General features: G+C 35.9%; 60 protein-coding genes, 1 tRNA gene, 2 pseudogenes and 2 other annotated features (1 of these 65 running past the window's edge). Of the genes and pseudogenes, 23 read left to right on the forward strand and 40 right to left on the reverse strand.

Annotation, left to right across the window (positions count from 1 at the left end):
- The 5 genes from ACODS7_RS11230 to ACODS7_RS11250 form a co-directional block, all read right to left on the reverse strand.
- A partial coding sequence (locus tag ACODS7_RS11230; protein ID WP_488826692.1) for a DUF4047 domain-containing protein occupies positions 1-624 on the reverse strand: 624 nt, incomplete at its 3' end.
- Between the two features lie 119 nt (positions 625-743).
- A complete protein-coding gene (locus ACODS7_RS11235; protein WP_000172852.1) occupies positions 744-1331 on the reverse strand; it encodes a CalY family protein in 588 nt (195 codons plus the stop codon).
- Between the two features lie 60 nt (positions 1332-1391).
- Positions 1392-1961: a signal peptidase I SipW gene (gene sipW / locus ACODS7_RS11240; RefSeq protein ID WP_000767802.1), complete on the reverse strand. Its 570-nt coding sequence runs from the start codon at positions 1959-1961 to the stop codon at positions 1392-1394.
- 196 nt (positions 1962-2157) lie between these two features.
- Positions 2158-3444, reverse strand: a complete 1287-nt coding sequence (locus tag ACODS7_RS11245) for a D-alanyl-D-alanine carboxypeptidase family protein (RefSeq protein WP_098139278.1) — start codon at positions 3442-3444, stop codon at positions 2158-2160.
- Positions 3445-3596: 152 nt separating this feature from the next.
- Positions 3597-3824, reverse strand: coding sequence for a hypothetical protein (locus tag ACODS7_RS11250; RefSeq protein WP_000251856.1), 228 nt, complete (start codon positions 3822-3824; stop codon positions 3597-3599).
- A gap of 521 nt (positions 3825-4345) precedes the next feature.
- Between ACODS7_RS11250 and ACODS7_RS11255 the strand changes: the two genes are divergently transcribed.
- From ACODS7_RS11255 to ACODS7_RS11270, 4 genes are all read left to right on the forward strand, one after another.
- A complete protein-coding gene (locus ACODS7_RS11255) occupies positions 4346-5101 on the forward strand; it encodes a class I SAM-dependent methyltransferase (RefSeq protein WP_098139276.1) in 756 nt (251 codons plus the stop codon).
- A 167-nt stretch (positions 5102-5268) separates the two neighbouring features.
- Entirely contained in the window at positions 5269-5490 is a 222-nt protein-coding gene (locus ACODS7_RS11260) for a hypothetical protein (protein WP_043936736.1), read from the forward strand.
- Positions 5491-6099: 609 nt separating this feature from the next.
- Positions 6100-6567 carry a hypothetical protein gene (locus ACODS7_RS11265; protein ID WP_098139274.1) on the forward strand — a complete coding sequence of 156 codons (468 nt, stop codon included), beginning with the start codon at positions 6100-6102 and terminating at the stop codon, positions 6565-6567.
- 269 nt (positions 6568-6836) lie between these two features.
- Positions 6837-6909, forward strand: a tRNA-Val gene (locus ACODS7_RS11270).
- Positions 6910-7204: 295 nt separating this feature from the next.
- On the opposite strand, the gene ACODS7_RS11275 is transcribed toward ACODS7_RS11270, so the two are convergent.
- The 10 genes and pseudogenes from ACODS7_RS11275 to ACODS7_RS11320 all read right to left on the reverse strand — a co-directional run bounded on the left by ACODS7_RS11275 (position 7205) and on the right by ACODS7_RS11320 (position 13161).
- A complete protein-coding gene (locus ACODS7_RS11275; RefSeq protein ID WP_098628919.1) occupies positions 7205-8446 on the reverse strand; it encodes an ABC transporter permease in 1242 nt (413 codons plus the stop codon).
- Positions 8439-9338, reverse strand: a complete 900-nt coding sequence (locus ACODS7_RS11280) for an ABC transporter ATP-binding protein (protein WP_000054722.1) — start codon at positions 9336-9338, stop codon at positions 8439-8441. Before ACODS7_RS11280 ends, ACODS7_RS11275 begins: the two co-directional genes overlap by 8 nt.
- A 32-nt stretch (positions 9339-9370) precedes the next feature.
- Positions 9371-9583 carry an SDR family oxidoreductase gene (locus tag ACODS7_RS11285; RefSeq protein WP_239661674.1) on the reverse strand — a complete coding sequence of 71 codons (213 nt, stop codon included), beginning with the start codon at positions 9581-9583 and terminating at the stop codon, positions 9371-9373.
- Between the two features lie 632 nt (positions 9584-10215).
- A complete protein-coding gene (locus ACODS7_RS11290) occupies positions 10216-10812 on the reverse strand; it encodes a DUF4878 domain-containing protein (protein ID WP_142333762.1) in 597 nt (198 codons plus the stop codon).
- A 158-nt stretch (positions 10813-10970) separates the two neighbouring features.
- Positions 10971-11516 (reverse strand): hypothetical protein, encoded by a 546-nt coding sequence (locus ACODS7_RS11295; RefSeq protein WP_001267330.1) that lies wholly within the window; start codon positions 11514-11516, stop codon positions 10971-10973.
- An 81-nt stretch (positions 11517-11597) separates the two neighbouring features.
- A pseudogene (locus ACODS7_RS11300) lies at positions 11598-11851 on the reverse strand (hypothetical protein).
- A gap of 16 nt (positions 11852-11867) precedes the next feature.
- Positions 11868-12230 (reverse strand): hypothetical protein, encoded by a 363-nt coding sequence (locus ACODS7_RS11305; protein WP_043936729.1) that lies wholly within the window; start codon positions 12228-12230, stop codon positions 11868-11870.
- A 130-nt stretch (positions 12231-12360) separates the two neighbouring features.
- Positions 12361-12543, reverse strand: coding sequence for a DUF3976 domain-containing protein (locus tag ACODS7_RS11310; RefSeq protein WP_001178297.1), 183 nt, complete (start codon positions 12541-12543; stop codon positions 12361-12363).
- A 28-nt stretch (positions 12544-12571) separates the two neighbouring features.
- On the reverse strand, positions 12572-12949 hold the full coding sequence (locus ACODS7_RS11315; RefSeq protein ID WP_098628923.1) for a permease: 378 nt from the start codon (positions 12947-12949) through the stop codon (positions 12572-12574).
- Positions 12950-12951: 2 nt separating this feature from the next.
- Positions 12952-13161, reverse strand: a complete 210-nt coding sequence (locus ACODS7_RS11320; protein ID WP_000428506.1) for a helix-turn-helix transcriptional regulator — start codon at positions 13159-13161, stop codon at positions 12952-12954.
- An 823-nt stretch (positions 13162-13984) separates the two neighbouring features.
- Between ACODS7_RS11320 and odhA the strand changes: the two genes are divergently transcribed.
- The 6 genes from odhA (at position 13985) to ACODS7_RS11350 (ending at position 24475) form a co-directional block, all read left to right on the forward strand.
- A complete protein-coding gene (gene odhA / locus ACODS7_RS11325; RefSeq protein WP_043936726.1) occupies positions 13985-16852 on the forward strand; it encodes a 2-oxoglutarate dehydrogenase E1 component in 2868 nt (955 codons plus the stop codon).
- Positions 16853-16984: 132 nt separating this feature from the next.
- The gene (gene odhB / locus ACODS7_RS11330) at positions 16985-18244 is read left to right on the forward strand and encodes a 2-oxoglutarate dehydrogenase complex dihydrolipoyllysine-residue succinyltransferase (RefSeq protein WP_000569892.1); all 1260 of its coding nucleotides are present in this window, start codon (positions 16985-16987) and stop codon (positions 18242-18244) included.
- Positions 18245-18368: 124 nt separating this feature from the next.
- Positions 18369-20288 (forward strand): putative thiazole-containing bacteriocin maturation protein, encoded by a 1920-nt coding sequence (locus tag ACODS7_RS11335; RefSeq protein WP_098628925.1) that lies wholly within the window; start codon positions 18369-18371, stop codon positions 20286-20288.
- Positions 20285-22234 (forward strand): TOMM precursor leader peptide-binding protein, encoded by a 1950-nt coding sequence (locus ACODS7_RS11340; RefSeq protein WP_243168309.1) that lies wholly within the window; start codon positions 20285-20287, stop codon positions 22232-22234. The genes ACODS7_RS11335 and ACODS7_RS11340 overlap by 4 nt, the downstream gene beginning before the upstream one ends.
- Positions 22235-22249: 15 nt before the next feature.
- Complete coding sequence (locus tag ACODS7_RS11345) at positions 22250-23791, forward strand: SagB family peptide dehydrogenase (protein ID WP_098628929.1); 1542 nt, start codon at positions 22250-22252, stop codon at positions 23789-23791.
- A gap of 93 nt (positions 23792-23884) precedes the next feature.
- The gene (locus ACODS7_RS11350; protein WP_016082419.1) at positions 23885-24475 is read left to right on the forward strand and encodes a class I SAM-dependent methyltransferase; all 591 of its coding nucleotides are present in this window, start codon (positions 23885-23887) and stop codon (positions 24473-24475) included.
- A 30-nt stretch (positions 24476-24505) separates the two neighbouring features.
- Here the strand turns inward: ACODS7_RS11350 and ACODS7_RS11355 are convergent, their stop codons facing one another.
- From ACODS7_RS11355 to ACODS7_RS11365, 3 genes are all read right to left on the reverse strand, one after another.
- Positions 24506-24916 (reverse strand): DUF3908 family protein, encoded by a 411-nt coding sequence (locus ACODS7_RS11355; protein ID WP_000996808.1) that lies wholly within the window; start codon positions 24914-24916, stop codon positions 24506-24508.
- A 221-nt stretch (positions 24917-25137) separates the two neighbouring features.
- On the reverse strand, positions 25138-25626 hold the full coding sequence (locus ACODS7_RS11360) for a GNAT family N-acetyltransferase (RefSeq protein ID WP_048564899.1): 489 nt from the start codon (positions 25624-25626) through the stop codon (positions 25138-25140).
- A 99-nt stretch (positions 25627-25725) separates the two neighbouring features.
- Complete coding sequence (locus tag ACODS7_RS11365; RefSeq protein ID WP_098628931.1) at positions 25726-27060, reverse strand: FAD-dependent oxidoreductase; 1335 nt, start codon at positions 27058-27060, stop codon at positions 25726-25728.
- A gap of 200 nt (positions 27061-27260) precedes the next feature.
- Here ACODS7_RS11365 and ACODS7_RS11370 point away from each other — a divergent pair, with 200 nt between their 5' ends.
- Positions 27261-27683, forward strand: coding sequence for a hypothetical protein (locus ACODS7_RS11370; protein WP_098628933.1), 423 nt, complete (start codon positions 27261-27263; stop codon positions 27681-27683).
- Between the two features lie 46 nt (positions 27684-27729).
- On the opposite strand, the gene ACODS7_RS11375 is transcribed toward ACODS7_RS11370, so the two are convergent.
- Both ACODS7_RS11375 and ACODS7_RS11380 read right to left on the reverse strand, forming a co-directional pair.
- A complete protein-coding gene (locus ACODS7_RS11375; RefSeq protein ID WP_043936717.1) occupies positions 27730-28965 on the reverse strand; it encodes a TcaA 3rd/4th domain-containing protein in 1236 nt (411 codons plus the stop codon).
- Between the two features lie 19 nt (positions 28966-28984).
- Positions 28985-29770, reverse strand: coding sequence for a zinc-ribbon domain-containing protein (locus ACODS7_RS11380; protein WP_050842898.1), 786 nt, complete (start codon positions 29768-29770; stop codon positions 28985-28987).
- Between the two features lie 196 nt (positions 29771-29966).
- Here ACODS7_RS11380 and ACODS7_RS11385 point away from each other — a divergent pair, with 196 nt between their 5' ends.
- A complete protein-coding gene (locus ACODS7_RS11385) occupies positions 29967-30800 on the forward strand; it encodes a hypothetical protein (protein ID WP_098628935.1) in 834 nt (277 codons plus the stop codon).
- A gap of 14 nt (positions 30801-30814) precedes the next feature.
- Here ACODS7_RS11385 and ACODS7_RS11390 read toward each other — a convergent pair whose 3' ends face one another.
- Entirely contained in the window at positions 30815-31498 is a 684-nt protein-coding gene (locus tag ACODS7_RS11390; RefSeq protein ID WP_064532942.1) for a DUF2278 family protein, read from the reverse strand.
- 248 nt (positions 31499-31746) lie between these two features.
- Between ACODS7_RS11390 and ACODS7_RS11395 the strand changes: the two genes are divergently transcribed.
- Entirely contained in the window at positions 31747-32862 is a 1116-nt protein-coding gene (locus tag ACODS7_RS11395) for an RNA-guided endonuclease InsQ/TnpB family protein (protein WP_098628937.1), read from the forward strand.
- 263 nt (positions 32863-33125) lie between these two features.
- Here ACODS7_RS11395 and ACODS7_RS11400 read toward each other — a convergent pair whose 3' ends face one another.
- From ACODS7_RS11400 to trpE, 9 genes are all read right to left on the reverse strand, one after another.
- The gene (locus ACODS7_RS11400) at positions 33126-34625 is read right to left on the reverse strand and encodes an L-lactate permease (RefSeq protein WP_098628938.1); all 1500 of its coding nucleotides are present in this window, start codon (positions 34623-34625) and stop codon (positions 33126-33128) included.
- A 117-nt stretch (positions 34626-34742) separates the two neighbouring features.
- Positions 34743-35102, reverse strand: a complete 360-nt coding sequence (locus tag ACODS7_RS11405; protein WP_043936706.1) for a DUF4029 domain-containing protein — start codon at positions 35100-35102, stop codon at positions 34743-34745.
- 73 nt (positions 35103-35175) lie between these two features.
- On the reverse strand, positions 35176-35952 hold the full coding sequence (trpA, locus tag ACODS7_RS11410) for a tryptophan synthase subunit alpha (RefSeq protein WP_016082429.1): 777 nt from the start codon (positions 35950-35952) through the stop codon (positions 35176-35178).
- 3 nt (positions 35953-35955) lie between these two features.
- Positions 35956-37149 (reverse strand): tryptophan synthase subunit beta, encoded by a 1194-nt coding sequence (gene trpB / locus ACODS7_RS11415; RefSeq protein ID WP_243168308.1) that lies wholly within the window; start codon positions 37147-37149, stop codon positions 35956-35958.
- Complete coding sequence (locus ACODS7_RS11420; RefSeq protein WP_043936705.1) at positions 37146-37760, reverse strand: phosphoribosylanthranilate isomerase; 615 nt, start codon at positions 37758-37760, stop codon at positions 37146-37148. The genes trpB and ACODS7_RS11420 overlap by 4 nt, the downstream gene beginning before the upstream one ends.
- Positions 37757-38518: an indole-3-glycerol phosphate synthase TrpC gene (trpC, locus tag ACODS7_RS11425; protein ID WP_243168307.1), complete on the reverse strand. Its 762-nt coding sequence runs from the start codon at positions 38516-38518 to the stop codon at positions 37757-37759. Before trpC ends, ACODS7_RS11420 begins: the two co-directional genes overlap by 4 nt.
- A gap of 1 nt (position 38519) precedes the next feature.
- Positions 38520-39545, reverse strand: coding sequence for an anthranilate phosphoribosyltransferase (gene trpD, locus ACODS7_RS11430; RefSeq protein WP_098628940.1), 1026 nt, complete (start codon positions 39543-39545; stop codon positions 38520-38522).
- Positions 39542-40129 (reverse strand): anthranilate synthase component II, encoded by a 588-nt coding sequence (locus ACODS7_RS11435; protein WP_098628941.1) that lies wholly within the window; start codon positions 40127-40129, stop codon positions 39542-39544. The genes trpD and ACODS7_RS11435 overlap by 4 nt, the downstream gene beginning before the upstream one ends.
- Positions 40126-41544 carry an anthranilate synthase component I gene (trpE, locus tag ACODS7_RS11440; RefSeq protein WP_142333763.1) on the reverse strand — a complete coding sequence of 473 codons (1419 nt, stop codon included), beginning with the start codon at positions 41542-41544 and terminating at the stop codon, positions 40126-40128. Before trpE ends, ACODS7_RS11435 begins: the two co-directional genes overlap by 4 nt.
- Before the next feature lie 52 nt (positions 41545-41596).
- Positions 41597-41841: a binding site (T-box leader), on the reverse strand.
- A gap of 42 nt (positions 41842-41883) precedes the next feature.
- Positions 41884-42121: a binding site (T-box leader), on the reverse strand.
- Positions 42122-42575: 454 nt separating this feature from the next.
- Here trpE and putP point away from each other — a divergent pair.
- Both putP and ACODS7_RS11450 read left to right on the forward strand, forming a co-directional pair.
- Positions 42576-44054, forward strand: a complete 1479-nt coding sequence (gene putP, locus ACODS7_RS11445) for a sodium/proline symporter PutP (RefSeq protein WP_243168306.1) — start codon at positions 42576-42578, stop codon at positions 44052-44054.
- Between the two features lie 154 nt (positions 44055-44208).
- The gene (locus ACODS7_RS11450; RefSeq protein WP_000878735.1) at positions 44209-44607 is read left to right on the forward strand and encodes an Ig-like domain-containing protein; all 399 of its coding nucleotides are present in this window, start codon (positions 44209-44211) and stop codon (positions 44605-44607) included.
- A 24-nt stretch (positions 44608-44631) separates the two neighbouring features.
- Here the strand turns inward: ACODS7_RS11450 and ACODS7_RS11455 are convergent.
- Positions 44632-45026 (reverse strand): annotated as a pseudogene (locus tag ACODS7_RS11455) (PH domain-containing protein).
- A gap of 87 nt (positions 45027-45113) precedes the next feature.
- On the opposite strand from ACODS7_RS11455, the gene ACODS7_RS11460 reads away from it, so the two are divergent.
- A complete protein-coding gene (locus ACODS7_RS11460) occupies positions 45114-45782 on the forward strand; it encodes a DUF4386 domain-containing protein (protein WP_048564880.1) in 669 nt (222 codons plus the stop codon).
- On the opposite strand, the gene ACODS7_RS11465 is transcribed toward ACODS7_RS11460, so the two are convergent.
- Both ACODS7_RS11465 and ACODS7_RS11470 read right to left on the reverse strand, forming a co-directional pair.
- A complete protein-coding gene (locus tag ACODS7_RS11465; RefSeq protein WP_016082440.1) occupies positions 45775-46347 on the reverse strand; it encodes a Crp/Fnr family transcriptional regulator in 573 nt (190 codons plus the stop codon). The two genes, ACODS7_RS11460 and ACODS7_RS11465, sit on opposite strands and share 8 nt — an antisense overlap.
- A 76-nt stretch (positions 46348-46423) precedes the next feature.
- A complete protein-coding gene (locus ACODS7_RS11470) occupies positions 46424-47335 on the reverse strand; it encodes a DMT family transporter (protein WP_016082441.1) in 912 nt (303 codons plus the stop codon).
- 204 nt (positions 47336-47539) lie between these two features.
- Here ACODS7_RS11470 and ACODS7_RS11475 point away from each other — a divergent pair, with 204 nt between their 5' ends.
- The 6 genes from ACODS7_RS11475 to exsF all read left to right on the forward strand — a co-directional run bounded on the left by ACODS7_RS11475 (position 47540) and on the right by exsF (position 52756).
- Positions 47540-48271: an alpha/beta hydrolase gene (locus ACODS7_RS11475; protein WP_043937644.1), complete on the forward strand. Its 732-nt coding sequence runs from the start codon at positions 47540-47542 to the stop codon at positions 48269-48271.
- 93 nt (positions 48272-48364) lie between these two features.
- Positions 48365-48883, forward strand: coding sequence for a YjcG family protein (locus ACODS7_RS11480; RefSeq protein ID WP_016082443.1), 519 nt, complete (start codon positions 48365-48367; stop codon positions 48881-48883).
- Between the two features lies 1 nt (position 48884).
- A complete protein-coding gene (locus ACODS7_RS11485) occupies positions 48885-49307 on the forward strand; it encodes a GNAT family N-acetyltransferase (protein WP_098628944.1) in 423 nt (140 codons plus the stop codon).
- A 99-nt stretch (positions 49308-49406) separates the two neighbouring features.
- On the forward strand, positions 49407-51473 hold the full coding sequence (locus ACODS7_RS11490; protein WP_243168305.1) for an ATP-dependent helicase: 2067 nt from the start codon (positions 49407-49409) through the stop codon (positions 51471-51473).
- A 144-nt stretch (positions 51474-51617) separates the two neighbouring features.
- Entirely contained in the window at positions 51618-52085 is a 468-nt protein-coding gene (gene cotY, locus ACODS7_RS11495; RefSeq protein ID WP_016082445.1) for a spore coat protein CotY, read from the forward strand.
- Positions 52086-52252: 167 nt separating this feature from the next.
- Entirely contained in the window at positions 52253-52756 is a 504-nt protein-coding gene (exsF, locus tag ACODS7_RS11500) for an exosporium protein ExsF (protein ID WP_016082446.1), read from the forward strand.
- A 75-nt stretch (positions 52757-52831) separates the two neighbouring features.
- Here the strand turns inward: exsF and ACODS7_RS11505 are convergent, their stop codons facing one another.
- Positions 52832-53017: a hypothetical protein gene (locus ACODS7_RS11505; RefSeq protein ID WP_029948404.1), complete on the reverse strand. Its 186-nt coding sequence runs from the start codon at positions 53015-53017 to the stop codon at positions 52832-52834.
- 101 nt (positions 53018-53118) lie between these two features.
- A complete protein-coding gene (locus tag ACODS7_RS11510) occupies positions 53119-53478 on the reverse strand; it encodes a DUF1360 domain-containing protein (protein WP_000899664.1) in 360 nt (119 codons plus the stop codon).
- Positions 53479-53604: 126 nt separating this feature from the next.
- Between ACODS7_RS11510 and exsY the strand changes: the two genes are divergently transcribed.
- Positions 53605-54069: an exosporium assembly protein ExsY gene (gene exsY / locus ACODS7_RS11515; RefSeq protein WP_001277739.1), complete on the forward strand. Its 465-nt coding sequence runs from the start codon at positions 53605-53607 to the stop codon at positions 54067-54069.
- Positions 54070-54117: 48 nt separating this feature from the next.
- Here the strand turns inward: exsY and ACODS7_RS11520 are convergent, their stop codons facing one another.
- The 5 genes from ACODS7_RS11520 to rfbC all read right to left on the reverse strand — a co-directional run.
- The gene (locus ACODS7_RS11520) at positions 54118-54657 is read right to left on the reverse strand and encodes a spore coat CotO family protein (protein ID WP_098628947.1); all 540 of its coding nucleotides are present in this window, start codon (positions 54655-54657) and stop codon (positions 54118-54120) included.
- Between the two features lie 141 nt (positions 54658-54798).
- A complete protein-coding gene (fabI, locus tag ACODS7_RS11525; RefSeq protein ID WP_000421885.1) occupies positions 54799-55569 on the reverse strand; it encodes an enoyl-ACP reductase FabI in 771 nt (256 codons plus the stop codon).
- A 108-nt stretch (positions 55570-55677) separates the two neighbouring features.
- Positions 55678-56532: a dTDP-4-dehydrorhamnose reductase gene (gene rfbD, locus ACODS7_RS11530; RefSeq protein ID WP_016082448.1), complete on the reverse strand. Its 855-nt coding sequence runs from the start codon at positions 56530-56532 to the stop codon at positions 55678-55680.
- A 12-nt stretch (positions 56533-56544) separates the two neighbouring features.
- Positions 56545-57516 carry a dTDP-glucose 4,6-dehydratase gene (gene rfbB / locus ACODS7_RS11535; protein ID WP_050842877.1) on the reverse strand — a complete coding sequence of 324 codons (972 nt, stop codon included), beginning with the start codon at positions 57514-57516 and terminating at the stop codon, positions 56545-56547.
- A gap of 15 nt (positions 57517-57531) precedes the next feature.
- Positions 57532-57671, reverse strand: partial view of a dTDP-4-dehydrorhamnose 3,5-epimerase gene (gene rfbC / locus ACODS7_RS11540; RefSeq protein WP_050842875.1) — the 3' portion only. 406 nt of this gene lie beyond the right edge of the window; only the last 140 of its 546 coding nucleotides appear in the window; its start codon lies beyond the right edge, outside the window — the gene reads right to left on this strand; the stop codon is at positions 57532-57534.

A 57671-nucleotide genomic window follows, 5' to 3' on the forward strand; every position in this document is an offset into this window, starting at 1 on the left:
TTCTTCTGCTTTCTTCTGTTCTTCTACTTTCTTTTGTTCTTCTGCTTTCTTTTGTCCTTCCGCTTCAATTGCAACGTTTAATTGTTGCTGAAGAGCCTGAATTTGCTCATCAATAGCTTTCAAGCTAATTTCTTTCTCAATATAGTCACGTTTCTCTTTGATACTGCGAAAGCCTTCATTTACATATACGGACACTTGCTGCATCGACTCATCTTTATTTACCTTTAATTCTTCTTGTATTTGATTGTAAGGAGCCTCTATTTCAGTATATACATTTTGCAGAGCTTCCTTCTCAGCAACAATTTTCTCACGCCCTTGTTGCCATACAGAAATCGCCTGTTTTATTTCTTCAATAGAAGTTGCTTTCGATTTCCCCTTCATCGTTCCATACTCACGCTCAATAAACTGTTTATGTTTCTCAGATTGCTCTTTTAACGTATTAACTGTTTTCGGAAATATAATTGCTGTAGAAAGCGTCGCTTCCACTTTCGTTTCATGAATGAACGCCGCTTCTGTATGCGTCATAATTTGAGATCCTAAATAAAACGTAATAGAACACATACACGGCAATATAAGCATCTTTTTAAAATTCCGCGGTCTTTTCAGCATCTTAATCTCCCCCATCGAACATTACGTTCTTTATACAGAACATTATCTATATTATAGTAAAGAACTATTAAAATTGATAGACAAATACTAGAAAAATAGAAAAAGGGCTATCCATGTGATAGCCCTTTTTGTTATTATCTTTCTTCACCTGCTGTTTGTTGTGCATCAAACGTCCAATTTAATTGTAACTTATCGCCTTGGAATTGATTTTGATCTTTTCCATTATCAACGAACTCAAATTTCACTTTGAATTTATCAGATTTACCTGCTGAAATACCTTTTTCATCCCAGAACCAAGCCGATAAATCATTATCTACAGCTGTAAGTGTGTCACCTTTTAATTTATCTAAAGTAGTTTGTTTCACAATTGTCTCATGCTTATCTACATTTTTTAAGAATGTTACTTTAATATGTTTACCAAAATCATCTTTATTATCTTTCTTTACATCTTCTACATTATAATCTGTTTTCAGTAGAACCTTTTTAATATCTAAAGAGCCTTTATTTTCTAGTTTAAATTCTTTTTCAATTGTATCCCCAGGTTTTAAATTCGATACGTTAACAACTGTTGATGGATTTAATGCTAAATCAAGTGTCCCAGCCGCAAATGTATTGTTTGACACTTCTTTATCACTGAAAAACGCAAATGTTCCTCCACCAACTAACGCTGCTCCTAGTACTGCTGATGTAATACCCATTCCTAATTTTTTCTTTAAAGTCATGTCCATATCCCCTTAATATATATTTGTTAACTTCCTAAACGGAAAGTATAACCAAACGAACTAGACGGATTGTTCTACTTTTTTATCTTTCTTTTCTCCGTCAATGCTACGAATAGCCCCAAAAATAGAAATCGCGGAATATCCAAGTAAAAAGACTCCTGGAATAATAAGAAGTAATGCTGCTCCCGCTTTTGAATTCGCATAATTCAGTAAATAACCAACGTACGGAACTGTAATATCTGCATACTTTCCAACTACATTTTCTGCAAGTACTGGCTCTAAATCTGGTCCGTTGTTGTTATCCCCTTTTGTTTCATACATTACTTTTCCATTTGTATCTTTCACACCGATAATACGGTGAGTGATAATTTTTTGATCTTTCTCTTTAAAGGTAATAACATCACCTTTTTGATATTTAGAACCATCTTTGTTTGGTTCTATTGCAATGATTGATCCTGTTAAAAACGTCGGCTCCATTGATCCTGAAAGAACACTCTTAAATTGGTATCCCATTACTGTCGGATCACCACCGCTCGCTTTTGAAGAAATAACTACAAAAGCTAAAAAAACCATCAATGCAAATAAAACAAATGAGATTGCGTTGCTAATTACCTTCCAAATTAATTTCATCGTCTCTCTCCCTCTCCGTTGTTTTATATTATTTGAAGTATGCAATGTTCATTTTGTTCTTTAACAAGAACACAAGTAAATGATATAACGAACTTTAAGTTATTGCAATAAGAAAATTTACAATTATTAGTTAAATGTCTCTTTAGTATAAAAAAAGACTGTGACAAAATCTCTCCACAGTCTTTTTACTACTACGTTATTTTTCTTCTGTTTTCATTCCTTTTGTATTTCGGCGTAGCACTACATATAAAATGGCTCCAAATAATACAATTGCGCCTATCCCAACACTTATTATTTTCACATTTGACTCTTTTTCTTCAGATGCAATTGTATCTTTTTTAGGCATCGCAAAAGTGACATCTTCTGTTGAAAGAACATTTACCGTCGCAATTGTTTGATTATTTTTCGTAATATCAACTGCACCAACTACCTCACCACGATGTATTCCTTTATGATACAAAGATTCTTTATCTAATGAAGCTGCCCGGAAAATAGTTTTCACATTTTTCCCTTCATCTTTCTTAAGCATAAGTTCTGCACTTTTTTCCAACTCAGAACTAACATCTTTATTTAAATATGTTGTTTTTTGATGCCAATTATGTTTATCGAGCACTGTTTGCTTCGTAAATTGACCGAAAGAATAGTCCGCCATTTGCTTCAAATCTTCATAAATTTCAGGTCTTTGAGAAGCCATTACTACATTTATAATACGATTTCCATCTTTCTCATTTAATAAAACAAGTGTATTACGCGCTTCATTCGTAAACCCCGTCTTACCACCAATACTATATGGATTTTCAAAATAAGTAGATTTATTAAAAATAGACACCGTCTGGCTAGACGTCGTAACTGTCGTTCGTTTCGTATTCATCGCTTGTAAAATTTCAGGATATTTTTGCACACCTCTCGTAATCATAGCCATATCATACGGCGTCGTATAATGGTTCGGATCATGCAATCCATTCGGTGTTACAAAGTGGCTATCTTTCGCCCCTAATTGCTTCGCTTTCTCATTCATCATATTGGCGAAATTCTCAACACTCCCGCCAATCCGCTCCGCAATCGCATACGACACATCATTCGCACTCAGCACCATTAAAATCATAAGCGCAGTATTTCTATTAATTGTCTCTCCAGGTTGAAACTCAATTTGATAATTACTCTTCTCTTGATCTAACGCTAATTGTGAAAATGTAAATTGATCCTCTGGCTTCGTATGCTCCATGAGTAAAATCGCTGTTAACACTTTCGTCGTACTAGCAGGAAATGCACGGTGATATGCGTTTTTGTCATACAAAACATCTCCTGTTTTCGCATCGATTGTTGTTGCAAACTGACTAAAAACATTCGGTCCTTCCACAGGTGGTGGTGCAACTTGTTCTGGATTTACTCCAATATTCGTCTCAGCACGCAATGTCATAGGTGTCAACAAAAACAAACAAATAACTGTAATAAAAACCAAAATTTTCTTAAAATTTACCATATGACTCTCCCTTTTCCATTTACTCCCCTAACAAAATAATAAATCTACCAATCATATGTAATTTGTATTAAACTGGAAGAATTTTCACTATTTTTTACTATATCATATTTTTACGATAAAGAACATAAATATACAATAAAAATAAGAAGGAATTACTCTTTCTTATCCTTCTCATCAATCAACGAATCTATTAACTTTTGACTAGCTTCCTCGGGCGTAATCTCATCCGTTATCCCCATAAACGACCAACCTTTAGAATCAACCCACTCAACAAACTCTTGTAAAAATTCATCATGTGTAACATCCACATCAAGAATCGATCCATTAATCGAAATCGTTCTATTTTTAGACACGCGCATCTTGAACGTTTTTCTTACCATTACAACTTTTCTCCCTCTACTTCTGAATATTTATAAAGTGAAACTTTCATCAACCCTCACTAATCGGACTTTTACGGGCAGCCCGACTCCAACCTAACTTCTTTGCTTTTGCTAAATTTCGAGGTAAGGGATCTTACTGCCCGCAAATAGCGAGATAAAATAATCATGTATCTCTGTTATACATGATTTTCAGTAAATTGTAAAAAGGATATATTGGCCAATTTAAATAGCAAAAATGAAAATCTCTTACCTAAGTAAACGTAATACGACATACAATCGCTCATAAATTATTAAATAAATCCATAAAAATATACCCTTTAAAACATAATTGAGTAAGCCATTCTAGTCTTTTGGAAGATATTATCTAAAATAGTATACTAAACGGATAAAGGATATTTGAATAAAGAAACTGAGGCTTTCTATTTAGCTGGACTCTTAAGTTGTAGACTTAGAGACTTATGCCGGAATTCATATTTAATTTCTATTTCTGTACATAATATCGTAAGAAAGAAGGTAGTACTGTGAAAACAACAGAAAATTTTACTGACAGGGCCGATATATATGCAAAATATCGCCCTAGTTATCCTAATGAATATATTGATTACTTGCTTTCAGCTAACCAACTGAAAGGGAATCGGATTGTGGCTGATATTGGTTCAGGTACGGGGATATTTAGCCACCAGCTGCTTGAAAGTGGTTTACATGTTATTGGAGTTGAACCAAATGATGATATGAGGAAGATCGCTGAGCAATCGTTAAAACTATATTCTCGTTTTCAATCCATAAAAGCAACTGCTGAACATACCACTTTAAAAGAAAATAGTGTAGATTTAGTAACTGTTGCCCAAGCATTTCATTGGTTTAATAAAGAGGCTTTCAAAATCGAATGCCAACGAATTTTAAAACAAAAAGCAAATGTTGCACTTGTTTGGAATAGTAGAGATTTAACTAGTCCACTTATTAAAGAGAACGCAGAAATTTGCCAGAAAACCTGCCCAAACTTTAAAGGATTTAGCGGTGGAATAGATGAAACTCCAGAAGTATTTAACAGCTTTTTTAAAGATGGAAAGTATGAGTTTAAAGAATATCAAAATGATTTACTTTTTGATTATGAAGGTTTTTTGGGAAGAAATTTATCAGCGTCTTATGCTCCGAAAGAAAATGACGAACAGTATAAAAACTTTGTTTTTCTCCTATCAGATCTATTCGAAAAATACAGTGAAAATGGAAAAATTATTCTCCCGAATTTAACGCGAAGCTATCTAGGCAATGTATAAACAGCCTGATACAAAGAGACTTTGATCGAAATTAAAACAAGCCTAGCCCCTTCCTGAATGTAGAACGTGGTTAGGCTTGTTTTGCATTTTACCACATCAAATTCAAATGACTTTCGTACAATAAAGTAGAATATATTAGAAAGCACCTTAAACTGAGGAGGAACTCAATGGCGCGTTGTACGTATTGTAAAACGAAATGGAAAGTAAAAGATGTATGGTCGATACTCATGACATTTGAAAAAGATTGTCCGTATTGTTTTGGGAGGCAATATCTATCAAAGAAAACAGTGAACGCTATGCCAGAACTCATAAGCTTACCTTTACACTTCTTGTTCCCTTTTCTTGTTGATTTGAGTGATGAAGGTCCTTTGGATTGGTATCGGAAATAATATAACCTCTACATCCTAAGACTACTTTCTACTAAATTCGCTTCTCATCATTATCCCTTTATACATTACTATCATAATCGCTTATACTTTCCCTTTTGAAGATCCCGTAGCTCAGCATGAAGAGCGTCCCCTGAACAAGATTTATCAATTATGACTTTAATTAACGATGATATATTGTATACTGTTAAACATAAAAAGTTAGCATTAAGTTCCAATTAAATATTAATTGAAACCCAACACTACTTGTATTCTGAATTACAGAATACAAGTAGTGTTTTTTATTATGCATTTTTACATACAGTATGATTTTTTCTTGTAAATAGATAATAATGGTATATAATAAAATCAACGTTTTACCAATAAAAGGTAATAAAGAGTGGTGGAATAAGCAAATAACCAAAACGTATTAACAGATTTGTTCTATGTAAATCATGATACATATATGGAATCAAAACTATGAAATTTTATGTAGAGGTTAGATTACTACAAGATGAAAGATTCATAGCGAATACACTCGAGGAAAAAAGCGTTCGATTAGATTAATGTTATAAAACTACTTAATGTGATATCTATGGAACGAATTGAGAATATACTTAGGGGGAATTTCAAGTGAAAACATTTGGTAAAGTATTATTAACAGGAGCTTTAGCTTTAGGTGGTTTAACAGCTATGAACATTGATACACCGAAGGCACATGCTGACGGAGCAAGCGAGTTCTGTCGTTATATTTGTGGTCCTAGCGAAACGTTGAATGGTATTACAGTTCAAGTACACGCTACAGAATATAGCTTTGGTCAAAACGTAATTGCAAGAATTACAAATGAACGAGCTGAAGATATTCATTACAATGTCAGCATCGAGAAAAAATATGGCGATAACTGGGGAGAATATGATACTTTCTTCCATTGGCAAAATCAATGGGTTCCAGCTGGAAGTAATGATGAAATTTCTACTTTCACAGGATATGGCGAAAACATTTCAGACAATGGAACATATCGCTATAAAGTTGAAGTTGTAAGTGCTGACGGTTCTGTAGATACAATTTACACAGCAGGAATGACAGTTACAGGACGATAGCTCATGAACGAGCTCCATTATTTATGATTGTATTTTTGAAAATATCATTGATAATCGCGGTGATATTATTATTAAAATAAGCTCTTCGGGGCTTATTTTTTATATAAAAATTGGAATGATAATATCCAGAAAGTTAAATCTTTACACCATTAAAGTTTGTTGCTATTATAGGAATACATCAAATGTTACAATATTCAATAAATTATACAAATCCTTCGATTACACGAATGAAATGAAAACACATTGCTGATCGTAATATTTATAGTTGGGATCCCGTAGCTCAGCAGGGAGAGCGCCACCTTGACAGGGTGGAGGTCGCTGGTTCGAGGCCAGTCGGGATCATAGGAAAAACCCCTTGATATTCAAGGGGTTTTCTTTATGTAGCAAATAAATGATTATGATTAAAACTAAATTCCCCCCCCTACTTCTTGTCTTCATTTTGGAGAAAGACATAAATTATATCAATCATCGCTCTGCGTTGTTCGCCAGAACTCGATTCTTTACTCTCTTTTGGGATCTTTTTAAAGTTCTCTTTGAAAAATAGCTTAATACAATAATTTATATATAAAAATTATCGTAACAACAAAAAACTACATAGATTAACTATGTAGTCTTTTTAAATATGAATAAACCAATCCTATTTTTGCCCTAACTTGATTGCCTTTTTGATATTACTAAATGCACCTTTACCATATATTAATACGCCACCGCGGTAAACACGACTCGTTAAACCAATCATTATACATATTGTTGCGATTAGAATCCCTAATGCTAGCGCAATCTCCCATACTGGGATATTAAGGAATCCAATTCGTACAAGCATAACTATAGGAGTAAAGAAAGGTACATAACTAGTAATGGTAACAACCATGCTGCTTGGATTTGACATTCCATAAATTGCGATATACAAAGCAGCAAGTAACATAAACATCAGCGGCATAACAGCTTGAGAAGATTCCTCTATACGCGTAATGATAGAGCCAAATAGACAAGATAATGAGCCATATAATAAGAATCCTAATGTGAAGAATAGAATCCCATAAAACACTAGAGTTGGAGCAACAGAATTTAAATCAATACTATTTAAAATATCATTTTTCGAATCATTAATTGCTGTTTTATATCCAACAGTTGCGACCAAGCCCCAAATTATGATTTGCGTAATACCAGCCAATAATGTCGAGAATAGCTTCGCATATAAATGTTTGGTAGGCGAAATACTTGAAACAACTAACTCCATAACACGAGAAGATTTCTCTGTTGCAACATCTGTTGCTAATTGTGCAGCATACATTAATATCATTACATAATTTAGCATGATAAAGACATTAATTAAAATCCCTACACCCTCAGTATGTTCTCCATCTTTAACCTTATCTGAAACCGTTTTGGTATGAATTTCTACTGGCGTTGTTAACACCTTTAATTCATCTTGCGATAGATTCAATTGCTGGGCGAAGTTAGAAGATTGTATTTGAGATAAAATCGTTTGAACCTTGCTAACATCTTGCTGATTTACATCCGTCTCAGTTATATACGTAGCCTTTAATTGTTTATTATTCAATTCCTCTACAACGATTGCATATGTATAATCACCATTTTTAACACCTGATTCTGCTTTTTGTTTATCCGTGCTACGTTTAACTTGTATCTTACTATCGACATTTTTAAACACTTGATGAATGGTTGAATATAATTCTTCTTTTTCTGTAACAACAACAACTTGATCGTCCTCGTTACCTGCAAACAAGTTATAAATCTTGTCAAAATTCATCAATCCTATAATTAACAGAGAAACTATTATTGTAATAGCAAAATATGATTTTGATTTCACTTTAGATTTATAGTTTTGTAAAAAAATTGTCCAGAAACTACTCATTTTGTGCACCTACTTTCGCAATAAAGATATCATTTAATGTAGGCTCTTCTACTGCAAACTTTTTAACATATCCTAATTTTGTTATCTCTTTAAATAAAACATGTGAAACTTCTTCATATGAAATTTTAAGAGTAACTGCATTTTTACGTTTCTTCATACTTTCTACACCTTTTATTTCTTTCAAATGGTCAAAGTCATGATCGCCAACGATTACAACGTTCTTTTTACCAAAATCACTTTTAATTTTGGCAATGTCACCCTGAACAACAGGTACACCTTTGTGCATAATACAAATGTGTTGGCATAACTCTTCCACATGTTCCATACGATGTGAACTAAAAAGAATTGACGAACCTTGTTTTTGCATATCAAGAACAGCGTCTTTTAACATTTCAACATTTACTGGGTCTAAACCACTAAATGGTTCATCTAAAATTAAGAGTTCAGGCTTATGTATAATCGCTGTTATCAGCTGGATTTTTTGCTGATTCCCTTTAGAAAGTTCTCCTACCTTTTTGTTCAGATGCTCAGTAATATTAAAACGCTCCAGCCAATAGTGAAGTTCTTTTTCTGCATCTTTACTTTTCATGTTCTTTAATTTTGCAAAAAAGTTAACTTGTTCTTTGACAGTCATTTTCGCATAAAGACCACGTTCTTCTGGTAAATACCCAATTTTATCTGTAACACCATAATTTATAGGTTTACCATTCCATGAAATGGTCCCACTTGATTTCGATAAAAGTCCAAGTATCATTCGAAATGTAGTCGTTTTACCTGCTCCGTTCCCGCCCAAGAATCCAAATATTTCACCTTTTGGTATCTCGATATTCAAATTATTCACTGCAACATGCTCGTCAAATTTCTTTGTTAAATCTTTAATTAGTAAACTCATTATCCACACCCTTAATTCTCAAGATGATTTATTTATACAATTGTATATCCATAGTCAACTACAATATTTTGCCCTCTAATGGCGTCACTCTTATAAGACATTAAAAATAAGATGACATTTGTAACATCTGAAATTTCAACAAATTCCCTATATGGAATCTTTTTTAATAACTTATTTCCTTCAAAGGACTTCAAATAGCTTTCGTTATTATCGTTTATGCTATAGGATAGTGAATTGTATACCACTGTAATGATTCATTTTTTATCTTTCAAAAATGAATCATTACCAACAAATGTTATATTTCGCATTATAAGGTTAGCATAAGATTTTAAATATTTAATATGCAATTCTGCATATTTTAATACTCTCAATTATTTACATAGTGTTTGACCATCTTTATTTAAAGCAGCCCCCACATTTACAAAATTCACTTAAAACAAGAATTTGTTTATCCATACTTTTTCTATAATTTTTCATGGAAGAACTGAAATTAATTAGTACCCCTGTTAAACACCTAAATCTGATACTTAAACTAACTAATCTTCCTCTAATAAATTGTTGTCTTATTTAACTTCACAATTAATAGTATCCAGCAGGCATAGTCACAACATCTTCGTACACCTCCTCATTAAAGCTGAAGGAACACTAATTAAAATCTGGTCCAGAAATTTTACCTTTCTACGTTACAGGATCCGCATAAGAAAACATAGAATACAGTACCTCCTCTGTTACAACTAGCTTTATGTCTTGAATTCAAAAAACATAATATCTAATTTATATAATTAATTTCGTGCGTTCAAACCTCTCCAGGTTCATAAAAAAGAGACACCATATCAGCCTTCTACGTGATATAGTGTCTCTTTTTTATCTAATTCAATTACTTCCCACCAAAGATCTTCTCCAAAGACTTCGCATTTGCAAACAATACTTCTTTCAAGTTATCGTCAGCAACGATTTTATAGTCGCCATCTTTGTCTTTCTTTAAGTTCAATGTAACTTCGCGAGTTGCCATTGCTGCATCTTTATCCGTTAAGTTTTTGATGATGGTTGAGGTCATTGTTTTTTCGATTTCTTTTTCAGATTGTTCTTTATCTTCGCTAAATGCGCTAGCGAAGGCCATTGGCATAACTTCTCCCACTGCTTTTGTTACAGCAACGGATAGATCAGCAGATGTAATTTTTACTTTCACTTCTGCTTTGTCATCCTTTTTCGATACTTCTTCTAGCTTTTCAAATTTAAAGTTCTTTGTAATTGCACTTAGCATTGCTTTTGCCTCAGCATCATCTGTTTTTTCATTTAGTTTATTAAATTCTTTGTCACTCTCAACAAATGTACGAGCCTTTTCTACATCACCTTTTTGTATCGCTGTTAAAAATTCTTCTGTAGTATCTTTCGGATTTGCACAACCTGCTAAAACACCTGCTGTTAATCCTACTACCATCATTAATAGCAATAATCTCTTTATCTTTTGCACGCTCATTCTCCTCTTATCTTTTCTAGTAAGTCAGCATCATACAATATTATGAAACTGACATTACAAACATTTTTTAGTATAGCATTTATATGATTAATTTTCTATTAATTCCCAAAAGATAAAGGGCCTTGCAGCATTCCTACAAGGTCCCTCTTCTATCAATCTGTATCCGTAGCACAAATGAACCACATTTTCTGTTCCCTACTATCTAACACCATCCAAGTAACATCCCACGCAACATCGTAAAACCAATCTGTCCAAGGGCGATAGCTTTCGAACACTTTAATATCTTCGTATCGATCTTGGAACATATATTGACATACATTGACTGCTAATTGTTTTGCGATAACTGGTCGTTCCTTAAACCCTTCATATGCTCCGCCCCACAAAATTTGCGCAGCAATGCTACCATCAAGCATAACTGCCAGCTGCTCTTTAAAACGAAACTTATATTTGTCTGATGTATGTATTTTTAACTCTTCTAAGTTATTAATTATATCTAAAGAGTTGAAGATTCTTCTAAAGAAGTGCTCATGTCCATCTTTCGAATGTGGTATTTCTTTAAAAAAATTTTCGTTATGCACTTTAAAACAGCTTATTATTGCTCCACCAATTAAGTTTTGTTCCTTAAACGTGTTTATAAGTTGCTCAACAGATGAGTCATTCGTGTCTATTTTTTCAAACGTTCCCTCTTTCCATCTCATAACGCCCACTACTCTCTATTAAAAATTTGTTTCTTCATTATAAATAGCAAAATAAAAACCAGCAACTTTAAGGTTGCTGGCTTAGCTCTTATTCATATTCGAAAAAACAATAACAACTGCTCCAAACAAATAATGCCCTACTACCATCCACATACTCCGATCAAAGATCATAAACGATAACCAAAGCGATATATTAATAGCAGCAAATAATAAATATAAAATGAAATCTCTCTTTTGTATTGCTCCTCTATTCATCAAAATGTAAGCGGCACCGATAGGAGGAAAAAGACAAATATTTTTCTTAACGACCACGGATACGAAGTTACTGTCTGCATATGAATCTCCTTTTCATCATAATACTTGCTTCAACATCGGCCTCACTACCCTATATTCATCACTATAAGTTTCCTTTATAATTAAAGGCTGGTAATCACTTTTTTCTTCCTCAATCATTGTGAATACTTCTGTTTTCTCTTGTAATGTATTAGATTCTCTATTTTTAGTAGGTTTTTTACTTGTTTTAATTTTCTTTGTTACTTCACCAAGTTTTTGCCCAACTTCTTCTACTTTGGCAGGTTCATTCGTTACGTGGTACTCCTGATCCTCCCATACTAATATAGGCGGCACTTGTTCTCGTTTGTTACATATTATATAAGTAGTACTAGCTACAAGTAGTAGACAAGTTAATAAATAGAAGATAGTTTTTTTATTCATATACTACACTCCTTATCTATCATTTCATTGGATTATATAATATAAGTTATTTACAGTAAATGGATTTAGTGGTAATTTTTAGGTTTAACAATAAAAAAACCTTACCGCAGTAAGGTTCCGTTTTTACATTCTATAGTGACCGACTTATTAAAACGATCATTACAATAATCGCAATAAACATAATAACTAAACAGCCGATCATTTTATAAAATCCTCGTTTCGTTAACGTCCCGCCTTGAACGTCTTTACGAATAAATAAGAATACAGCTAAAAATAATACAAGCCCAATGCCAAAAGCATACATCATTTGCATATGTTAATCTTCCTTTCTCTCTTCCATCTTAATATCTTTTTGCCAAAACAACAAATGAGATAAAGACGGTACTCATCGTAAGTGCCATAAGTATATTCAATAATTCAGTAGCAGATAGTGTAAGTATTTTTAAGTTTAAGCCGATAGAGAAAAGAAGATAATATGCTGTTAATGCAAAAAAGGTTACAAACATTCCTTTATAACGAATAAGTTTCATTCGCTCGTCTTTTTCTTTAAATTGCGGGTGTAAGTAGCTTAGGCAGAAACACATAACCATCATTGCAAGTAACGTATAAGTAGGACTTGGCGGTGCAGAATGCGTCATTATACCTGTTAATATCATAAATCCACTCATAAATAGAAAAATAATCCCCATAATTACAAAGTACTTTTGTGAATAACTCATCCCTATTCCCCCTCTTCTTTTCCTTCATAAATAAATACATGTTCTATCGTTGTCTGAAATGTTTTCGCTATTTCAAATGCTAGCGGAAGTGATGGATCGTATTTCCCTTTTTCAATTGAGATAATGGTTTGTCTGGAAACCCCGAGTTTCTCAGCCAGTTTTTCTTGAGATAGTCCAAATTTCTTTCGGTATTCGACCATTTTATTTTCCAAGGAAATTTCTCCCTCCTCCCATATATCGAGTATATATGTAAAGTAAACTTTACGTCAAGGTTCCTTTACATTTACCACAATCATTTTTCACTCTATTTATATAGAAGAAACTTGTTCGATTTCAGCACGTCTATTTTGTAATAAAACACGGAACACTGTATGTAATCGTTACTATATTTCCTCCTCACCTTTTTTAAAATTTAATATCTTCATATTTGTTTTATCCTTTTAAAATATTTCATTTATTTCTTTATTTCACGAAATACGTTATTTGTTTTACGGTGTTTTTCGTCATATTTATAGAAACTAACTGTTTATGGAGCATTTTTTATGTTTAGCAACTTTTTTTGTAGAAATCCTTCATTTTCCTTTCGATATTTAACACTATCGAAATAAAGTTTACGCTAAATTCATAATTTTTTATTTTTTATACTATATTCCGTTATATTGTTGTATAATATCTATGAAAGCGCTTATTATTTCAATATACATAATTCAAACTAATTTTTATCGAAACATTCTAATTATTTTTCCTATATTTAAATGCAACAATTATAGCTATTAGTATAGGCATACCAAATATATCCACCCCATTTTTCTGTAAAATTACTTTATAAAGTGAAAGATTAACTTGGGTGATAAGTTATTGTGAATGTTTTTTTACAAAACAGATAAGTAATAGTGTTTGGTATTATGTAAATTATTGTAATAACATAAGAGTAAAGAAAACATTTACATTGATTATTGATTCATTACTTATTGAAAAAGAGCAAAATGCACCTTTGTATGGAAAAGGATTATATGCATTGGGAGGTTTAAACAAATGACGAGGAAGAATACAACGACAAACCCTTGGGCCAAGTTCCACGGTCCGAACCTTGGTTATGTTATTGAGCAGTATGATCTTTACGTAACTGGAGCAGGTTCTGTTGATCCGGAATTACAAGAGCTTTTTGAAATTTTTGGAGCTCCTTCGTTTCAAGATGATGTCGTAACAGGGGACAACACAGCAACACATTTTTCTCCTCAAAACACAGGTAACATTGAAAAAATTCTTAAAGTCGTTCAACTTGTTGAGCAAATTCGTTCTTTCGGGCATACGTTGGCTCACATTAACCCGATGGAAGATGCTGCAAATGGACAATCACTTCTTGAGAAAGCAATGAGTGAACTGAGCGATGCTGACTTGAAAGCGATTCCAGCGAAAACAGTATGGCAAGATGCACCAGAAGGTATTCACACTGCACTTGATGTAATTCATAGATTAAAAGACGTTTATACAAAATCTTTAGCTTATGAATTTTCTCATATACAAGATAGTGAAGAACGCGCGTGGTTGCATCAAATGGTGGAATCAAATTCATTGCGTCAACCACTATCAAATAAAAAACGAACTGCTCTTTTAAAACGTTTAACAGCTGTTGAAGGTTTCGAGCAATTCTTGCATAAAACATTCGTTGGGCAAAAACGTTTCTCTATCGAGGGCGTTGATATGCTTGTACCTGTTTTAGATGAAATTGTTCTAGAAGGTGCTAAGAACGGCGTAGAGGATGTCATGATTGGTATGGCTCACCGCGGTCGTCTAAGCGTACTTGCTCACGTATTAGAAAAACCATATAGTCACATGTTTGCTGAGTTCAAACATGCAAAAATAGAAGGCGCAGTAGCCAATTCTGGCTGGACTGGCGACGTAAAATACCACCTAGGTAGAGAACAAGTCGTTAGTAACGAAGAAATTAGCACTCGCGTGACATTAGCAAATAACCCGAGTCATCTTGAGTTCGTGAATCCTGTAGTCGAAGGTTTCGCACGTGCTGCTCAAGAGAATCGTAAAAAATCTGGTCTTCCAGATCAAGACACTTCAAAATCATTCGTAATTTTAGTTCATGGTGATGCTGCATTCCCTGGTCAAGGTATTGTATCTGAAACGTTGAACTTAAGCAGATTGAACGCGTATCAAACAGGCGGAACGATTCATGTTATCGCAAACAATGCAGTTGGTTTCACGACTGATAGCTATGATTCTCGTTCTACGAAATATTCAAGTGACCTTGCAAAAGGTTTCGATATTCCGATTGTTCACGTGAACGCTGATGATCCAGAAGCTTGTCTTGCAGCTGCTAACCTTGCGATTCAATATCGCATGTTGTTCCAAAAAGACTTCTTAATCGATTTAATCGGTTACCGTCGATATGGTCATAACGAAATGGATGACCCAGCGGTTACGCAACCACAAGTGTACAAAAAAATTAAAAACCACCCTACTGTAAGAGCAATTTACGCAGATCAATTACAAGCTGCTGGTGTTCTAAATGCAGATGAGGTTGAAACAATTACACAGTTTATACAAGAGCAATTAAAATCCGATTATGCACAAGTACCACCAGCTGATACGAGCGATGCAACAATTCACGTTAAAGTGCCCGATGTTGTCGCAAAAGGTATTCAACCAATCGATACTGGTATTGAACTTGACTCACTTCGTGCAATTAACGAAGGTCTACTATCTTGGCCAGAAGGATTTAACGTATATCCAAAAGTGAAGAAAATTCTTGAGCGCCGTAAAGATGCTCTTGAAGAGAACGGTAAAATTGAATGGGCACTTGCTGAATCGTTAGCATTCGCTTCTATTTTACAAGAAGGTACGCCAATTCGTTTAACTGGTCAAGATTCACAGCGTGGTACATTCGCACACCGTCATATCGTACTGCACGATACAGAAACAAATGAAACATATTCACCATTACACCGCTTACCAAACATTAATGCTTCATTCTCTGTTCATAACAGTCCGTTATCAGAGGCTGCTGTTGTTGGTTACGAATATGGTTATAACGTATTCGCTCCAGAAACTCTTGTTATGTGGGAAGCACAATATGGTGACTTCTCAAATACTGCGCAAGCATTATTTGATCAATATGTTTCAGCTGGAAGAGCAAAATGGGGTCAAAAATCTGGTTTAGTTCTTCTATTACCACACGGTTATGAAGGTCAAGGGCCAGAGCACTCTAGTGCACGTCCAGAGCGTTTCTTACAGTTAGCTGCTGAGAATAACTGGACAGTTGCAAACTTAACGAGCGCGGCACAATACTTCCATATCCTACGTCGTCAAGCATCTATCTTAGGAACAGAAGCTGTTCGACCATTAGTACTGATGACGCCGAAGAGCTTGTTACGTCACCCACTTACGCTTTCAACTGCTAGCCAGTTAAGCGAAGGACGTTTCCAACCTGCTTTAGAACAAGAAAACCTTGGTATGAAACCAAATAAAGTAAAACGTCTTGTTTTAAGTACAGGTAAAATGGCGATTGACTTAGCAGCAGAAATCGAGTCTGGTAAACACGAGTACAGCTTAGACGAAGTTCATGTCGTTCGTATTGAGCAATTGTACCCATTCCCTGCTGAGAAAGTTCAATCTATTATTAAACGCTTTAAAAACTTAGAAGAAATCATTTGGGTTCAAGAAGAACCTCGTAATATGGGCGCATGGCATTACATGGCTCCAATTCTGTTCGAACTTGCTGGAGATAAAGTGAAAACAGGTTACATTGGACGTCCTGATCGCTCTAGTCCATCTGGCGGCGATCCATTCGCACATAAAGCTGAGCAAGAGCTAATTGTTGCACATGCTTTAGATGTGAAGTATAACTTCCGTCAAGATAAACAAGAAATTGAAGTTTACAGCAACTAAAAAGTAATAATGAAGGTTTCTAGCTTGATCTTGGGCAGATATTCTGCCCAAGGCCCGGCTAACAAATGGAGATTACCGAAGACAAAAGAAGAAAAAACACACCGTTAGGCAAATAAGGGGAGGACATTTAAAATGATCGAAATTAAAGTACCTGAGCTTGCAGAATCTATTACCGAAGGAACTATTTCACAATGGCTTATCAACGTAGGCGACAAAGTTGAGAAAGGTGGCAGCGTTGTTGAGCTTGAAACTGATAAAGTCAATGTAGAAATCATTGCAGAAGATTCAGGTATTGTATCGAAGTTACTAGGCGAACCTGGGGATACAGTTGAAGTTGGCGCAACTATCGCAATTTTAGATGCTAATGGAGCACCAGTTGCAGTAAGTACACCTGCTCCAGCTGCTGAGCAACCAAAACAAGAAACAGCTGAAGCACCGAAAGCTGCAGCTCCAAATGCTGAACAAACTACGGGTCTACAAGGCTTACCAAATACGAACCGTCCTATTGCATCACCAGCTGCTAGAAAAATGGCTCGTGAATTAGGAATCGACTTAAACGACGTACGTAGCACAGATCCACTTGGACGCGTGAGACCACATGATGTACAAGCTCATGCTGCAGCACCAAAAGAAGCACCAGCTGCTCCAAAGAGTCCAGCTCCTGCTCCAGTTGCAAAAACTGAATTCGAAAAACCAGTTGAGCGTGTGAAAATGTCCCGCCGCCGTCAAACAATTGCAAAACGTCTTGTAGAAGTTCAACAAACATCTGCAATGTTAACAACATTTAACGAAGTTGATATGAGTGCGATCATGGAATTACGTAAAGAACGCAAAGATGCTTTCGAGAAAAAACATGATGTACGTCTTGGCTTCATGTCATTCTTCACAAAAGCAGTTGTTGCAGCATTAAAACAATTCCCATTATTAAATGCTGAAATTCAAGGTGACGAGCTTATCATCAAAAAATTCTATGATATCGGTATTGCAGTAGCAGCTCCAGATGGATTAGTTGTTCCAGTTGTACGCGATGCTAACCAATTAAACTTCGCTGAAATCGAAAGCGAAATTCGTAATTTAGGTATGAAAGCACGCGATAACAAACTTTCATTAAAAGAACTACAAGGTGGTACATTTACAATTACAAACGGTGGTGTATTCGGTTCTCTAATGTCAACACCAATCCTAAATAGCCCTCAAGTTGGTATTTTAGGAATGCATAAAATCCAAGTACGCCCAGTTGCAATTGATGCAGAACGTATGGAAAACCGTCCGATGATGTACCTTGCACTATCTTACGATCACCGTATTGTTGATGGTAAAGAAGCAGTTAGCTTCCTTGTTGCTGTTAAAGATATGCTTGAAGATCCAAAATCATTATTATTAGAAGGTTGATAGATTTTTAACCTATTAAAGGCTGTAGAATGAATCATTCTACAGCCTTTTTTTATTGTGTTCATACGGGACAAATTTCATGACATAAAGTAATAATGTATGCCTAAACGTAAGGAGGATTAAAATGAATAACCTTCCAATTCATGCAAAACTTAAAGTAAATAAGGATACTTTCTTCCTCCCCGATTCAAACGGGGGTGTCTATTTTCGAAATAACGCCAGTTCATTTCGCATGGACGGTGCTGGAATTTATGACTGGATTGAAAAATTAATGCCCATGTTTAACGGTAATTATTCTTTAGCAGAAATAACTGATGGACTCCCTCTCCCCTATCAAAATCGTGTATTTGAAATTGGAGAGGTTTTATATGAAAATGGTTTCGTTCGCGATGCAAATCAAGATGCACCTCATGAATTAAACAGTACATTACTCGACAGATATGCTTCTCAAATTGAATTTTTAGAAGCTGATTCTCATTCAGGTGCTTTAAAATTCGAAACGTACCGCGGGGCAAATGTACTTGTACTTGGTTCTGGGGATATGCTTACTTCCTTAGTTTCTTCTTTATTAGAATCTGGTTTACCTACATTTCATTACCTCGTTACAGATCGTGATGAAACAAACTATGACAGAATACATGAGCTAATAGAACGTGCATATGAAGTTGATAACAATGTACTTGTTCAAGAAATCGATACTACAATTGACCGTCCCTTGCATGAAGTATTCGAACCTTTTGATTGGATTTTATATGTTTCTCAAAATGGAGACATTGATGGTTTACAAACAGTTCACACTATTTGTAGAGAAACGAAAAAGAATTTCATACCAGCTATTTGTTTATCTACACTCGGTATAGCTGGGCCTGTCGTAACGGAAAATCGTGATGAATGCTGGGAATCCGCATGGCATCGACTACATGAAACGACTTTACAAAATGAAAATTCATCGGATTCCTTCTCACCAATTACATCTGCAATGTTAACAAATGTAATCGTTTTTGAATTATTTAAGCATGTCGCAGATGATTCACATCGGGAAAAAGAAGCACAATTCTTTTTATTAAACTATGAAACACTCGAAGGAACGTGGCATTCTTTTATAAAACATCCTCTTGCAACTGATGAAAGTTTTACAATTGATACGATAGAAAATCTTTCTGAAAAACTTGAGCATCGGTCGAACCAACATACTTCAACTGATGTATTCCGATTTTTTGACTCACTAACTTCTAAAGAAGCCGGTATATTCCATGTATGGGATGAACAAGATTCATATCAATTACCGTTATCACAGTGCTATATTCAAGTAGCCACTCCACTATCAGATGGCCCAGCTCCCCTTCTGCCTCTTATGACTTGCAGTGGATTGACTCATAATGAAGCACGCCGAGAAGCTGGTTTAACAGGAATTGAAACATATGTAGCAGAAATCATTCACCGCCTTATTCCTGAACATAACGATATCGGTATCGGTGCTGGAGAAACGATGACAGAAGGATTTTACCGGGCACTACAGCAACATTTAAACAATAAACTGTATGAGCGGCAGTCACATACGCTAGAAGAACTTACAACTGTTGATTTAACTGATATTCAAGATAAACATTGTAGATTTTATTACGATGCTCTCTCTACAATCCATGAAACACCTCAAATAGCAATGAGCGAAGAGATTCTTAGTTTTCCTGTCGTTTGGATCGGTATAAATGATAGATGGTACGGTGCATCTAATATAAATATGACGTTAGCGTTACGAAACGCACTACAACTATCACTCTTTCACATTCAAAATGAAGAAATTCCTTACAGAGCTAATATTTTGTATGACTCATCTATTATTTTATATGACACTGATTCTTTTAGGGTGGAGATACAAGCGGAAGAAGAAATTCCAAGTGCGCAATCTTTACAGCTTGCCTTACAGCATTTAGAAGAACATAATTTTTATCCCTTCGTGTTTGATTTAGCAATCGAACCATTTTTGAAAGAAAACTTAGACAGTGTGTATGGGGTATTAATTGCAAAGGAGGACGGTTTATGATTCAAAATATATTGCTTATAGGAGATGGCCTACTCGCAGACTATGTACATGATCAATTATGCGAACGATATTCCATCATTCGTCAACATACCCTTACAGAAGAACTCCCTGAAAATATTCATCTCGCTCTCGTATTACATGACGGATCTCCTTCTACTATTCATCATGATGCCGAACTTATTTTTCGCTCAAATCATATTCCGTGGCTTCGTGGTTTCACTTCATTTGGCGAAGGTATTATCGGTCCTTACATTCATCCTCTTACGCCCGGATGTTCCCATTGTTCTGATGGACGCCGTTTTATCGCTGGCTTTGATCAAAAAGAAATGTGGGAACTACAGCGGAAATATGCCTTTAAAGCCGAAAATGGAACGAGGCGTGATGTACGTGCCACCCAAAATGGAATGTTACAAATGTGCCATCTTATTTGTGCCGAAACAGAAAAAATATTAACTCATAACCATTCTTCTTTAGAAAATGAACTTATTTTACTAAACTTACAAACATTACAATGTACGCGGCATTCTTTTCTTCCAGATCCTCTCTGTCCTGTATGTAGTAGTTTACCTGATGATACTGCGGATGCGGCGGAAGTTTCTTTACAACCGAGTTTAAAAGTAAGCACCGAAACGTATCGCTGCCGTTCCATTCATGAATTAAACACATTTTTAACGAGAGACTATTTAGATTATCGGGTCGGTATGTTGAACGGCAAAATGCAGCATTCTTTATTACCATTCGCTGACGTCATTATAAACATGCCATTAATGTTTGGAAATGAAGGTGTTGCAGGCCGAACTCATTCATTTGCAGTCAGTGAAGCAACTGCTATTTTAGAAGGTTTAGAACGATATTGCGGTATGTCGCCTCGCGGGAAAAAGACAAATGTGCATGGTAGTTTTCATGATTTAGAGGAACATGCACTAAATCCCCTTACACTCGGTGTGCATACAAATGAACACTACAATCGTGATAATTTTCCATTTAAGCCGTTTGATTCTAATTATGAGCAAAACTGGGTACGGGGATATTCTTTATCACAAAACAGACCGCTTTTAGTTCCTGAATCAATTGCTTATTATAGCCTTGGTCATCGAGATGCTTTCGTGTATGAAACATCAAATGGATGTGCAATTGGCGGTAGTTTAGAAGAAGCGATTTTTCACGGCATTTTAGAAATTGTAGAGCGTGATGCCTTCTTACTCACTTGGTATGCCGAATTACCTCTTCCCCGCCTTGATCTTAATTCAGCAAACGATACAGAATTACAATTAATGATCCAGCGGTTACGTACAATTACCGGGTATGAATTACACACTTTTAATGCGACGATGGAACACGGCATCCCGAGCTTATGGGTAATTGCAAAAAATACACGTGAAAATGGAATGAACGTTGTTTGTGCGGGAGGCGCTCATTTAGATCCTATTCGAGCTTTAAAAAGTGCCATTCAAGAAATAGCAGGCATGTTACTTATAACAGATGATGAGCTCGAGCACAAAAGAGAATACTATGAAAAGTGCTTACAAGATCCTTATTTCGTTAATAAAATGGAAGACCATAGTATGCTGTACGGATTGAAAGAAACGGAAGAACGTCTTCACTTCCTTTTACGAGAAGATGCACCGGTGCAAACGTTCCAAGAAATGAATGTATCACAATCATTTGATATGGATTTAACATCCGATCTCCACCAACTTTTAAATCGTTTGCATCAATCTAATCTTGAAATAATCGTTGTAGATCAAACCGTTCCCCTTATAGAAAAGAACGGACTACACTGTGTAAAAGTCATTATTCCAGGCATGTTACCGATGACATTCGGCCATCACCTTACTCGTGTTACAGGATTAGATAGAGTCTATACCGTACCGATGACACTTGGATATAGCGCTGAACCGTTAACAAATGAACAATTAAATCCACATCCGCACCCGTTTCCATAGTAAAGGAGGGATTTCATGCAGCTAGATACTTTTTTACATCATCTCCATTTCTCTATTGATGAAATTATGCCGAATCATGAGGTGGACTGGAAAGACGCACCGCTTCCTTATAAATTATATCGAAATGTACCTACCATCCCGCTCTCCTTAGAAATCCCGTTATCTTTATCGAACTCTTCTACTACACCTACTCTAAATGAGATTGGTCACTATCTTTGGTATTCATTTGGTGTAACACAATTATGTCAGCTAAATAGCGAGAGAAATGTATTACGCAGATCCATTCCTTCAGGCGGTGCTTTATATCCGAATGAATTGTATATCTATTTAAAGATTGACGATTATCCAGACGGCATTTACCATTATGACGCCGCGCATCACCGACTTATTTTACTTCGCGAAGGAAATTTCGATTCTTATTTAGCAGACGCACTCGGTAATCGCTGTAATATACATGATTGTTTCGGTGCCGCATTCGTATCCACTATGTTTTGGAAAAACTTCTTTAAATACAATAACTTTTCATATCGCCTTCAAGGATTAGATAGCGGGGTTCTCATTGGACAATTACTAGAATGTGCAAAACAGTTCGGTTATACGAATGGCGTATACTTTCAATTTCTAGACCGTGCACTGAATCATTTACTCGGATTGTCAGAAGTTGAAGAAAGTGTGTATGCCGTCATTCCTTTAAGTACAGAACCAGAAACTAATTGGTTTCACAATGATTACCGTGAAAATAAAACAGTTACTTCTCATGAGTTGTTGCAACAAATTCCGCCGTTAGCACATGAACATTTCGTTCGCTCAAAACATGTAAATGAACATCCGATGATAACAAAAATAAATGAAGCTTCTATGATTGAATCGACAGCACACTTCCAAACACTACATCATGAAGAGCACTATCAACATAATACGTACGCTGTACAGCTACCGAAAGTAGAACGGTTATCGTATGATTTCCTACAACTTTGTAAAAAACGATATTCTCCTGATGCGGACTTTATTTTAACGAAATGGGATGCAGCTGAGCTCGCTACTTTACTACAAGAAGCGAGCCTCTCCTTCCCCTATTACAGCGACCTTGATGGTAAGTATGTAAATGAAAATGCACGCGTCTCATTATATGGATGTTTCTATAACGTAAAAGATATAGAAAACGGCGCTTACACTTATAACAGTAAAACACATTCCATACAACCACTTCGATATGGGGACCTTCGTTATCTCCTTCAATCTAGTATGACGATGGATAACGTAAACCTTTTTCAAGTACCACTTTGCTTACATGTAGTCGGAAAGAAAGATTACTATACACGTGCATTAGGCTATAGAGGATACCGTATTCACCAAATGGAAGCTGGTATCCTCGTTCATAAACTCGTTTTTGCTGCAACTGCTATGGGGATGGGTGGGCATCCGTTACTAAGTTTTGATACAAATTCATGTGATCAATTGTACGGAATTGATGCTGGGAATGAAACATCTCTTATTCAAGTTCCAGTTGGGGCATATCGGGCGCGAAATTGGTTAAAAGGGGCTTTGCATAGTTAAAAGCACGCCGTCTATCGGCGTGCTTTTTTTTAAAGGATTTAATTTATAAAAAGAGAAATGAGTATATATTCTTACATAAAAGGAGAATTTAACTTGAACATTTTACAACGGTTAATTCAGCAAGCAAAAAATCCTAGCGGAACAATTGGTTCCTCCATGCTTTGTATTATGAACGCTGCACATACGAGATTAATAAATTGGGCATTACAGAAAGTACACATAAAGACAGATGCAGTCGTATTAGACATCGGCTGTGGTGGAGGCAAAACCATACACACTCTTTCAAAACGAACTCCACTTGGGGAAATATATGGGATTGATTACTCCGATCAAGCTGTGAAAAATTCTATACAGACGAATGCAAAAGATGTTCAAAAACAAAAAGTAATTGTTCAACAAGCAAGCGTTTCTTCTATTCCACATCATACGAACTTCTTCGATCTCATTACCGCCTTTCAAACTCATTATTTTTGGCCTGATGTTGAACAAGATATAAAAGAAGTATTTCGCGTCTTAAAACCAGACGGCTCCTTTTTATTAGTGGCTGAAACTTTCAAAATTCAATATCATATGGAGAAATGTAAAACGACTGAAGAATTAATAAACCTATTTTATAAGACAGGATTTAAAAGTGTGAAATGTTACGAAGAAAGAGGATGTCTTTGTGTAATAGGAAATAAGTAAAAAAGCAGACCTTTATGGGCCTGCTTTTTACTAGATTAACTTAAAAATACTCTTAATTTGTCTAGCAAACAACCAATTTTTCGTACCGTAGTTATCATTTAAACTATCTAAATTAATAGATTGTCCGTTAGCAAACTTTAATTCTAACGTTGTATTTTTGTCATTTGTTTTTAAATTACTATTTGTAATATCATCATACTTTAATTTTTCAATCTCAATATATTCGTCTTTTTCTTGTCCGATCACGACATGGTCTTGGAAGAAGAAAAATACTTCTACTTTTTTACCGAAACAAAATACATTTTTCGTATAAATTAATGTCGCGTTATCAAGTCCGACACATACTTCTTTCATTTCTTCCACAACGTGTCCAAAGTCTTCTTCATGTCTTGTATTTGATTCAACAATCCATTCTTCGATTGTTTTCATATTAATTGCCATACTGCGCCCCCTGGTTCGTTCATTGCTTCATTAAAAAAATAAATACTATATGAAAATATAAGCGATTAGTAATATGTTTTCAAGGGGGAACGGTATATTCAAAATAAAGTGAAACTTTAATCAATAGGGGTCTTCATCCCCACTGATTATTAGTTGAACCAATCGGGCTTTTGCGGGATAAAGTTAAATTTCAAAGTAATATAAAAGGAACACCAATTTCATTAAATTTTAAACGTTTGAACGAGGCATTCTTCCTCATCAATTAACTGCTCTCTCTCATCAAATTCAATGTTCAGTTCTTTATATACTTTCTTCCAAAACGACACTGCTGGTACATTTTTTACAAGTTCGATAACGAAATATTGTCCTCTTTTCTCTTCTAGTAAATTCTCAACAGCTTGTTTACCGATTCCTTTTCCTTTATATTGATTCAATATGAAAATATCATTAATACCAAAATCATTTTCCTTCTTCAAAAACGGACGTTCCAGTAGTAATAAGAATCCTACAATACTATGATCAACTTTTATAAAATACGGCGTGATTCCGTCATTTTTCCAAAACATATGCAAACCTTCGTATTCAAAAAATCCATTCGCTCCGATAGTTATATTCATAGTGAACTTAGAAAGGTCATGAAGATATAATGCGTACAAATTACGTAATATTTCTTTTTCTGATTCTTGAATTTTTTGAAGTGCTACAATCATAAAAAACTCCCCTTCCTCATATGTAACTATTTCCCAACCCTCTTCATTCGACAAAAATGATAATTCCCCTTTAACAAAAAAATAGCACTTTAAAAAGTGCTATTCTGCTCTCCTTGCCGCTTGCTGAATTGGATCCCAAACGCTGTTATATGGTGGTGCATAACTTAAGTCGACGTCTTCTAAATCATGAATGCTCATTTTATTGAAAAGCGCCATCGCGATCACATCAATACGTTTATCTACGCCTTCTTCTCCAATTACTTGCCCGCCCAATAATTGTTTCGTATCGGAGCGATATAGTAATTTCAAGTAAAGTGGTTTTGCATTTGGATAATAGCCCGCCATATTTGTAGAATCTACTTTGACCGTTTTATACGGAATGTGTAGCCCTTTTGCTTCTTTTTCATTTAAGCCTGTTCTTGCGAGTGTCAAATCCATAAATTTAATAATGCCTGTGCCTAACGTGCCTTTAAATGCTCTTCGTTTATCGACCATATTAAGTCCGGCAAGTCTCCCTTGTTTATTGGCAGTCGTTCCAATTGGTATATGGTCATGAATTTCTTTTATAACGTGATAATGTGTTGCGCAATCACCGGCTGCATATACGTCTTGCACATTCGTTTGCATATATGCATTTACTTCGATTGCTCCTTTATGATTCTTACTTATATTTGTCCCTTCAAGAAAATCAGTATTTGGCTTCACTCCAACCGACACTAAAACAAGATCTGCTTTATACGTACCTTTATCCGTTTCGATTGCTTCTACTCGTTCATTTCCTTTAAATGCTTTTACATTTTCATTCGTTAAAATTTCAATATTGTGTTTATCTGCTTCTTTATGTATATATTCAGCCATATCTGCATCATAAATCGTACCGATATGATCATTTCGTTCAATCATTCTTACTTTCTTACCAAGTTCGACGAATGTTTCTGCCATCTCCAGTCCGATTGCACCGCCGCCAATAATGGTTACATCTTCAACTTTATTCGTTTTTAGCGTTTTTAATATGCGCTCAGCATCCGGAATTGTTTTTAAAAGATGAACGCCTTGCAGCTCTCGACCTTCCCATTCTGGCATAACAGGACGCACTCCAGTCGCAATTAATAATCGATCATATGGAAATTCAAAAACATCTTTCGTCTTCGTATGTTCTGCGTACACCATTTTCTTTTCCGTATCTACTTTCGTTACTTCATGACGCACTTTTGCATCAATGCCATATTTATCACGAAATGTCTTTACATTGCGCGCAACTAATTTTTCAGTTGAAGCGATAGCACCACTAATAACATAAGGTAATCCGCACTGAGCGTATGAATAGATTTCACCTTTTTCTAGCGTCACAACATTTGCAGTTTCATCGTTTCTAACAATTTGCATAGCTGCACTCATACCAGCTGCATCTCCGCCAATAATGACATAGTTCACTTTACCACTCCTTCTTTTTTTACATACTCTTTACGTTTTCCATATTTTATAGAAATAACACCTACTTCCATTGTAAAGAAAGAGAATTTCATCTTCAAATTTGGTGCACAAACCTATGCTTGAATAGGTAACCGTCGTGTCTTATAAACAACATGTTTAATATGCTATAACAGTAGCTATTGAAAGTAGGTGAAACATACATGTGCGCCGGCCTTCTCGTCCAGCTTCCAGAGGAACCGATAGAACCGAAACCCGCCCTTCCGCTTGAACAGGAGTTTACCGTTAGTGTAACTTTATACAGTGCTCGTGCTTGGTTATCTGACAATGACACTTTCTCACAAACTATTTGGAAAGCTGCCCGCTTCGCTTCTGCATCACACGCTCGCAAGGCCATCTTTCCAGTCGGTACTGTTAAAATTATAAATTTTTCTGACGATACAATAACAGTTACTGCATCATCAGAATCAGATGATACGCTTAAAATAATCGTCCCTCCTCATTCCGAAGCTGCTTTAACGTCTAGTTCTTTATCTGATGTGCAAGCCAGTACATCAGGGGGAGCAAGTAAAGTCACATTTCTCTTTCATATCTTTTTCTCTAGGGATCCTGGTCCAGCTAAATAATCATAAAAAAGGTACAGTAATATGCACTGTACCTTTTTCCCGCGCTCTATTCTCTTGATTTAATTAGTTCAATATTATAAGTTTCGATATCTGTTAACTTTCCTGTAAAATAAGGATTTTCTCTATACCAAGACTGTTTTGCAAAATACGCTTGCATATCTTTCGTTTGAAAAATATGTCCATGCCTTGCATATATTTCATTTCTAGCAATTTTCAACTGTTCTTTCGATAAATAGGTTAAATCTGTGCTCGTTAATTTTCGAATATCACTATCAGGAAAGATGAAACCATTATATACATACCCAGTCGTAGGTGACGGGGTAACATTATAAACAACTGTTTTTTCTGCACTTTTCGTTTGGAATGGAAGATTATAAGACGAAAGTGCCGTTACCGTCTCTACTTTTGTCGTTTCCCGTCCATTTTCTCCATTTCGTTCTAAATAAATTTTCGCGCTTCCATCAGTCGCTACAGGCCCCCATGTAATTTCTTCTCCTGCGAGCGCTGTAACTGGTTTTTGATTTACGTACAATGTTGCACCAGGCGCGTTCGTTTGAACTGTAATATATTGACCTTGCAACGTTAAATCTATCGTTACGTTATTTTGGCTTTGTTTCATAAGTACAACCTTTTCCTCACGTGATAGTTTTACATAGTCATTTTTATATTCTGATTGAAACACTTGATTTCCCGGAAGAAATGGCCCATATTGCTTCTCAAACTTTTTGTCATCTGTCTTATCAATTTCTTTTCCGTTCATTTTTAACGATACGCCTTTTTCATTTGTAAGCAAAGTTGTATAGTACGTCTTCGCTTTCAATTTATACCGATCAAATATAAAGAAATACTTTCCGTCTTTCGTTAATGAAAAATCAGCCCTTTCTATTCCGTCCCGTTGTTTTTCACCTTGTCTCAAATATCCTTTTAATTCATTTACGTAAGATGGATTTTCTTTTATATATGAAAATAGAGGCGTTAAACTCTCTCTCGTTATCATAACCGATGGATCATCTGCCGTAACGATCTCAGCTAATTTCTCTCCGTCCCGCTCTTGTAAAATCGTAATCATCCGGTCTACTTGTGCCACCTGCGTATAATACGATGATCCGTACAAATACAATCCAATAATCGCTATAACAAATAGTGCTAACAGTGTAATGCCAACTTTTGTACCACCGCTCATGTTCTTCTTTACTGCAGGACTTCCCCTCTTCATCCCGCAGTTTTGACAAAATTGTACACCATCTTCAAACTGAACTCCGCACTTTGTACATACATTCATTCAGTCAACCACCTTTTCATTAGAAGCCAGTTATTCCCTGTGTTAAGGCTTGAATTATCGTGCTAATGTAAGACCAAAGTACAATGAACGTTGCAATTCCAATTAAAACATTTGCAATAATAAGTGTGTAAACGAGATCTAATCCGCCATTGTCTAGTTTTAATACGGCTACAGTTATACTAATCCCTATATAAGTTGCAACTACCGATAATAATATCGGTAAGAAAAAGATTAATAAAAAACTAAAAAGAAAAGAAAGAACTAATATGACAATAGCCGGCGTCGCTATCGTTCCCCATATACCAAATACTTCAAGAAACGAAAAAGATGATTTCATCATCTTACCACTTACAAAAATAATAAATCCGACAAATAAAGTTAAAATTAATAAAAAGAAAAAGACCGTTATAGATTCTCCAAAAAACGTGGGAGTAGATATATCTGGTGCAAATGTTCTCGTAACTGCTGATGCTGCACTCATCATTCTATAAAAAATACATGCTCCTAAAAAACAAATAAGAACAAGACTTACAATTCCATTTCGTACTTCAATAGTGCCGCTTTTCATAATCGCTGTCGGTGCTTGTAATGCACGTTTAAAAAATTGAAAATAGCCGCTCGCAAACCGCTTCGCTTGTTCTACCGTTTCATTTGGACGCGTTTCCTTTTCTTGTGCCACACGCGCTTGTTCCTGCCCTTCTTCTTTGCCACTACTTGCCACTACTTCTTCCGTTAACGAATGTCCACAATTCCCGCAAAACTTTGCCTCTACTGCATGTTCTGTATGACATGACGGACATTTCATTCTCTAATCCCTCCTTAAGCATATACCTTATAGGGTGTTACAAATTCAATATATGACTTTGTACATAAAACATGACTACAAGAAAAAGATTATGAAATCCTTCTTCCGAAAGAAAATATATGTGCTAGCAATCTTGAAAAATAATGCTATTATGAAACAGAACAAATAACATTTTTAACAGATTGGATGAAAGATAATGGAATTGGTAAACTCAATTTTTCAAATACTCCTTACAAGCATAATCCAATTATTTTCCTTAATTGGCGTTATCATTGTAATTGGATTTTTATTAGGTTATTTAGAATCTCTCACACGAATGTATTGGTCGAGAGCCTTTGGGAGAAAGGGATTTCTTTTGACTGCGTGGGTTGGTGTTCCTATTCACGAACTTGGACATGCCATTATGTGCGTACTGTTCCGTCATAAAATTGTAGCGACTCAGTTCTTCCCAACAGATACAAGTCAAGGGGCTTTAGGTTACGTACAACATCAATACAATCAAAAAAGTGTGTATCAACGAATTGGGAATTTCTTCATCGGCATTGGGCCTATTATTTCTGGTATTACTGCATTAATCCTTTTAATGCGTTATTTCATACCAGAATCATATTTTTTATTTAATACAACCCTCGAAAAAACGATCGCTTCTACTTCTATTAATCTAGAAATGATCCAAAACATGCTCTTGTCGACGTTTGTATTATTGAAAAGCTTATTTACAATCGGTAATTTATTGAATCCTTCCTTTTGGTTATTTTTATTTATCGCCATTTGCATTTCCGCACATATCGCTTTAAGTAAACCAGACATTAAAGGATCAATAGACGGTGTTGTCGTCATGTTTATCGTGTTATTTTTATTCAACATAATAGCAGGACTGTTTCAATACGACAGTAATCAGCTAATTGGACAGGTTATGAAATATAATATGTATCTCATTGCGTTTTCTAGTGTGGCACTGCTGTTCTCTTGTCTTTCTACACTCGTTAGTTTTTCGTTTTATAAAATAAGAAGAGGGCGTTCTTTTTGAACGCCCTCTTCTTATTAATTATTCCCCTTATAATCACAATGCTCAACCGGAACACGAGCATGCCCCTCTTCATCGGTACACCATGACTGTGATTGGAATGCAAGAAAGATACCAATCCATTCTTCTTCCTTTTCAAAGTGAATAAGTATTCCTCCATCTTGCCAGATGCCATCATCACCTTGCCATTTTTCTACATTCCCTTGATTCATGTGAATATCATGTATACCGTTTCCTGGTTTGAAATGAAAATAGGAATCTGGTGTGTTTTCTTCTGGTCCCCATCTTTCGCCAAACGCGTAAATAATTGCTTTTTCTTCCATCGCTCGCTTTATATAACGTTCTATTTTTTCGTTTAAATCATTATCTGCTCCTGCTTTTTCGGGAGGCAAAGGAATCATTTGTTTTGAGTCAAATAGATTTCCTCTTACATAATCTAAAGCCACTTTCGGTTCATTGTTTTTTACTTCCGTAAAACCAAATGGTAATGTCGGTAAAATGTGAATCGCCTCTGACCGAATATCGTTACTCGCAAAATATAAAACTTCTGACGGATAACTTTGCGACTTTACGTTAATAGCAATACGATAATCTACTCCAGTCTCGCCCTGTAAATGAACTTGATAATGAGGTGTCTTCCCTTTTCCAATCTTTGATTGTATAACTGTACCTTTTAACACACCGTAGTTTTTTAGGGGCATACATTTCATCTCCTATTCATCTAAAATCGGCAAGGATACCCCCTACTTCAATCGTGTGAAGGGCGATATCCCAACGATAAGTGGGGGAGGAATTGCCGGCAGATACGGTATGGTACGTTAAAAATCCTAAGATTCTGTACCATATCAAGTATCTGAAACTTCCACCTTGCCTCCTACTTTCTCTACTTAAGTTGTTTGCTTTCACTAAAAATCTGTTACAATTTAATTAGTGAAAGGCGGTGAAAATAATGCCTACAATTACTGCAAAAATACAAATCCATGTTTCCGATAATCAAGCTGAAAGTCTAAAGATAACAACGAACGCTTACCGCAAGGCTTGTAATTGGTTATCAAAACACATATTTGAAACAAAGAACCTTAATCAAGTAAATCTCAATAACTTATCTTATTCTGATTTGCGAAATCAATTTAGGTTAAAAAGTCAAATGGCTCAATCTGTGATGAAAACTGTAATTGCTCGTTACAAGTCGGCTAAATCAAATGGACATGAATGGTCTTTGATTGACTTCAAACTTGCAGAATATGATTTAGTCTGGAATCGAGATTATTCACTAACCAAAAACCAATTTAGTGTAAACACGCTTGAAGGTCGCCTAAAACTAAATTATGAGCGTAAGGCTATGAAGAAATACTTCAACAGCACTTGGAAATTTGGTACTGCTAAATTAGTGCATAAGTACAAAAAGTGGTTCTTACATATCCCGATGACAAAAGAGTACCAAACATTAGATTTCGCAGATGTAAACAACATCGTTGGTGTTGATTTAGGAATCAACTTCCTTGCAACCACTTATGATAGTCAGGGCAAAACAACCTTCTACAACGGAAATATTGTTAAACATAAGCGTGGTAAATTTAAAGCTACTCGTAAGCAATTACAAACACGACAAACACCATCTTCTCGTAAGAAAATAAAACAAATTGGCTCAAGAGAAAACCGTTATGTAACTGATGTAAACCATCAAATTACAAAGGCACTCGTTGAGGCATACCCTAGAGGTACTATGTTTGTTTTAGAAGACTTAACAGGGGTTCGTTCTGCGACAGAGAAAGTACGAGTGAAAAACCGCTATGTTTCTGTATCTTGGGCTTTCTATCAGTTCCGTCAAATGCTTGAGTATAAAGCTGAATTGAATGGACAAAAGGTAATTGTGGTAGACCCCAAATATACTTCCCAAACTTGCCCTAAGTGCGGAAACATTGAAAAAGCGAATCGTAATAAAAAGCTACACACTTTTAAGTGTAAAAATTGCCAATACCAATCAAATGATGACCGTATTGGTGCGATGAATCTACACCGTAAGGGAATTAAGCATATCAGTGTAGTTACCACAGGAGTATAGCTCTTGTGGTAGGGGCGAAGTCAACCGTCCTTATGCTCCACCATACTAAGGTAGGAGAGCATTGCTCGTTCGTACTACTGGGTAGGAATAAGCGTAGTTGCTCTCTATGAGGGTAGAAGCACTGTCGAACTCCGACAGACGCAAGCCCCCACTTCAAACGACCCGTAAGGGTGTTAAGTGGCGGGTTGTTGACTTAGTAGAAGCTTTTCATATTTAAAACATTATCCACTCATAAAAAAAATCCTCCTATGTTAGGAGGATTTTTAATTTCTCAACATATACCAAACAATAACTTCTACCATTACAAGCAAAACCGCACCAAAGATCATTATCGTCGTCTTCTTTAACAGTTCATTTTCACGGTAAGGGATATTACATAAGTAAGCACCTAGTGTAATCCGTGACGGGCAAGCGATTGTCGCTACTGATGATGCGGTGTTTTGCAGTGTTGTGACGTATTGCCACGGGAGTGCTACGTTTTGTGCGGTTTGCATTTGTAGTTTTATAAACATTGCATTTGATCCTGCGTTACTACCTGTTAAAAATCCACCAATAGCGCCAATAAACGGAGCAACGAAAACGAAAAAGGTTCCAAATGTTTCACCAGCTGTCTTTGCGAGTAATGAATGCATGCCTGATGCACCCATTAGTTCTGAAATGGCGATAAACATTGTCGTCGTAATCGCAAAAGGAATCCATTGTTTGATCGTTTGCGAGAGTGATTGTTTAATAATATTAGACGGGATGCGGAAGAAAATAATAGTAAATAAGCAAGTCATAACGAGCCAAAATCCTGGTGAATATAGTAACTCTAGTTTGTAAGAGTATGATTTCAAATCGAGAACCGCATATGATCTGAACAAATCATGTAATGCTGGAACGAGGCGAGAAAGTAAAATACAAACTGTTAGAAATATATAAGGGCTAATAATTTTTATAATGGATACTTCTCTCTCCGTTGCAGCCGCATGTTCTGTTATAAGATTTTGCCCACTTTTTCCTTTTAATTTAATGATAAGAAAGCCAAATGTAATCGTAACGATAGAACTTAATATCCCGGCTAGTTCCACGCTTACGTATGCGTTAGAAAGATAGATTCCGAGAGAAAATAATAGAAAGAATCCTACTCCTTCTTTCCACTTTTCTATAATCGCTTGCCAGCCGCCAACAACGTGTAAAGAAAGAATAATAAAGTAAGCAAACATCGGAATACTTAATAGCGCTGTATTTGTACCAAGTGTTGTAAGAGGCATATTTATTAGCTGCGAACCGATAATCGTACCAGTTGCCATTGCGCCCCATGAACTAGCTAGTAAGCCGATAAATGAGAGCAGTACAGCTTGAAATGGTTTATATCCTAGTGAAAGAAAAATAGGTGCTGCAACCATGAAGCCGATACCGAATCCACTTACTGATTCAATAAGCGGGCAAATGCCAAAACACATAAGCAGCATTTGTAATAAGCGATCCTGAGTAACTTCTTCTAGAAAACGTGCTACTTGATCGATGTACCCCATTTTGTTCATGAGGTGAAATAAAAAAATACCGAAAAATAAAACGTACCCGACAATAAAACAAATTAACCACCCTTTAATCGTTGCGTGCACAGTTTCACTTATCCCTAATCGAAACGTTGGCGAGAGTAAAACGATTCCAACAGACACAGCATAAGAAATTAACGAAGACCTTAATGACGTTTGTTTAAATAAAAATAAACAAATGAAAATCATTATAATTGGGATAAGTGCCAACAATATGACCATGTTATCATCTCATTTCGTTATAAAATACAATTTTTAACTATTATATAACAGATGTCATAATTTTCAATTGTTTTTACAACAGATTTAAAAAAGGAGCCGTTTAGCTCCTTTTTTAAATCACTCCCATTTTCTATTATCCTGAAAAACTGTCTGCTGTCCGACTATTTTATCTAACACAACAAACACAATATAAGCACATATTACTTGCAATACAATATTTCCAAATTTCATTAATTCAAATGAATGAATCCACCTGAATAATTCGTTTAATAATACAATCGAAACGATACTAAATAATTCTACACTAATCGAAAATATACATATTTCTAAAATAGACTGTTCTTGAATGCGATTTAAATTTGAAAAGATGAATACATATCCTAAAAATAGAGCCATCAACTCTATTTTCGTCATGCTAATGAGCCAAGCGTATAGTGGTACAGTTAAAAGAAGATATAGTAATTTCCGTCTTAGCATGCCTTCTCACCCTCTGAATTATATGTATTTTCTGTATATTTTAACATTTATTACGCAAAACAAAAAGAAGAGACTACGCCTCTTCTTTTTGTTTTGTTGCATATATTAATTCACATATTTCTTCTCGCTTTTCATTTTCTAAAAGCTCAATGATCTTACTTCCAACGACAACTCCGTCGCATATTGTAACCATTTCTTCTACATGTTCTTTTGTTGAAATGCCAAATCCAGCGACTACTGGTAAGTTGACGTGTGATTTTACTTTTTCTAAGTAACTATGAATCTCCTCTTTAAAGTTTTGACGTACTCCCGTTACGCCCGCTACTGTAACAGCATAAACGAACCCTTCTGATTCACTCGTAATTTTTTCAATTCTTTCAATAGGGCTCGTTACGGTAACGAGTGGAATGAGCGCAATGTTTGCCTCTCGAAGTAACGGAGCAATAATATTTTGTTCTTCATACGGTAAGTCTGGTACGATGATGCCGTCTACACCTGCTTCCATACAGTTCTCGATGAATCGCTCTTTTCCGAATGCAAGTACCGGATTTAAATATGTCATAAGAACAAATGGCATTTGTACTTCTTTCCTTACTTCCGCTAAAGCTTGAAAAATGCCTTTTAATGTTACACCGCTATCTAACGCTCGCTTTCCTGCTCTTTGAATCGTTGGACCATCTGCGACTGGATCTGAAAACGGAATACCAATTTCAACGATGCTTGCTCCAGCCTCATCTAGAAAACGAATTCTTTCTTTTAATTTCTCAAGTCCACCATCTCCGCCCATTACGTACGGAATAAATGCTTTCTTGCCATTTTCAAACGCTGCTTTAATTTTTTCTACTCCCATTTTTTACACCTCTTCCATATAACGTTTTATACTCTCTACATCTTTATCGCCGCGGCCAGATAAACAAATAACAAGTCCTTCATCTTCCTTCATTTGCGGAGCTAATTTTAATGCGTATGCGACAGCATGTGAACTTTCTAGGGCCGGGATAATGCCTTCTTTTTTCGTTAATAATTGAAATGCTTCTAATGCTTCTTCGTCTGTTATCGAATGATAAGAAACGCGGCCAATATCTTTTAGCAAGCTATGTTCTGGACCAACACCTGGATAATCGAGTCCTGCTGAAATAGAGTGTGCTTCTTGAATTTGCCCTTCTTCATTTTGCAGAAGATACATCATTGATCCGTGTAAAACACCGACGCTTCCTTTCGTTAAAGTGGCTGCATGCTTTTCTGTATGAACGCCTTTTCCAGCTGCCTCTACGCCGTAAAGAGCAACTTCTTCATCATGTACGAACGGATAAAACATACCCATCGCGTTACTCCCACCACCAATGCAAGCAACGACTGCTTCTGGTAATTTCCCTTCTAATTCTTCATATTGTTTTTTCGTCTCATTCCCAATTACACTTTGGAAATCACGGACAATTTGCGGGAATGGATGTGGTCCGAGAACAGATCCCATAATGTAATGCGTATCATGCACATGTGAAACCCAGTAACGAAGCGCCTCGTTTACCGCATCTTTTAATGTACCGCTACCTGCCGCTCCACTTTCTACTTTCGCTCCGAGTAATTCCATTCGGAACACATTTAATTTTTGACGTCTTACATCTTCTTCTCCCATAAAAATGACGCATTCTAACCCGAGAAGAGCACATACAGTAGCTGTTGCAACTCCGTGTTGTCCAGCTCCTGTTTCAGCGACAACTTTTTTCTTACCCATTCGCACCGCAAGAAGTGCCTGACCAATTGTATTGTTAATTTTATGAGCTCCTGTATGATTCAAATCTTCACGTTTTAAATAAATCTTTGCACCTCCGCAATACTTCGTCATATTTTCAGCGAAATAAAGCGGTGTTTCTCTTCCGACGTACGTTTTTAAATAATGATTTAATTCCTTTTGAAACGCTTCATCTTGCATCGCTTCTTTATATGCTTCTTCTAGTTCTAGTACAGATTGCATTAACGTTTCTGGAACGTATCTTCCTCCGTATATACCATAATGTCCTTTTTCATCTGGATATGCGTAGTTCATTTGGAACACTCCTTCGCTTTTATAATAAATTGTTTTATTTTCTCTACATCTTTCTTTCCTTCTATCTCTACTCCGCTGCTCACATCAACCATATAAGGCCGAACAGTTCGAATTGCTTCTTCTATATTAAGAACATTTAATCCACCAGCTAATATCGTTTTCTCTCGCGACTCTTTTGGCATATGCCCAAGTAGTTCCCATGAAAATGTCTTTCCATTTCCTCCATGAAACTTTTCTTTCGGGCTATCAAATAATATATAATCCGCTTCATACCCTTGGGCGTTTTTCATATCACTCTCTGAAGTTACTCCTAGCGATTTTATAGACGGAATATTCAATCTTCTAATTTGATGATTGTCTTCATCCCCATGTAGTTGTACATGTGTTAACCCACACTCATCTGCAATTTTCTGGATCACTTCTACTGATTCATTTACGAAAACACCGATTTTTAACACGTTGGCTGGAAGCTCCTGAATAATTTCTTTCGCTCTCTTTGGAGTGATTTTCCGTTTACTTTCTGCAAAAACAAATCCGAGTGCATCTGCGCCATATTCGCACGCACTTTTCGCTGTTTCCACATCAGTGATGCCGCAAATTTTCACTTTCATATATTCACCTTACAATCTTCAAAAAAACTACTAATAGAAGATGATGTCATAAGCGCCTCTCCAACTAATACACCTTTGGCTCCAGCTCTTTTAACACGAATAATATCTTCTTTTGAATGAATGCCACTTTCACTAATCCAAAGTAGTTTCTCCTCATTCAATCTTTTTCCAAGCTTTTCAGTTTGGCTTAAATCTACTTCGAACGTTTTTAAATTACGATTATTAATGCCAATAACGTGCGGATTTAATACAATCGCAGTTTCTAATTCCTGTTCATCATGAACTTCAACAATCGCTTCTAATCCTTTTTCTAACACGTAGCTATACAACTCTTTTAACTTCTCTTTCGTTAACGCTGCTACGATTAGTAAAACAATATCTGCTCCCGCTTCATACGCTCTATCGATTTGAATCTTATCGATTATGAAATCTTTACATAAAAGCGGAATGTTACTTTCTTCTCTTGCTGTTTGTAAATCGTGAAACGATCCTTTAAAAAATTGACCATCTGTTAAAACAGATACTGCTCCTGCCCCGCAGTCTTCGTATATTCCCACTTGTTTTCGTACGTCAACGTGTAAATTGATATCTCCTTTTGATGGTGATGCTCGCTTTACTTCTGCAATGACAGTAAACTGCTGTAACGCTTCTACAAGTGAATGTGTCTTTCTTTTTGCTTTTACGGGTGTATATATTTCATATAACTCCGCAACTTCCTTTTTCTTCTGTTCTACAATTTTATCTAAAATCGTTCCCACTTTAGTTCACCCTTTCTAATTTTTCGTTGCTTGCTGCAATTAATAAGTTTAATTTGGTTAATGCTTTTCCAGAGTCAATGCTATGTGCCGCTAGTTTAATTCCTTCCTCAATCGTTTCTGTTTTTCCATTGGCGAAAAGGGCTAGACCTGCATTTAATAAAACTGTATCGCGATAAACACTCTTTTCTCCGCTCAATACGCCGACTGTAATCTTTGCATTTTCTTTTGAATTCCCCCCTCTAATTTCTTCATTTTTCACTCTTGAAAAACCATACTTTTCTGGATCAATACTCATTTCTACTATTTCATTATCTTTTAAAAGGACTACGTGATTTTCCCCTTGTAATGATGCTTCATCTAAAAAACCACTTCCGTTTACGACAAGCGCTTGTGTCCGGCCTAACTTTTGTAATACTTGCGCAACTGGTAATAACATATTTCGTTTATAAATACCGACAAATTGTGTTTCTAAATTCACTGGATTTGTTAAAGGACCAATTAAATTAAAGATCGTCGGCACGTTTAACTCTTTTCTTATTTTCATAATGCGCCTTAGTGCTGGATGCATCGCTGGTGCAAATAAAAATGCAATGCCCACATGCTCTAATAAATAATCAATTTCGTTTGGGGTACTGCTAATATTTACACCGAGTTCTTCTAATAAATCTGCACTTCCTGTTTTACTAGAAACAGCTCGATTACCATGTTTTGCAACCTTTACGCCAGCTCCTGCCAGTACAAATGCCGATGTTGTACTAATATTAAACGTTCGGGCACCGTCACCACCCGTTCCGCAATTGTCCATCGCTCCTTGTATATGGTTCGAAAATGGCAATGCCTTTTCGCGAAGAGCTCGAACGAGACCGTATATTTCTTCTGCTGTTTCACCTTTCGCTTTCAGTAAGACTAAGAAAGCTGCAATTTCACTTTCCAATATGTTTTCACTTAATAAAAGTAGTCCTGCTTTATATATTTCCTCTTCTGTTAAATGTTGCCCCTCCACTAATTTACGAAGATAGTTATTCATACTCTTTCCTCCTCCTTCACTTCTGTTAAAAAGGCACGTATTAACTTTCCGCCTTCTTCTGTTGCGATTGATTCCGGATGAAACTGTAATCCGAAGAGCGGATAATAATTGTGACGGACTGCCATTATTTCTCCGTCGTCCATCGCTGTCGCTAATATGTCAAAACACTCTGGCAAGCTCGTTTGCTCTGCAACAAGGGAATGATAGCGCATTGCCGTTAGCGGCTGTGTAACGTATGAAAAGATTGACGTTCCGTTATGTTTCACACGCGATGTTTTTCCGTGTTTAATACGTTCTGCTCTAACAATGTCTCCTCCAAATGCAGCTATAATCGCTTGGTGGCCAAGACAAATCCCTAATATGGGAACGTTCTTATAAAAATGACGGATGACGTCGATACAAATGCCAGCATTCTCTGGTTTTCCTGGTCCTGGTGAAAGTACAATTCCTGTTGGATTCATCTCTTCTAACTGTTCTATCGTTATTTCATCATTTCTTACAACTACAATTTCTTCTTCATGTTCGCCTAACAGTTGGTACAAGTTATATGTGAACGAATCGTAATTATCGATAAGTACAATCATTTCATAACCTCCAAAAGCGCTCTCGCTTTATTTAACGTTTCTTCATATTCAGCTACTGGGTCTGAATCATAAACAACTCCCGCTCCTGCCTGAACGTATGCTTTTTCATCCTTCACGACCATCGTTCGAATAGCGAGCGCCATATCAAGATTTCCTGAAAAACTAACGTATCCAACTGCACCCGCGTATACATTTCTTTTTTCATTCTCTAGCTCATTTATAATTTCCATCGCTCTAATTTTCGGAGCTCCCGACACTGTTCCTGCTGGTAGGCAATACGCTAATGCATCAAATCCACTCATCCGTTTTCGCAATGTTCCGTAAACTTCAGATACAATGTGCATAACATGAGAGTATTTTTCTACTTTCATATATTTATCTATCGTAACCGAGCCAATTTCGCTCACTCTACCAATATCGTTTCGCCCAAGATCTACAAGCATCATATGCTCTGCTCGCTCTTTCTCATTGCCTAACAGTTCTTTTTCGATTTCCTCATCTGCCCTCTTCGTTTTCCCCCTCGGCCTTGTACCAGCAATTGGATTCGTCATCACTTTATTCTCCCTTACTGATAGCAAACTTTCCGGCGAAGAACCGAGTACAACATAATCTTGAAAATCGATATAGAACATATATGGTGATGGATTTGCAATTCGAAGTTTTCGGTATAACACGAATGGATCACCAATACATTCACTTTGCAAACGCTGTGACAGTACGACTTGGAATATGTCTCCGACTCTTATATGTTCTTTCGCCGTTTCTACCATCTCACAAAACTCTTTTTCCGTTATAGAAGAAGTGAATGATAATGTGGATTGTATTTCATTTACTTCAGCTTCTTCTCCTTGTAGCACTTCCTCTTTGTATACTCGCAGCCTTTCGTATACTTCCTCATAATCTGCTGACTCATCTTCCCTGCATACATATACAAACGACAACTTTTGGCGTAAATGATCGTAAACGATAAACTCACTATATAGTAAAAGGTGTACTTCCGGAATATTTAATGGGTCGTGTAAATCCGCTCCAATGTTTTCATACTGCCGAATGACATCATATCCAATATAACCAACTGCTCCTCCGCAAAATGGAAATGGGCTGTCTACTTGTGATGGTGCGATTATTTCTTCTAACACTTGTAGTACGTTACCTTGTAAATTTTCTGTTTGCCCGAAAATCGTTCGTTCTACTTCCGTACCAACGCTTTTTACTTCTCCATAAGGATTACATCCTAAGTAAGAATAACGCCCTTTATCTTGATGAAGCTGTGAACTTTCTAATAAAAATTTCTTCTTTCCTTTCATACGTCTATATAAAGAAATTGGCGTAATGCTATCTCCTTCTTCTTCAGTGATTACTAAAAATGTCTTTCTCTCTCTTTTTTGTTTTATAAATTCTTCTTTCGTCATCATGTCCTTCACCTCACTCTGAAAAATAAAAAAGTCCCCTACATATCAAAAATATGTAGAGGACGATAAATATACCGCGGTACCACCTCGTGTTGGATGCAAAAGCATCCCGCTTTGTTCAGGTACAAATTTTATACCTTATCCTTGTAACGGCGGAACCCGGGTTGCCTACTGAAAATAATTGTTCAGCATACCTCTCGTAAGCCCATTCCGTATATGGCACCGTACCGGGCTCCCACCTATTCCCGGCTCTCTGTAACGTCTCCAATATACGTACTCTTCTTACTTAAACGATTTCATTTATTTAATTTTTTATACACAAAAAGGGAGTACTCATCCTATAGAAAGGACGGGTACTCCCGTGGTGCCACCTTAATTCGTTACAAATGTAACGCACTTTACCGTATCAAAAACAATACGTGTCTCTTGTATCGATGAGATCATGTCGCCAAAGCCTACTTCTTTCGTTTCGGTTTGGAAGCTCCGAAGCCCATTCCACATCAATTCCATACTGATTCGCACCAACCATCAGCTCTCTGACATGTTCATCATGTGTACTCTTCTTCATCAACGCTTGCATTTTTTTAAGTTGCACTCATTATAGACCTGACTTTTTTCACAAGTCAATACTTTTTTAAAAATTTTATTTTTCTTTCCTTTCAATATTATATTGACAAAACAACCTCTTTTTATGTAAATATAATAAATACTCTATTAAAAATAAGGTTTTTTGTATGAATATTATATATTAAAAAAGTAAAATGACATCAAAAAACGCTTACATTTCTGAAAATTCGTATTTCTATATGGATTTTTCAGAATAATCATGATAGATTATAAAGTGAAACTTTAATCAGTGGGGGGGTGTTCATCCCCACTGATTATTAGTTGAACCAATCGGGCATTTACGGACAGTTGATCTCCCACCTAACTTCCTTGCCCAGCCAATTTTAAGGTGGGAGTTTTACTGCCCGTTTATGCGGGATAAATATGCATAACGCATCAAAAGACCTGACAAAAGAAAGGGGAACTACATGAGTACGCAGATGTTAACTTTAACTTCTATCTCTATTTACATGCTCGGGATGTTAGTAATCGGCTATTTCGCCTACAAACGAACGTCCAACTTAACAGATTATATGCTTGGCGGGCGTACACTAGGCCCCGCAGTAACAGCATTAAGTGCTGGAGCATCCGATATGAGTGGTTGGCTTTTAATGGGATTACCCGGTGCAATGTTTAGCGTTGGATTAAGTAGTAGTTGGATTGCGATCGGCCTAACACTAGGCGCATACGCAAACTGGCTTTATGTTGCTCCTCGCTTACGTACCTACTCAGAAATTGCAAACAACTCTATTACTATTCCAGAATTTTTGGAACACCGTTTCCACGACAAATTTCATATGCTACGCTTAGTATCCGGACTTGTTATTATGATTTTCTTTACTTTTTATGTAGCTTCAGGATTAGTTTCAGGCGCTGTATTATTTGAAAATTCATTTGGCATGAACTATCATGTTGGATTATTCATTGTAGCAGGCGTTGTTGTCGCTTACACATTATTTGGTGGTTTCTTAGCAGTAAGTTGGACAGACTTCGTGCAAGGAATCATTATGGTAGTTGCTCTTATTCTTGTTCCTACCGTTACAATTATGAATGTAAATGGACTTGGTCCTGCATTTAGTACAATTAAATCGATTGATCCAACATTATTAGATATTTTTAAAGGCACTTCTGTATTAGGAATTATTTCATTATTCGCATGGGGCCTTGGTTATGTTGGACAACCTCATATTATCGTACGCTTTATGGCGATTTCTTCTGTAAAAGAAATTAAAAGTGCACGACGAATTGGTATGAGCTGGATGATTTTCTCTGTTGTCGGAGCTATGTTTACCGGTCTGATCGGTATTGCATACTATTCACAACAAGAGTTGACATTATCTAATCCAGAGACAATTTTCCTTGAACTTGGGAAAATTTTATTCCATCCACTTATTACTGGATTTTTATTAGCGGCCATTCTAGCAGCGATTATGAGTACAATTTCATCTCAGCTACTCGTTACTTCTAGTGCTGTAACTGAAGATTTATATCGTACATTCTTTAAACGTTCTGCATCTGATAAAGAACTTGTATTTGTCGGTCGTATGGCTGTACTTGTTATTGCATTAGTTGGGTGCGCATTAGCGCTTAAACAAAATGATACGATTTTAGCTCTTGTTGGATACGCTTGGGCTGGATTTGGTTCTTCATTCGGACCTGCTATTTTATTAAGCTTATATTGGAAACGTATGACGAAGTGGGGCGCACTTGCCGGTATGATTTCCGGTGCCGCTACTGTTATTATCTGGACTCAGTTTGAATTCTTAACAAAATTCTTATACGAAATGATTCCTGGTTTCACTATTAGTTTACTAGTAATCATAGTTGTTAGTTTACTAACACAACCTTCAAAAGAAGTTGAAGAGCAATTTGAGGATTTCGAAAAACAACATCGTCATAATTTATAAAAAAAGCTCTGCTGTTATCGTAACAGCAGAGCTTTTTACAGTTCGACAATCTTCTTATCAAATTTAACAAATTCTTTATGTTTCGTTAAATTTAACATAACACTACTCCTTTATAGTATGAATATCAGCACTTATACAGAAAGGGGACTCCAATATGTTAGCAGCTTTCCAGCAACAACAAACACGAAAATTTTCACCTATCACAAATACTTCTGCGTCTTGTTTAAACATGCAACCTAACCCGCCTAAAATTTCAATTGCTCCTTCTGTTATTTCAGTCATCGGTGTTCATATGGAAAAGCATAAATTAAAAATAAAAACGGGACAAAATATTGTTTTATCAGCTTCCATTTTGCCAATACAAGCAACAAATAAAGAGCTTATTTGGTCAAATATGAATTCTGATATCATCACCATATATCCAAAAGGTGACACCGTGACGATTACTGGAAAAAGTGCAGGTAGAGCAGTCGTAATTGTCACAACTGCTGAAGGCAAATTCCGTGACCTATGTGTCATTCATGTACAACCTTATATGACAAATCCAAAGTAAAAGAGTGGCTTCGTAGCCACTCTTTTACTTGATTTCAATATTTGAGTTTTTACTTTTTACAAGATTAATAAATTGTTCTTTATTTCTTGGAGAAATAATTTCTGTTTTATGTGTATCGTAAACAATTTCAAGTCGATCGAATGATAGAGCATGAGCTGCTATTGGATTTTTCGTATTTGAAATTTGTTTTATATCTCGTATAAAAATACGTTTTTTAATAAAACCTGACCTAATGATAATCATTTCCTCTTCCACAATATATTTGGTTGAAAACCACCCAAAAATAAATACTATGGCTAACGGAATCGTAAAAAATAAAAGAAAATATTCTCTCTCTGCAAATATAGGAGCAAAACACGCTCCTATGACAACAAAAAAATCGGATATAACCATACATCTTTTTTTGATGGAAATTCCACTAAACTTTCCCCCTCTTGATTTAAGTCAATGAATCTCCTCCTCTTCCCTATTACAATGAAAACAATATTAGAAAAGGAGGACGTATTATGACTGAACGAAAGTACGCCTTATTTGCTGGTACCTCTCTTCTTGTTATGGCATTCATTGCATTTTTTTCTTACGGTTTTGTTCATGGAAATCTCGTTATACAAGGAGATGCGAGTACAACATTCCATAATATCCAAACTTCAAATTCACTTTTCAAAGCAGAAATCTTCGGGTGGATTACCATTTTTATTACTGATATTGTCGCCGCATGGGCTCTTTATTTCTTTCTAAAACCAATTCATACTAGCCTCTCATTACTAGCAGCTTGGCTTCGTCTTATGTATACAGCTATACTTGGGATTGCTATATTCAATCTAATATTGGCATTGTTGCTTTCAAAAAATACAATTGCGAATCCAGAAACATATACGATGTTGTTTCTCAGTGCATTCGAATACATTTGGTCTGTAGGATTGATTATTTTTGGATTGCATCTTTTCGTTTTAGGATATGTAACTTTTCTCTCTAAACAGATACCAAAGTTTATTAGTATACTGCTGTTCATTGCTGCTACCGGTTATATGCTAATTCACGTCATGAATACAATGTTTACACAATACGATACAATGATTTCAATCATACAATCACTATTCCAATTACCTATGATTGCAGGTGAATTAGGACTTGCGATATGGCTACTATTGAAAGGTGGTAAACACTCTAATTAAGCCGTTTCTTAATTCTACTTAATGATTCTGGTGTCATGCCAAGATAGCTTGCTAGCTGATATTGTGGAACGCGATTAATTAAATACGGGCGTTTTCGTAACAATGTTTTATATCGTTCTTCTGGTGTCGATGAGATAAATACAGCAAGTTCATCTTGTACTTCACCGAAATTGTACTCGATCATTTTACGCGTCATTTCTTCTAATTGTGAATACTTATTATACATGTCCTTTTCACTATGTAGATCACCAACAACTACAATACAATCTTCTAAACACGTTAACGTATATGATGAAGATTTATCTTGTTTATGATGGTTGAAATTCGAAATTGCCTGTTCTTCTGTATAAAAATTTGATGTAACTTCTTTCCCTGCTTCATCTATACTATGTTGCCTAACGCATCCTTTTAATACAAAATAACATTTTAACGGAACATTTCCTTGTCTTAGGAGCACTGTTCCTTTTTTATATTCTTCAATTTGTAATTCACTGAGGATCATTTGCTGCTCTTCTTCACTTAATGTTGTAAGATTCTTCATATACTTCTTTAATATCTCTGCCATTTCCCTCCCCCTTCTACGCCCGTATTTCTATAAAACAAAAAGAGAAGTATCACAACTTCCCTTTTCTCCCCTAACACTATAATTCCTGTGTATACACCGGCTCGTTTACGACATTTTTTGATGTTCGCTTTTGTTGCTGTAATAAGAAAACAGATACACCAAACAATACGAGCATGCTACCGATAATTTGCATTGCGTTTAATTTTTCTCCAAGTAAGAAGAACGCAAGTATAGATGCTCCAACAGGTTCTCCTAAAATACTCATTGAAATTGTCGTTGCATTTACATAATTTAATAGCCAGTTATTAATTACATGTGACACTGTCGGCACAACCGCAAGTAAAAGAAAAACGGTCCAATCCCACTTCGTATAACCTGTAAAGGGTACTTGCAATATGACATTATAAATCCCCATAAAAAGACCTGCGAATGCAAAGACTGTAAAGCTATAAATCCAGTGTGATACTTTCTTTACTGTCGTTTGCCCGATAAATAAATAACCGACAACTGCTATTACACTTAGAAAGGATAATATGTCTCCATAAATTGCTTGCTTACTTAAACCTAAATCTCCCCAACCAATGCACATTACGCCTAGAATAGCGATTCCCATCGTTGCAATGGCTGAATATGTTGTTCTTTCTTTAAACAGAAAAAAACCTCCAACTAAAGATACGATCGGTTGAAGTGCCAAAATAATTGTTGAACTAGCAACTGTTGTATGCTTTAAAGATTCAAACCATAAAAGAAAATGAAGTGCTAAAAAGAAACCAGATCCAATTAAAAAGCCCCAATCTTTCATTTGGATCCTATTAAATTCCTCTCTTTTTTTCCATACGATAGGCAGCATAATAAGTACGATAATCCATAAGCGGTACATACTTAATATTGAAGATGGTGCTGAGGACATCTTTACAAAAACTGCTGCAAAGGAAATGGCAATTATAGAAATAGCTAATGGTAGTGCGATTGATTTTTCTTGTTTCAAACCCTGTCTCCCCTCTCACCTGTCAAAAATCCCACTTCATTATATCCGTTTTCTTTCATAACTTAAATACTAATTTTTTAGATTCTTCGTACCATTATGGTAAAATAGAAATTAAGGCACCAATTAGTGAATAATTATTTCCTTTTTCACTACAAGCGTCGCTCTTACAATCGTTACAGTAAATTTTTATTTAGGGGGATCTACATGAGTCAAACAATAGGGAGAATTGAAGAAATTTCATTTTATAGCGCATCGCTTCAAGAAGACGTTACTCTTCTCGTTTATTTACCAGTAAATTACACACCACTGCACAAACATACAGTTGTAATTGCACAAGATGGTAGAGATTATTTTCAGCTCGGTAAAGCGCACCGTGTAATTGAGCGCCTTCGTGAAACTGAAGAAATTGACCGTACAATTATTGTCGGTATTCCATATAAAAATGTACATGATCGTAAAGAAAAATATTTCCCAAATGAAGTAAAAAATGCTGCATATATTCGTTTCCTTGCTCATGAACTTGCACCGTATATTGATGAAAATTATCCAACGTATCAAATGGGAAAAGGTCGTGTTTTAATTGGTGATTCTCTTGGCGGAACAGTTTCCTTTATGACTGCACTTATGTATCCGCATACATTCGGTAAAGTCGTTATGCAATCACCATTTGTGGATGAGACAGTGATGAACTTAGCAAAAGACTTCAAAGATCCACAAGCATTAGAACTGTATCACGTCATTGGCACAGAAGAAACGGCTGTAAAACGTACTGATGGACAAGTATCTGATTTCGTAGAACCGAACCGTGAGTTAAATACGCTTCTTATAAATAGAAATTTCATCACGCATTACGAGGAGTTTGAAGGTAATCATACTTGGAAATATTGGCAAACTGATTTACCGAAAGCCTTCTCTCATATTCTATCAATGAAATAATAGAGAGCAGTATTCAGAATAATTTGATATAATAGATAAAGAGATTTATTTATCTCAAAATCTAACTAGACTTACAAAGGGAGGAATTGGAACATGAAATTAGGCATTGTAATTTTTCCATCTAAAATGATTCAAGATAAAGCGAACGGATTGCGTAAGCGTTATGACCCGCACTACGCATTAGTTCCGCCACATATTACATTGAAAACACCCTTTGAGACGCAAGATGAACAATTAGAATCGATTGTAAACGAGCTACATACAATCGCAGGTAAAACGAACCCTTTCACCCTTCATGTTGGGAAAGTTGGTTCATTCGCACCTGTTAATAACGTCCTTTATTTTAAAGTAGAAAAAACACCTGAACTTACTTTCTTAAATGAAGAAATGCATGGCGGGTTATTCACGCAAGAACGCGAATATGCTTTCGTACCTCACTTAACAATCGGACAAGGCTTATCAGATGCAGAGCATGCTGATGTATTAGGTCGATTACGTATGAAAGATTTCTATTATGAACAACCAATTGATCGTTTCCATCTTCTATATCAATTAGAAAATGGAACATGGACTGTACACGAAACATTCCACCTTGGAAAGGAGAACAACTAATTTGCACGCACAGATTGTACAAACGGACGAACAACTAAGAGATGCATTCTCTGTACGTAAACAAGTGTTTGTAAATGAACAACGTGTCTCTGCTGAAGAAGAGTACGATGAGTTTGAAGAAACTTCAACACACGTTGTTATATATGACAATGATGTTCCAGTTGGTGCTGGACGTTTTCGCACCCTTGATGGTATCGGAAAAATGGAACGCATTTGCGTGCTAGGTTCCCATCGAAAAAAAGGCATCGGAAAAATTGTTATGGATGCGCTTGAAGCGTATGCAAAAGAAAATTCGCTACCAAAATTGAAACTTCATGCTCAAACACATGCTGAAGATTTCTATAAAAAACTTGGATATGTAACGAGTTCTGATGTATTTATGGAAGCAAATATCTCGCACGTCGTAATGATAAAAGAATTGTAATTTGAAAGCAGGAGGTGACCCCTCCTGTTTTTTACATTGCTATTTTCTTTTTCTTCCGCTAAAGTTAAATGTTGATGCTATAGTTTTGAAGGTGAACATATGACACAAGAAAAATTTTCACAAAAATCGTTAACACACGCTGATATTCCGCGTGCGACATATCATATTCCGAAAACATCTACCCATTTAATTATGGAAGAAGATGTAGATGCGGCTTATTTCCGCGCTCTCGAACAACAAAATGTTTTTTTAAACGAAAAACAATTAGAAGCCGTGCGCACAACCGAAGGTCCTGTTCTCACACTAGCTGGTGCTGGAAGCGGGAAAACATCTGTTTTAACAACTCGCGTTGGTTATTTAGTAAATGTAAAACAAGTTCATCCACGAAATATTTTATTACTTACATTTACACAAAAAGCGGCTGAAGAAATCCGAAGTCGTGTTGCGAAGTTACCAGGTATGAATCATGCAGCAAGTAGCTACGTTGTTGCTGGTACATTCCACTCTGTTTTCTTAAAATTGCTTCGTAGTCAAGGGTATAATCAGCAAATTTTAGCAAATGAAAAACATAAACAAATTATGATAAAGAAAATCTTAAAAGAATTGCGTTTAAAAGACGATTACGATGCGGAAACGATGCTTGCGATGATTTCACTTGAGAAAAACAAATTAAATCGTCCGAAAGATGTAAAAGCGAAAACACCAGTGGAGCAAGAATTTAAAGAAGTATATGAACGTTTTGAAGAAGTAAAACAACGATACAATTATATTGATTTCGATGACATCTTATTAGAAACATATTATATGTTAGAAAATAATGCTCCTTTACTAACTCAATTACAACAACGTTTTCACTACATTGAAGTAGATGAGTTTCAAGATACATCGTATGCACAATATGAAATTGTAAAATTGTTAGCCACGCCAAGAAATAATTTGTTCATCGCAGGTGATGATGATCAAGCTATCTATGGCTGGCGAGGGGCAAGTCACCAAATTATTTTATCTTTTCCAAAAGAATTTGATAACACAACAATCATTGCACTAAATACGAATTATCGATCCAATCCCTTTATCGTCGGGCTTGGAAATGAAGTTATAAAATTAAATCAAGAACGTTTTGATAAAGAGCTATACTCCGTTCGTGAGGAAGGTGTACAACCTTTTTATGCAAGACCTGCTACAACTCTTGATGAAGCAAATCAAATTTTACAGCTCATTCAAGAAAAAGTAGATAGCGGTGAACGAAACTATAAAGATTTTTGTTTACTGTATCGCACACATTCTGTAAGTCGTTCGTTACTTGATCAACTTACCATTCATAAAATCCCGTTTATTAAACACGGGGCAAGCCAATCATTTTATGAACATTCTTTAATTAAGCCTGTATTAGATCATTTACGACTCGTGATTGAGCCGTTTCGACTAGAATCACTTTCAAACATATTACCGACGATGTATATCAGACGTGATGATTGTATTTCATTTATTGAGCGTGAACAATGGAAATATGGTGAAGGCCGTTTTCCTTCTCTTCTTCATTTCTTACTATTAAATCCGAGCTTAAAACCTTTTCAAGTGAAAAAGGTAAATGAACGTATTGATTTTATTAAATTTATTAAAGAATTAGAACCGAAAAAAGCATTAAAAGAAATCATTCATGGTAAAGGAAAATATTTAGAGTACTTACAAAGTAACGATCGTTCTTCCTTTACGATGCATAAAGACATACAAGAAGAAATGTTGGAAGAATTAATGGAGTCTGCAACTCGTTTCACCGATATTCCAGCTTATTTACAATTTATTGACGAAGCGATTCAAGGTCAAAAAGAAATGGAAGCATTAAAAACAATGCCGCAAAAAGATGCCGTTTCACTTATGTCAATTCATAACGCAAAAGGCCTTGAATTTCCATGTGTCTTTTTACTTGGAGCGAGTGATGGGATCCTGCCGCATACTTCTTCTTTAAAAGATGCAAATGATCGTGTTACGGAAACTTCTGAAGCATTAGAAGAAGAACGCCGATTACTTTATGTCGCCATTACACGTGCGAAAGAAGAACTGTACATTTCTTCTCCGCAATTTTTCAGAGGAAAGAAATTAGATATATCTCGTTTTTTATATACTGTGCGGAAAGACTTACCTGAAAAGACATCCACTAAATAAGGATGTCTTTTTTTTTATAATGTGTTATGTACATCCCTCCTATATAAATTCCTTGTTTTTATCATAAGAATTAACGTAATATCAGCCATATCCCACTCATATTGTAATAGTGTATGTCAGAACTCACGAGAAGGAGTGAACATAATGAGCTGCAATTGTAATGAAGATCATCAACATGAGTGTGATTTCAACTGTGTATCGAATGTCGTTCGTTTTATACATGAACTGCAAGAATGTGCAACGACAACATGTGGATCTGGTTGCGAAGTTCCATTTTTAGGTGCACATAACAATGCATCAGTAGCTAATACACGTCCTTTTATTTTATACACAAAAACTGGAGAGCCTTTTGAAGCATTTGCACCATCTTCAAGCCTTACTAGCTGCCGATCTCCAATTTTCCGCGTAGAAAGTATAGATGATGATGACTGTGCTGTATTGCGTGTATTAACTGTAGTTTTAGGTGATGGTACCGCTGTACCACCTGGTGACGACCCAATCTGTACGTTTTTAGCTGTACCAAATGCAAGACTAATATCAACCTCCACTTGTCTGACTGTTGATTTAAGTTGTTTCTGCGCGATTCAATGCTTACGCGATGTTTCTATATAAAACTAAATACTGATTTAAGCATGGATTGGGTGGCAGAATTATCTGCCACCCAATCCATGCTTAAAGAGTATTATTATGTAAATTTCTTAAAATTGGGAACTTGTCTAGAACATAGAACCTGTCCTTTTCATTAACTGAAAGTAGAAACAGATAAAGGAGTGAAAAACATGTTCTCTTCTGATTGCGAATTTACTAAAATTGATTGTGAGGCGAAGCCAGCTAGTACACTACCTGCCTTTGGTTTTGCTTTCAATGCTTCTGCACCTCAGTTCGCTTCACTATTTACACCACTATTATTACCTAGCGTAAGTCCAAATCCAAATATTACTGTTCCTGTAATCAACGATACAGTAAGTGTCGGAGATGGCATTCGAATTCTACGAGCTGGTATTTATCAAATCAGTTATACATTAACAATTAGTCTTGATAACGTACCTACTGCACCAGAAGCTGGTCGTTTCTTCTTATCATTAGGTACACCAGCTAACATTATTCCTGGATCAGGTACAGCCGTTCGTTCTAACGTTATTGGTACTGGTGAAGTAGACGTATCCAGTGGGGTTATTCTTATTAACTTAAATCCTGGTGACTTAATTCAAATTGTACCAGTTGAGTTGATTGGAACTGTAGACATTCGTGCTGCAGCATTAACAGTTGCACAAATTAGCTAGTAAAAAGCGGTATTTCTAATACAGAAATACCGCTTTTTATATATAATAAAAAACACTCACAGTAGCATGAGTGTTTCATTCTTCATATTGTTTTATTGTGTTCTTCTTTTTCCCACAATTGCATCCCTTTTTCTTCACAAATCCTTGTTGTTGTAATTGTTCTTGATATGCCTGTTGTTGTGCTTGGTGTTGTTGCTGTATATGATACCACTGCTGCAGGTCATATGAATTCTGCCTTGGATTATTGCTCACAGCAAACATCTCCTCTACTGTCAATTCTGTCTATTTACTATATGAACAACTCTTTATTTCCGTTCCCTCATTCTTTTAAACTCCGCTTTTTCTCGTATTATGAAAATATATTATTCTCCCATAAAATATCCTGTAATTGTTTCAATGATTGCTGCTGCTCCTGCAATGGCTAATAATGCAAGTAACGGCTCCGCAACGATAGGAATCCAATTATATAAAACTAATAAAAAAGCACTAACCCATACACCTGTACACCAATAACAGCTTAATAATTCGCCAATCCACTTTCTTAATCCATTACCTTTTACTTTTGTAAACGTTGATACACTTCCATCCGGCTCCGTAATCTCTAATTCATCAATAAATGGTCTTCGCAAAAAGGCTGTTATTTTATCATATACAATTAAACGAGTGAGCCTAAAAGCAGCTAACGCAAAAATAAAAAATAAAAGCCAGCTTGTAAACAGCATAATTCCACCTTCCCTTATCCTCTTTCGCCTATTTAAAAAAAAAAGGTCTTGAGATTGTGACCAAATCTCCTCGACTCCAATATCTTATTAATGTAAATACAAACAAGAAGATAAGGAGTGACATTAATGAGTTGTAACGAAAATAAACACCATGGCTCTTCTCATTGTGTAGTTGACGTTGTAAAATTCATCAATGAATTACAAGATTGTTCTACAACAACATGTGGATCTGGTTGTGAAATCCCATTCTTAGGTGCACATAATACTGCATCAGTAGCAAATACACGCCCTTTTATTTTATACACAAAAACTGGAGAACCTTTTGAAGCATTTGCACCATCAGCAAGCCTTACTAGCTGCCGATCTCCAATTTTCCGTGTGGAAAGCGTAGATGATGATAGCTGTGCTGTGCTACGTGTATTAACTGTAGTATTAGGTGACGGTACTCCGGTACCACCTGGTGACGATCCAATTTGTACGTTTTTAGCTGTACCAAATGCAAGATTAATATCTACAACTACTTGCCTTACTGTTGATTTAAGCTGTTTCTGTGCGATTCAATGCTTACGCGACGTTTCTATCGTAAAGTAAACTAAAAAACTATTGGGGTGGTAGAAGCTTTCTACCACCTTTACATATTTAAAAGCCGGCCATACTAATCGATTGGATATCATCTATAGACAACCTAATATCTCTCATACTATTTTGCGGCATAATAGATACAATGCCATTACGATACGATATGATCGATCCAATATAAGAAACTGTAGCTGTTTTTATTCTGCACCTTACTTTCGGAATGTAATGAGGGCGGTTTAGTAAAAAATGAATTTTTTCATCATTATTCATATCCTTAAATGATTTATTATACGGGACAGTTCTTACTGGTTCTGGTTCTTCTTGTTCTGCATGTTCTTCTTTTTCCTCTTCTTCTATTTTTTCTTCCACTTGCTGCTCTTCTTGTTGTTCTTGCTCTAATACCTCTTCCACAGCACTGCTTACAATATTTTCTTGTCTATTACTTTGCTCTTTTTGATCTTCATTTTCAAAGTTTGTCAGGATAATCCTTTTTATTTTCGGTGCAGCAAGTTCTAAACTTACTTGTGCAATATATAACAACGGTTTTCCAACTGTTGAACTTTTATTTTTATTCTTCACACTCGTCCCTCCCACTTCCATACGTAGCTGAATAAATCGTGTTCTATTATAGTTATATTCATCACGTGGTAAGAACTTTCGTTAAAAATCGTTCTTTCTCAGAACAAATAAAAAGGACAATCTCAGCATTTAGAGATTGTCCTTTAAAAATTAATATTATATTTATCCTAGGATATGATACCCTGAATCAACGTGAATGTTTTCTCCTGTTACTCCACGTGCTAAATCACTGAATAGGAATACTGCTGTATCGCCAACTTCTTCTGGAGTTGTTGTACGACGAAGTGGTGCGCGCTCCTCAATTTCTCTTAAGATTGAGTTGAAATCGCCTACACCTTTTGCAGATAACGTACGAATTGGTCCTGCAGAAATAGCGTTGACGCGAATACCATGTTGACCTAAATCGTTCGCTAAATATTTCACGCTCGCTTCTAATGAAGCTTTTGCAACACCCATAACGTTATAATTTTTCACAACGCGCTCGCCGCCAAGGTATGTTAATGTTAAAATATTTCCGCCTTCTGTCATTACTTTCTTCGCTTCTCTTGCTACAGCTGTTAAAGAGAATGCACTAATATTTTGTGCAAGTAAAAATCCATCGCGAGAAGTATCTACAAATTCACCTTTTAAGTCATCGCGATTTGCAAAAGCAATACAATGTGCTACACCGTGAATAGTACCTACTTCTTGTTTAATTGTTTCAAAGCAAGCTGTAAGTTCCTCATCATTCGTTACATCACAAGGTAATACAAGTGATTCTTGTCCTTCTAATGTGTCCGCTAATTCACGAACATTTCTTTCTAAACGTTCTCCTGCATATGTGAATATTAATTTTGCACCTGCATTATGCAAAGAGCGAGCAATTCCCCATGCAATACTTCTTTGGTTCGCAACGCCCATAACAACAAATGTTTTCCCTTGTAATAGTTCCATGATATATCCTCCCAGAAATACTTATACTTGTTATTAGTACCTGATACTATAATTATAGTACCATAAAACCGCTTAAAGGCAAACAAAAAAGTCATTAACAGAAATTTGTTAATGACTTTTGGTTTCTATAAAAAACCGCTCTAATCCTTCTTCCCAAGACGGCATTTGTAAAAAACCATTTAATCGTAGCATGTTATGTTGAAAGATAGAATATTTTGGCCTCGCAGCTGCAGCCCCGAATTCTTCCGTTGAAACAGGTAATACATTCACTTTCATATTTGTATACGAAAATATCTTTTGTGCAAATTCAAACCAAGAGCATGAGCCTCTGTTTGATACGTGGTATGTACCGTATAAAGAAGTATGAATGAGCTTATTAATAACCATATTTAAATCCGCCACATACGTAGGCGAGCCAACTTGATCCGCTACAACAGATATTTCATCTCTTTCTTTTCCTAATCTCATCATCGTTTTCACGAAATTATTTCCATATTTACCATATAGCCACGATGTGCGAACGATAAAATATTTATTATGTAACTCTTTGACGAACTGCTCCCCTGCATACTTAGAGGCTCCATATATATTTATCGGCGCTGGACTATGAAATTCGTCGTATCCATCTGGTCTGGTACCTTGAAATACATAATCAGTACTAATATAAACTAGCTTTGCTCCTACTAATTGTGAAGCAACCGCTACATTTCGAGCTCCAATTGCATTTATTCTATATGCAAGATCCTGTTCTTTCTCCGCATGATCTACTTTCGTATAGGCAGCACAATGAATAATTATATGTGGTTTTATTTCTTGTACCACTTGTTGTATTCGGGATATATTTGTCACATCTAATAACTTTTTATCAAATGGATATATATCATATTCTTCAGAATCTAACTCTTCAAATAGTTGCTTTCCTAATTGACCGTTTGCTCCTGTTATGATAACCCTCTCTTTCATTTAACATGCCCCTTACTGGTCTTTTAGTGGTTTCCACCATTCCTTATTCTTTTCATACCATTTCACCGTCTCTTGTAATCCTTGTTCAAACGTATATTTCGGTTCCCAATCAAATTCATTCTTCATTTTCTCTGCATCAATCGCATAACGACGATCGTGCCCTAAACGATCTGTAACATATTCAATGTCTTTTTTTGTTTTTCCTAAAAGAGTAATAATTTGTTCCACAACTTCTACATTTGTTTTTTCATTATTTCCACCTATATTATATACTTCTCCTACACGTCCCTTATGCAGAACAACGTCAATCGCACTGCAATGATCCGTTACATGTAACCAATCTCTTACATTTAAACCATCACCATATAACGGTAGTTTTTTTCCTTCCAGTGCATTCGTAACCATTAACGGAATTAATTTTTCTGGATACTGGTACGGCCCATAATTGTTAGAACAACGCGTTACTATAACCGGTAATTGATATGTTTTATAGTAAGATAAAGCTATCATGTCCGCGCTCGCCTTACTGGAAGAATATGGACTATTTGGAGCTAACGGCGTTATCTCTGTGAACTTCCCTGTTTTCCCTAAAGAGCCATACACTTCATCCGTTGATACTTGCACAAGTTTTATATGCGAATATTTTTTAACTAGTTCTAATAAAGTGACCGTCCCAATTACATTTGTATCATAAAAAGGAATCGGATTTTCAATACTACGGTCCACATGTGATTCAGCTGCAAAATTTACAATCACTTGTACGTCTCGCTCTTTTATAACGTATTCTAATAGCTCTCCATTTTGAATTTCTCCTTTTACAAAAGAGTAATTCGGGTGATTCTGAAGAGATTTTACGTTATTTAAATTCCCGCTATATGTTAATGCATCGTAATTAATAATTTTATATGATTCATAACTTTGTAGCATGTAATGAACGAAATTACTTCCAATAAATCCAGCCCCACCTGTTACTAATATATTCATAAACAACGCTCCTACTTAAAAACTATCTTCATATTCCTCTAGTAATGGTAATATCTGATCCTTACCAGACAATATAGGATCTGTTACTGGCCAAGGAATTGCTAAATCTTTATCTTCCCAAAGTAATCCTGAGTCATGCTCTGCGCTATAATATT

It is taken from the genome of Bacillus sp. FG16, assembly GCF_057809515.1.

Coding starts and splice junctions, on each gene's coding strand:
- ACODS7_RS11235 (WP_000172852.1), bottom strand. CDS start 1,331: ATGACTTTAAAGAAAAAATTAGGAATGGGTATTACATCAGCAGTACTA.
- sipW (WP_000767802.1), bottom strand. CDS start 1,961: ATGAAATTAATTTGGAAGGTAATTAGCAACGCAATCTCATTTGTTTTA.
- ACODS7_RS11245 (WP_098139278.1), bottom strand. CDS start 3,444: ATGGTAAATTTTAAGAAAATTTTGGTTTTTATTACAGTTATTTGTTTG.
- ACODS7_RS11250 (WP_000251856.1), bottom strand. CDS start 3,824: ATGGTAAGAAAAACGTTCAAGATGCGCGTGTCTAAAAATAGAACGATT.
- ACODS7_RS11260 (WP_043936736.1), top strand. CDS start 5,269: ATGGCGCGTTGTACGTATTGTAAAACGAAATGGAAAGTAAAAGATGTA.
- ACODS7_RS11275 (WP_098628919.1), bottom strand. CDS start 8,446: ATGAGTAGTTTCTGGACAATTTTTTTACAAAACTATAAATCTAAAGTG.
- ACODS7_RS11280 (WP_000054722.1), bottom strand. CDS start 9,338: ATGAGTTTACTAATTAAAGATTTAACAAAGAAATTTGACGAGCATGTT.
- ACODS7_RS11295 (WP_001267330.1), bottom strand. CDS start 11,516: ATGAGATGGAAAGAGGGAACGTTTGAAAAAATAGACACGAATGACTCA.
- ACODS7_RS11305 (WP_043936729.1), bottom strand. CDS start 12,230: ATGAATAAAAAAACTATCTTCTATTTATTAACTTGTCTACTACTTGTA.
- ACODS7_RS11310 (WP_001178297.1), bottom strand. CDS start 12,543: ATGCAAATGATGTATGCTTTTGGCATTGGGCTTGTATTATTTTTAGCT.
- ACODS7_RS11315 (WP_098628923.1), bottom strand. CDS start 12,949: ATGAGTTATTCACAAAAGTACTTTGTAATTATGGGGATTATTTTTCTA.
- odhA (WP_043936726.1), top strand. CDS start 13,985: ATGACGAGGAAGAATACAACGACAAACCCTTGGGCCAAGTTCCACGGT.
- odhB (WP_000569892.1), top strand. CDS start 16,985: ATGATCGAAATTAAAGTACCTGAGCTTGCAGAATCTATTACCGAAGGA.
- ACODS7_RS11335 (WP_098628925.1), top strand. CDS start 18,369: ATGAATAACCTTCCAATTCATGCAAAACTTAAAGTAAATAAGGATACT.
- ACODS7_RS11340 (WP_243168309.1), top strand. CDS start 20,285: ATGATTCAAAATATATTGCTTATAGGAGATGGCCTACTCGCAGACTAT.
- ACODS7_RS11345 (WP_098628929.1), top strand. CDS start 22,250: ATGCAGCTAGATACTTTTTTACATCATCTCCATTTCTCTATTGATGAA.
- ACODS7_RS11355 (WP_000996808.1), bottom strand. CDS start 24,916: ATGGCAATTAATATGAAAACAATCGAAGAATGGATTGTTGAATCAAAT.
- ACODS7_RS11360 (WP_048564899.1), bottom strand. CDS start 25,626: ATGATTGTAGCACTTCAAAAAATTCAAGAATCAGAAAAAGAAATATTA.
- ACODS7_RS11370 (WP_098628933.1), top strand. CDS start 27,261: ATGTGCGCCGGCCTTCTCGTCCAGCTTCCAGAGGAACCGATAGAACCG.
- ACODS7_RS11375 (WP_043936717.1), bottom strand. CDS start 28,965: ATGAATGTATGTACAAAGTGCGGAGTTCAGTTTGAAGATGGTGTACAA.
- ACODS7_RS11380 (WP_050842898.1), bottom strand. CDS start 29,770: ATGAAATGTCCGTCATGTCATACAGAACATGCAGTAGAGGCAAAGTTT.
- ACODS7_RS11385 (WP_098628935.1), top strand. CDS start 29,967: ATGGAATTGGTAAACTCAATTTTTCAAATACTCCTTACAAGCATAATC.
- ACODS7_RS11390 (WP_064532942.1), bottom strand. CDS start 31,498: ATGCCCCTAAAAAACTACGGTGTGTTAAAAGGTACAGTTATACAATCA.
- ACODS7_RS11395 (WP_098628937.1), top strand. CDS start 31,747: ATGCCTACAATTACTGCAAAAATACAAATCCATGTTTCCGATAATCAA.
- ACODS7_RS11400 (WP_098628938.1), bottom strand. CDS start 34,625: ATGGTCATATTGTTGGCACTTATCCCAATTATAATGATTTTCATTTGT.
- ACODS7_RS11405 (WP_043936706.1), bottom strand. CDS start 35,102: ATGCTAAGACGGAAATTACTATATCTTCTTTTAACTGTACCACTATAC.
- trpA (WP_016082429.1), bottom strand. CDS start 35,952: ATGGGAGTAGAAAAAATTAAAGCAGCGTTTGAAAATGGCAAGAAAGCA.
- trpB (WP_243168308.1), bottom strand. CDS start 37,149: ATGAACTACGCATATCCAGATGAAAAAGGACATTATGGTATATACGGA.
- ACODS7_RS11420 (WP_043936705.1), bottom strand. CDS start 37,760: ATGAAAGTGAAAATTTGCGGCATCACTGATGTGGAAACAGCGAAAAGT.
- trpD (WP_098628940.1), bottom strand. CDS start 39,545: ATGAATAACTATCTTCGTAAATTAGTGGAGGGGCAACATTTAACAGAA.
- ACODS7_RS11435 (WP_098628941.1), bottom strand. CDS start 40,129: ATGATTGTACTTATCGATAATTACGATTCGTTCACATATAACTTGTAC.
- trpE (WP_142333763.1), bottom strand. CDS start 41,544: ATGATGACGAAAGAAGAATTTATAAAACAAAAAAGAGAGAGAAAGACA.
- putP (WP_243168306.1), top strand. CDS start 42,576: ATGAGTACGCAGATGTTAACTTTAACTTCTATCTCTATTTACATGCTC.
- ACODS7_RS11450 (WP_000878735.1), top strand. CDS start 44,209: ATGTTAGCAGCTTTCCAGCAACAACAAACACGAAAATTTTCACCTATC.
- ACODS7_RS11460 (WP_048564880.1), top strand. CDS start 45,114: ATGACTGAACGAAAGTACGCCTTATTTGCTGGTACCTCTCTTCTTGTT.
- ACODS7_RS11465 (WP_016082440.1), bottom strand. CDS start 46,347: ATGGCAGAGATATTAAAGAAGTATATGAAGAATCTTACAACATTAAGT.
- ACODS7_RS11475 (WP_043937644.1), top strand. CDS start 47,540: ATGAGTCAAACAATAGGGAGAATTGAAGAAATTTCATTTTATAGCGCA.
- ACODS7_RS11480 (WP_016082443.1), top strand. CDS start 48,365: ATGAAATTAGGCATTGTAATTTTTCCATCTAAAATGATTCAAGATAAA.
- ACODS7_RS11490 (WP_243168305.1), top strand. CDS start 49,407: ATGACACAAGAAAAATTTTCACAAAAATCGTTAACACACGCTGATATT.
- cotY (WP_016082445.1), top strand. CDS start 51,618: ATGAGCTGCAATTGTAATGAAGATCATCAACATGAGTGTGATTTCAAC.
- exsF (WP_016082446.1), top strand. CDS start 52,253: ATGTTCTCTTCTGATTGCGAATTTACTAAAATTGATTGTGAGGCGAAG.
- ACODS7_RS11505 (WP_029948404.1), bottom strand. CDS start 53,017: ATGTTTGCTGTGAGCAATAATCCAAGGCAGAATTCATATGACCTGCAG.
- ACODS7_RS11510 (WP_000899664.1), bottom strand. CDS start 53,478: ATGCTGTTTACAAGCTGGCTTTTATTTTTTATTTTTGCGTTAGCTGCT.
- exsY (WP_001277739.1), top strand. CDS start 53,605: ATGAGTTGTAACGAAAATAAACACCATGGCTCTTCTCATTGTGTAGTT.
- ACODS7_RS11520 (WP_098628947.1), bottom strand. CDS start 54,657: ATGGAAGTGGGAGGGACGAGTGTGAAGAATAAAAATAAAAGTTCAACA.
- fabI (WP_000421885.1), bottom strand. CDS start 55,569: ATGGAACTATTACAAGGGAAAACATTTGTTGTTATGGGCGTTGCGAAC.
- rfbD (WP_016082448.1), bottom strand. CDS start 56,532: ATGAAAGAGAGGGTTATCATAACAGGAGCAAACGGTCAATTAGGAAAG.
- rfbB (WP_050842877.1), bottom strand. CDS start 57,516: ATGAATATATTAGTAACAGGTGGGGCTGGATTTATTGGAAGTAATTTC.